Raw genomic sequence first — 57,671 nt, forward strand, 5'->3', positions numbered from 1 at the left:
CGAAGAAGAAGACGAAGAAGAAAGCGAAGAAGACGAAGAGGATGATTTTGATGTTGAGTTTAAAGATTCTGAAGAAGAGCGCGAAAATGAAGAAATAGAAGAGTCAGGGTTTTCGACCGAATATGTAAAAGTGCCTAAATTTAATTTTAAAAATTACTTTAATAGGTTAGAGAAAAGTAGATTTGGCGGTTACTCTGAAAAAAATTCCAATTGCAGTGTTCGCTATGCTATTGATGTTGAGCGGTTTTGTGAGAAAAATTTAGTAGTTGCTGAAGCATATATTTATCGTTCAGTTGTCTACTTTGATAAAGATGTAACTGTTGAATCTTCTTTGACGGTAATAGATTCGACGATATTTATTGACGGAGATTTGACGGTAAAAGGGGCGGCTCATCTTAGTGCCACTGGTGGGGTGTCAAATATCATTGTTACTGGTGATGTTGTGTTTGATGCTGAAGGAGGAGATGAAAAAGGCGAAGATGACGGCGAGAACAACAATCCTATTGGTCTTGATTTGAGCAACACCGTTATTGTTGCCGGTGGTAAGCTGGAGTTTGATGCCATGTCCAGTCAGGGACTTAGGAACGTGCTTATCATGTCCGATGACGAGATGGATATTTATTTTGACGATATTGATAAAATATATAAAGGTTGGTTTTATAGCGGTGATGAGCTGGATATGGAAATCGAAAACAGCCCCAATATGACCTTCTGTGGGTCGCTTATGGCACGAAAAAACGTTGGCTTGGAAACCGACCCTTACATTAAGCGCTTTGACAGCAGCGGTCGTAATGGCTGCCCAAAATTCAGTGGGTTCGATGGGCCGTTACACAACGGGAGCGACGGCGGCAAGCCGACAGTCGACGCCTGGCAGTAGCCGCCGGGCGGCTATAGCCATGCGCGTAACTGTGTGACAATAGCCGCCTGACCTTGCTGAAGAAGTGCGTAACCATGACCGAATCCCCCAAAACCCGCGTGCTGACCGGCATCACCACCACCGGCACGCCCCATCTTGGCAACTACGTCGGTGCGATCAAGCCGGCCATCGAAGCCAGCCAGTGCGCCGACGTGCAGTCGTTCTACTTTCTGGCCGACTACCACGCGCTGATCAAATGCCAGGACCCCAAGCGCGTGCAGCAGTCGCGGCTGGAAATCGCCGCCACCTGGCTGGCGCTGGGGCTGGATACCGACAACGCGATCTTTTATCGCCAGTCCGACATCCGCGAGATCCCTGAGCTGACCTGGATGCTTTCCTGCGTCTGCGCCAAGGGGCTGATGAACCGCGCCCACGCCTACAAGGCGGCGGTGGCCGAAAACGAAGAGGCCGGCAGCCAGGACGCCGACAAGGGCGTGACCATGGGGCTTTTCGGCTACCCGGTGCTGATGGCCGCGGACATTTTAATGTTCAACGCCAACCGCGTACCCGTGGGCCGCGACCAGATCCAGCACATCGAGATGGCTCGGGACATCGCCGGGCGCTTCAACCACCTCTACAAGGGCCAGCACTTCACGCTGCCCGAGGCGGTGGTGGATGAAAGCGTCGAGGTGCTGGGCGGGCTCGACGGGCGCAAGATGTCCAAGAGCTACAACAACACCGTTCCGCTGTTCGTCTCCGAGAAAAAGCTGCAAAAGCTGGTGCGCAAGATCAAGACCAACTCGCTGGAGCCGGGTGAGCCCAAGGATCCGGAAGGCTGCACGTTGTTTCAGATCTACTCGGCCTTTGCCTCGGCGGAAGAAACCCGCGCCATGCGCGAATGCTACGCCGAGGGCATTGGCTGGGGCGAGGCCAAAAACCAGGTGTTTGAACAGCTCAACGCGCACCTGAGCGCGCCCCGGGAGCGGTATAATGCGCTGATGGAAGACCCGGGCTATATTGAAGCCGTGCTGGAAAAAGGCGCCGAACGTGCCCGGGAAGAAGCGACGGTCACAATGGAAAACCTCCGCAAGGCCGTAGGGCTGGGGCGCTTCGTATAGGCTATATTCCATTGTGGAATTAAAAGTCTACGATAAAGCATTTTACGTTATCTTGACCTGGCGCTATTCTGACCGCCTATTCGCAAAAGCGCCTGCCCACCGGCAGGCGCTTTTTCAATCGAGGGTGATCACGATGGCTACCGCCTCTTCCACTGTTTCACTGACGCTGCCGCGCCACCGCGTGCCGATGCTGGCGGGGGCGCTTGTTGTGCTGGGCGCTTTGCTTATTGGCGTTGTGTTTACGGCCAATACCGGCCTTTTAATGATCGTGGGTGGCCTGTTGGGCATGGTGCTCTATCACGCCGCCTTCGGCTTTACCTCGGCCTGGCGGGCACTGATTATAAAGCGCCGCGGCCGCGGGCTGCGCGCGCAAATGCTGATGCTGGCCGTGGCCGTGGTGCTGTTCTTCCCCGCGCTTGGGGCGGGCCAGCTGAACGGCGTGGCGGTAGAGGGCTTTGTCGCCCCGCTGGGCATCTCAGTGCTGGTGGGCGCTTTTCTGTTCGGTCTGGGCATGCAGCTGGGCGGCGGCTGCGCCTCGGGCACGCTGTTTACCGCCGGCGGTGGCAATGCCCGGATGCTGATCACGCTTGTGTTTTTCATTGTGGGCTCGGTGATCGGCACGGCGCACTTCCGCTTTTGGACGGAGCTTCCGGCGCTGCCGCCGGTATCGCTGGTGGACGTCGGCGGCGCCTACGGCGGCATGGCCATAAGCCTTTTGCTGTTTGCCGTCATTGCCGCGGTGACCGTGGTGCTGGAAAAGCGCCGCCACGGCGAGCTGGAACACCCCCCTTTGGTGGCGCGCCGCGGCTTTGAGCGGCTGCTGGTCGGCCCTTGGCCGCTGCTGGCAGGCGCGGTGGCGCTGGCGCTTTTGAACTTTGCCACCCTCGCTTTGGCCGGGCGGCCCTGGGGCATTACCTCGGCGTTTGCGCTGTGGGGCGCCAAGGGCTTTTCGCTGCTGGGCGGCGACGTTACCCAGTGGGGCTACTGGCAGTCGCCGGGGAACGCCGCTGCGCTGGATGCCAGCGTCTGGGGCGACATTACTACGGTGATGAACGTGGGTATCATGCTCGGTGCGCTGGCGGCGGCGAGCCTTGCCGGGCGCTTTGCGCCGAACTTCCGTATTCCGCTGCGTTCAATAGCGGCGGCGGTGATCGGCGGGCTGCTGCTGGGCTACGGTGCACGGCTGGCCTTTGGCTGTAACATCGGGGCCTATTTCAGCGGCATTGCCTCGGGCAGCCTGCACGGCTGGCTGTGGGCGGTGGCGGCCTTTGCCGGCAATATGCTGGGGGTTAAACTGCGCCCGCTTTTTTTCACCGGCGAGGCAGCACAGCGGCCCGTAGCCAAGACGTCGTAGCGTTGCCAATACGCTATGCCAACTGCGGATGATGCCGTTTTTTTGTGCCGTCAGCGTGTTACATTGGCCGGGATTTTTTTCAAAAACGTTTTCCACAATCGGTTTTCACGGCCGCAACGAGTAGCCGATTCACCTGGTAGAGAGTAGCCATGACCACGAGCCAACGCCCCTTGTACATCCCCTACGCCGGTCCCGCCCTGCTGGAAACGCCTTTGTTGAACAAGGGCAGCGCTTTTACGCAGAAAGAACGGGTAGCGTTTAACCTCATCGGGCTGTTGCCGCAGGATCAAGAAACCATCGAGGACCAGCTGGAGCGCGCCTATCGCCAGTACCAGCAGTGCAACAGCGACCTTGAACGCCATATTCATCTGCGCGCTATTCAAGACGACAACGAAACCCTGTACTTCCGCCTGGTATCGGATCATCTGGAAGAAATGCTGCCGATTATCTATACCCCTACGGTCGGCAAGGCGTGCCAGGAATTTTCCAACATCTATCGTAACCATCGGGGATTGTTCATTAACTACCCGGATCGTGAGTACATGGACGATATCCTGCGCAGCGCAACCAAGGATAACGTCAAGGTGATTGTGGTCACCGACGGCGAGCGTATTCTGGGACTGGGCGACCAGGGAATCGGCGGTATGGGCATTCCCATCGGCAAACTGTCGCTTTATACCGCCTGCGGCGGCATCAGCCCGGCCTATACGCTGCCGATCACGCTGGATGTGGGCACCAACAATCAGGCGCTGCTCGACGACCCGATGTACATGGGCTGGCGCCACAAGCGCGTATCCCAAAAAGAGTACGATGCCTTCATGGCGGAGTTCATTGCCGCGGTCAAGCGCCGCTGGCCCAATGTGCTGCTGCAGTTTGAAGACTTTGCCCAGGCCAACGCCGTGCCGCTGCTGGAGCGCTACCGCGACGAGCTGTGCTGCTTTAACGACGACGTGCAGGGCACCGCCGCAGTGGTGGTCGGCACGCTGATGGCCGCCTGCCGGGCACGCAAGCAAACCCTTGCCGACCAGCGCGTGGTGTTTGTCGGCGGCGGCTCTGCCGGCTGCGGCATTGCTGAACAGACCGTGGTGGCGATGCAGGCCGAAGGGCTGAGCGAAGAGCAGGCCCGCGCCCGGGTGTTCATGGTGGATCGCGAGGGGCTGATGACCAACGATCAAACATGGCACCGGGATTTTCAGCGCCGCCTGGCCCACGACGCCTCGCTGGTGGCCGACTGGGACGGCCAAAAGCTGGATGAGACGATTGCCCGGGTCAAGCCGACGGTGCTGATTGGCGTGTGCGGGCAGAAGGGCATCTTTACCGAGCGCGTGGTGCGCACCATGCACGAAGGCTGCGATAACCCGGTGATTTTCCCGCTTTCCAACCCCACCTCCCAGGCCGAAGCGGTGCCCGAAGACGTCATCCGCTGGACCGACGGCGCTGCGCTGGTAGCGACCGGCAGCCCCTTTGCGCCGGTCGTTCACAACGGTCGCAGTATCCCCATTGCGCAGTGCAACAATGCTTACATCTTTCCCGGCATCGGCCTTGGCGTGGTAGCCGCAAAGGCCTCCCGGGTAACAGATAAAATGCTGATGAGCGCATCCCGGGCGCTGGCGCGGGAAGCGCCGCTGGTCAAGGAAGGCAAGGGCGCGCTGCTGCCGCCGCTGTCGCGTATCCGCGAGATCAGCATGGCGATCGCCTTTGAGGTCGCCGCCCAGGCGCAGGATGAAGGCGTGGCGCTGAAAACCGACGGTAACCGGCTGCGCGACGCCATTCGGTGCAACTGCTGGGAGCCTGAGTACCGTGAGTATCGCCGCCGTTCAATATAACGCTGCGCAGCGAAGATGATCAGGGTTTGAGCAAAAAGCCCCCGCAGGCATGGCCTGCGGGGGCTTTGTTCTGCAAGAACGGTTTTGCAACGAACGGTTTTGCAAGAACGGTTTGCGGTGAACGAACCTTTGCGGTTTACGCCGCGCCGATCATCTTGCGCAGCACGTAGTGCAAAATGCCGCCGTGACGGTAGTAGGCAAGCTCGTTGTCGGTATCGATGCGGCACTTGGCATCAAGCCGGTGCTCGTCGCCGTTGGGCGTTTTGATGACGACCTTGACGCTGCTGCCCGGGGTCAGGTCGGCCAGACCGCTGATCGAAATTTCCTCATCGCCGGTCAGGCCCAGCGATTTACGGTCCTTGCCCTCGGGGAACTGCAGCGGTACCACGCCCATACCGATGAGGTTGGAACGGTGGATGCGCTCGTAGGACTCGGCGAGCACGGCGCGCACGCCCAGCAGGCGCGTGCCCTTGGCGGCCCAGTCACGCGAAGAGCCGGTGCCGTATTCCTTGCCGGCAATCACTACCAGCGGCGTGCCTTCTTTTTGGTATTGCATCGCCGCGTCGTAGATCGCCATCTGCTCGCCTGAAGGCACATGGCGGGTTTCGCCGCCGACTACGCCGTCGAGCATTTCGTTTTGAATGCGCACGTTGGCGAAGGTGCCGCGCATCATCACTTCGTGGTTGCCGCGCCGCGAGCCGTAGGAGTTGAAATCCACCGGTTTGACGCCGTTTTCCTGCAGGTAGCGTCCGGCGGGGCTGTCGGGCTTGATCGCACCGGCCGGCGAGATGTGGTCGGTGGTGACCGAGTCGCCGAGCATGGCCAGCACCCGGGCGTTGGCCACGTCTTCGATGGCGTCCGGTTCGCGCTGCATGCCTTCAAAGAAGGGCGGATGCTGAATGTAGGTGGAATCCGGCCATTCGTAGACCTGGCTTTGGGGCACATCGATGGCTTTCCAGGTGTCATCGCCTTCAAACACGGCGGAATATTCCTTGTGGAACATTTCGGTGTTGACCTGCTCTACGGCCTTGGCAATGTCGGCCTGGCTTGGCCAGATATCCTTGAGATAGACCGGGTTGCCGTCGCCGTCCTTGCCCAGCGGCTCTGCGCTGAGGTCGGTCTGCACGTTGCCGGCCAGTGCGTAGGCCACCACCAGGGGCGGTGAAGCCAGCCAGTTGGTCTTGATTTGCGGATGAATGCGACCTTCAAAGTTGCGGTTGCCCGAAAGCACCGAGGCCACCGTCAGATCGCCGTCGTTGATGGCTTTGTCAATTTCGTCGGGAAGCGGGCCGGAGTTGCCGATACAGGTTGTGCAGCCGTAGCCCACCAGGTTGAAGCCCAGCGCGTCGAGATCGTCGTTAAGCCCGGCGGCGGCCAGGTAGTCGGTGACCACCTTGGAGCCCGGTGCCAGCGAGGTTTTGACCCAGGGCTGGGTGGTCAGGCCTTTTTCGCGGGCGTTGCGAGCGAGCAGGCCGGCGGCCATCATCACGCTGGGGTTGGAGGTGTTGGTGCACGAGGTAATCGCGGCGATGACCACGGCACCGGGGTTGAGCTTGAAGTCCTGGCCGCGGTAGCTGACGGACTGGCTGGTGGGGTGTTCGTAGCTGCGCTCCACGCCCACGGCCGTTTGGCCGCCTTCCGAGAACAGCCGGCCTTTTTCTTCGGCGGGCGTGCCGTTGCTGTCGTTTTCCATGATCTTGGCGAACGCGGCGGGCATGTCGCCCAGCGCCACCCGGTCCTGGGGCCGTTTGGGGCCGGCAAGGCTGGCCTCTACGTCGCCCATGTCCAGCGCCAGGGTGTCGCTGAAGATCGGCTCGGCGCCGGGTTCACGCCACAGGCCCTGGGCCTTGGCGTAGGCTTCGATCAGCTCGACCTGCTCTGCTTCGCGGCCGGTCAGGCGCATGTAGCGCAGGGTTTCCTCGTCCACCGGGAAAAAGCCGCAGGTGGCGCCAAACTCCGGCGACATGTTGGCAATGGTGGCGCGGTCGGCCAGGGGCAGATCTTTCAGGCCGTCGCCGTAGAACTCGACGAATTTGCCCACTACGCCCTTGGCGCGCAGCATTTCGGTGACCGTCAGCACCAGGTCGGTGGCGGTGATGCCTTCGCGCAGCTTGCCGGTGAGCTTGAAGCCGACGACTTCGGGAATCAGCATCGATACCGGCTGGCCGAGCATGGCGGCTTCGGCTTCGATACCGCCCACGCCCCAGCCGAGTACGCCCAGGCCGTTGATCATGGTGGTGTGGGAGTCGGTGCCCACCAGGGTATCCGGATAGGCCCAGGTCTTGCCGTCTTCTTCTTTGCTCCAGACGGTTTTGCCCAGGTATTCCAGGTTGACCTGGTGGCAGATGCCGGTGCCCGGCGGTACCACGCGGAAGTTGTCAAAGGCGTGCTGGCCCCAGCGCAGAAACTCGTAGCGTTCGCGGTTGCGCTCCATCTCGATTTCGACGTTATTGGCAAAGGCTTGCGGGTTGCCAAATTCGTCGACCATGACCGAGTGGTCGATGACCAGGTCTACCGGCGACAGCGGGTTGATGCGCGCGGGGTCGTCGCCGAGCGCTTGCACGGCGTTGCGCATGGAGGCCAGGTCGACCACGCCGGGCACGCCGGTGAAGTCCTGCATCAGCACCCGGGCAGGGCGATAGCCGATCTCGCGGCTGGACTTGCCTTGTTTTTGCCAGTCGACCAGCGCTTGAAGGTCGTCGGCTTCGACGCTTTCGTCGTCGGCGAAGCGCAGCTGGTTTTCCAGCAAAATCTTGAGCGTTTTGGGCAGGCGGTCAATGTTGCCCAGCGTTTCAGCCGCCTTGGGAAGGCTGTGGTAATGGTATGTCTGACCGCCGACATCCAGCGTCTGGCGCGTATCAGGTATCTGACTCATGCCGTTCTCCTCTGCTGACTAGACACGGATAGCTTGGTAGCAGGCGTTAACGAAGTGTGCCGCAGGCGGTGACGGATCAAGGGCTGGCACCGCCACGGCGGCCGTTGTTTTTTCGCAGCCGCTTTTTTTACTATGGCTTATCCTAGCCATAGTAGATGGGTGCTGACGAGGGGCGTTTCAAGCATCTTCGCCCAATGGCTAAGGCTTGGCCGGCGCTGAGCTTGCGTATCCGGCGTGCCGGGGGCACCCTGCACGGGCTCTGGTGCAGCGCCCCGGCTTATCAGGATGCTGTTTGACGTATTACGTGGGGTGCCCCGTTACCCCGTTGACGAAAAGGTGGTTTCATGGAAACGCGACACGAACGGTTGATCATTCTCGGCTCCGGCCCGGCCGGCTATACGGCGGCGGTGTATGCCGCGCGCGCCAATCTGCAGCCGCTATTGATTACCGGCATGCAGGCCGGCGGCCAGCTTACCACCACCACTGATGTGGATAACTGGCCGGGCGACGCTGAAGGCGTGCAGGGCCCGGCGCTGATGGAGCGCATGAAAACCCACGCCGAACGCTTTCATACCGAGGTGCTGTTTGATCACATCAACGACGTTCGCCTGGGCGAGCGGCCCTTTACCCTGACCGGCGACAACGGCGTTTACACCTGCGATGCGCTGATTATTGCCACCGGCGCCAGCGCCCGCTATCTGGGGCTGCCCTCCGAGCAGCAGTTCATGGGGCAGGGCGTGTCGGCCTGTGCTACCTGCGACGGCTTTTTCTACCGCAATCAGGAAGTCGTTGTGGTCGGCGGCGGCAATACCGCCGTGGAAGAAGCGCTGTACCTGGCCAATATCGCCTCGAAGGTCACTTTGGTGCACCGTCGCGACTCGCTGCGCGCCGAGAAAATTCTTCAGGACAAGCTGTTTGAGAAGGCCGCCGAAGGCAAGGTGGTACTGGAATGGAACCAGACGCTGGACGAGGTGCTGGGTGACAATACCGGCGTGACCGGGGTGCGGCTGACCTCCACGAAAGACGGCAGTACCCAAGAGCTTGCTGCACCGGGGGTGTTTATCGCCATCGGCCACAGCCCCAACACTGCCATGTTCGAAGGCCAGCTGAAGATGAACAACGGCTACATCGAGGTGGCGTCGGGCCTTTCGGGCAACGCCACCGCGACCAGCGTGCCCGGCGTGTTTGCCGCCGGCGACGTCATGGATCACGTCTACCGTCAGGCGATCACCTCCGCGGGCAGCGGCTGTATGGCAGCGCTCGACGCCGAGCGCTATCTGGACGGCCTGGCCTGAAAAAAGGCGGCCGGCGCCCGACTCAAACGCCGGCCGTGGCCGGGCTTGCAGCGCAGGTCATTTTTTCCATCCGAATGCGCCCCAGCTGGCTGAGCACCAGCCGGGTGCCGCTGTGCGCCCGGCGTCCGGCGCGGCAAACGATAAACTTGCCGTTGTAGCCGCTGCTGTGTCCCAGCCGGCTGAACTTTATGCGCCGCCAGCCGCGGCTGTAGGTCACGCCGGCGTCAGTGCCGGGCAGCACACGCAGAATGCGCTCGGCATCAATCGGCGCTGCGGTGCTTTGGGCGACGACCATCAGCGCGTTGTTCCAGTCCGTATCGCAGGCGTTTCGGTCATCCGCCCGGGGGGCACAGAAACACCGCTTCGCGACGCGTGATGGCCGTATGTCGCGCCAGCGCCAGCGCGCTTTGCAGCTGGCTTACCGCGGCCTGCTGGCTGCTGCGCGCGGCAAAACCGCGCATTTGCGGATAGCCCACGCCTGCCAGCGTGGCGATCAGGGCCATGATCACCAGTAGTTCGACGAGCGTGAACCCGCGCTGAGCGGCCGTTTCCATGGCGCTTCTCCCTTCCCTGTGCGCTGCGGTGCAGCGCCGTTTGTGCCAGAAAGGGTGCCGCTGCCGGCCGTGGCGGGGCACCCTGCCTGACTGTCAGGCTAGAAGCGCACGTTGGTGTGGGTATAAGACAAAGCGGACAGAAAGCGTAAGCCAACGCTGACGCCGGCGGGCCGGGCCGGCCGAAGGCTAGCGCGAAGCCTCATCCTGCTCGGCGAAAAAGCGGTCGCGGTGGGCCGAGCAGCAGAACCATTCGGCGCGTTCGCGCAGCGCCTCGCTTTCCGGGACGTGCACGTCGCACCAGCGGCAGCGCACCATTTGCCCGCCTTCGTGGCGGTGTTCGCGTTCCAGGCGGGCTTCGCGGTCAAGTTTCCATTCGCGGTAGATGCCGTAAAGCTTCAGGCCGGCGAAAAAAATGACGCCAAAAAGTATCAGCCGAATGATCAAGAGGTTCATCCTTAGTGTCTCCCGGGGTCATGCGCGTCTGGCCTTTGCCAGCCGGCAGTGCTTGCGGGACAATGCCACAAGACGCCGCGCAAAAATAGCGGTCAACGCTTGAGTCGGCGGTATATCCCGCGCTGCCGGTGCCGGCTTTGTCGACTTCCGATCTTCAAGAGTGCCCATTTCAAGATTGCCCGTTTCAAGAGTATCCATTTCAAGAGTACCAACGCCCATGCAAGAGTTAACCCTGGTGATGGCGCAGTTCGACCCCCTGGTGGGAGATATTCCGGGCAACGCCGCCCGGGCCGCTGAAGCCGTGCGCGAGGCGCGCATCGAACATGGTGCGGATATCGTGGTGTTTCCCGAGCTGTTTTTGTCCGGCTATCCGCCGGAAGACCTGCTGCTGCGCCCCGCGCTTGAGGCGCGCCTGCGCAAGGCTCGGGGCCTGTTGGCAGAAAAAGTGGCTCGGGACGTGCTGGTCATCATCGGCTATCCCGGCGTGCGCGAAGGCAAGCGCTATAACCTGGCCGGCGTGCTGTACAACGGCCGCTGGGAGGCCGAGTACGCCAAGCAGGTGCTGCCCAACCGCCTGGTGTTCGACGAGCAGCGCTATTTCGCCGCCGGCAGCGAGCCGCTGATCCATGAACACAAGGGGGTCCGGCTGGGCCTGCTGATCTGTGAAGACCTGTGGCATGAGGCGCCGACAAAAGCGCTCAGCGCCGCCGGTGCCGATGTCATCGTCAGCCTCAACGCCTCGCCGTACCATCAGGACAAGCCCGCTGAACGTCTGCGCCTGCTGGAAGATCGGGCGGCACAGGCGCAGCGTCCGGTTGTGTACGTTAACGCCATCGGCGGCCAGGACGAGCTGGTGTTCGACGGCGGCAGCTGCTGCGTGGACGCGAAAGGCGAGCTTGCCGTGCTGGCGCCGTACTGGCAGCCGGGGCTGATGCCGGTGTCGCTACGCCGGCAAAGCGCTACGGGCTGGACGGTCATGCCCGGCGAAGTCGAGCCCGACGTCGCGCCTGAAGAAAACCTGTACTGCGCGCTGGTGACAGGGCTTCGAGACTACGTCAATAAAAGCGGCTTTAACGGAGTGGTACTGGGGCTTTCCGGCGGCATCGACTCGGCGCTTTCGCTGGCCGTTGCCGTGGATGCGCTGGGGCCCCAGCGCGTTCAGGCGGTGATGATGCCGTATCACTACACCGCCGATATATCCCGGGAAGACGCCGCGCGCCAGGCCGACATGCTGGGCGTGCATTACGAGGTTTTGCCCATCGAACCCATGGTGGAATCCTTCATGACCTCGCTTGCCGGGGTGTTCGAGGGCACCGAGCGCGATACCACCGAGGAGAACCTGCAGGCCCGCTGCCGCGGGGTGCTGCTCATGGCGATATCCAATAAAAAGGGCCTGATGGTGCTGGCCAGCGGCAACAAAAGCGAAATGGCCGTGGGCTATACCACGCTGTACGGCGATATGGTCGGCGGCTATAACGCCATCAAGGATGTCTACAAGACCTGGGTGTATCGCCTGGCCCGCTGGCGCAATACGCAGTCGCCGGCTATCCCCGAGCGGGTGATTGAGCGGGCGCCTTCGGCGGAGTTGGCCCCGGACCAGCAGGACAGCGATTCGCTGCCCGACTATGACGTGCTGGACGCCGTTTTGCAGCGTTATATCGAAGGTGATATGAGCGCCGAGGCGATTATCGCTGCCGGCTTTGCCAGTGAAGATGTCTATCAGGTGATCAAGCTGGTGGATCGCTGCGAGTACAAGCGCCGCCAGGCGCCGGTGGGTGTGCGGGTAACCCCGCGCGGTTTTGGCCGCGATCGGCGCTACCCGCTGGTCAACGGCTGGCAGCCGGGAGAATAGCACGCTGTGCTTTATGCCCTGCCTTGCGGTTGCACGCATGGCAGGGCGCTGTAGGCCGGAGCGTTGAGGCAGGCGGCAGCGTTAAAAGCTTTCCCACTGGGATTCAGGCAGCGCGGACGGCGCTTGGTGCGTCGGTGCCGGCGCGCTGCTTTGCCCCGCTGCCGATATGCGGCTCGTGGCCGTATCGGGAAGCTTGAAGTTGGACATCGAATCAATCAGCTGATGCGCGTTTTGACGCAGGTTGTTGGCCGACTTGGCGCTTTCCTGCACCAGGCCCGCGTTTTGCTGGGTGACGTGATCCATTTCGGTGACGGCTTGCCCGACTTCCTGCACGCCGTCGCTTTGTTCGGCGCTGGCGTTGCTGATTTCCTGCATGATGTCGGTGACGCGGGCAATAGCTGCCACGATTTCCTTGGTGGATTCACCGGCTTCCTCAGCGCGCGCGTTGCCGTTGTTGACACGCTCAAGGTTGCTGGAGATCAGCTCGTTGATGTCCCGGGCGGCATCGGCGCTGCGCTGCGCAAGCTTGCGTACTTCAGAGGCGACAACGGCAAAGCCGCGGCCGTGTTCGCCGGCACGCGCCGCTTCTACCGAGGCGTTCAGAGCCAGAATGTTGGTTTGGAAGGCAATGGCGTCGATGGTGGAAATAATACCGGCGATTTCCTGGGAGCTTTGGTTGAGCTCATTCATGGTCGTGACGACCTGCTGAACGGCCTCGCCGCCCTGTGTTGCCGTGCTGGAGGCGCTGGCCGCTTCCTGGCTTGCCTGCGCTGAGTTGTCAGCGTTTTGCTTGACGGTGCTGCTGAGCTGCTCCATTGCGGATGCGGTTTGCGCCAGGGCGCTGGCCTGCTGTTCCGTCCGTGAAGAAAGGTCGTTGTTGCCTGCAGCGATCTGTTCGCTGTCATCGACTACGGCCTCAGCCGATGTGCGCACCTCGGCGACAATGCCCTGCAGCTGCTGAGCCATCGCTACCTGGGCGGCCATGATGCTGTGCTGGTCGCCCTGTTTCAAGTAGTTGGGCGCGGTGAGGTCGCCACGGCCGACGGCTTCGGCGAATTTTTTCACTTCATAGGGTTCAGCGCCCAGTTCACGCAGCAGCTGGCGCGACAGCAGCCAGGCAATGAAGATCCCGACGATGACGGAGAACAGGGTCAGCAGCACCATATCGAGCTGAAACCCTGACGCTGTTTCACGCGCTTTGGTGGTCGTGGCGTCGTTCAGCCGGCCTTGCAGGTCAATATAGTCGTTGATGCGAACAAGCCATTGCGCATACGCAGGCCCTGCCTGTTCAAGCAGCACGGCGCGGGCGCCTTCTCTGTTGCCGGCGTCGCGGGCGCTGAGCACTTTTTGCGTAAAGTTGCGTACGGTTTGCTGCTGGGCACTTATGCGCTCCAGCATTGTCTGCTCTTTCTGGCTGCCGGCATGTTCTGAAAGCACCTTTTGCATGCCTTCGGTTGCCTCGCTGTAATTGCTGCGCAGGCGCTGCATGTCGTTTTTGAGCGCGCGCACGTCGCTGCTGTCTTCGGTCAGTACGATATCGCGCAGGGCGATTGCGCGGTCGTGCACGCTGCCGCGCCAGTCGACGGCATAGGACTGCTTGAGATCGTTGACGTCGTTGATCGTTGTCAGGTTTCGATCAATCTGGTTGACCTTGAAAATGCCTTCCGTTGCGATAATGATCATCAGCACGATCAGTATCGCAAAGCCGACTGTCAGTCGGGTGCGAATCTTGGCGTTGGCGAAGCGGGCATACAGCGAGGACATAAGATTTCCTTATCTGCACAGTGGTTTAGCGCAATGGTGTAACACAACAGGGAGTCACGACGGCGAAGTCAGTCACAGTGATTAAGCCAGTCACGACAGCCGCTGGGCCCAGCGATGTAAGTGCTTATTCAAAATTAATCGCGTATTCAGTGCCATAACCACCAAGTAGGCGGTGTACCTCATCACAGAGGCGATCAAAAGAGAGATAGGCTCCCAGCGGCAACCATGCATACTTCATTTGCCGCCACAGTATCTCAATCAAGTTCAGCTCTGGTGAGTAAGCCGATAGGTAAACCAGGTGCACGCGATGCGACATCCACTCAAGTATCTTCCGCCTGAAGGCCTTGGAGCGATGCATGCTGGCGTTATCAAGCACCACGACAGCAAAGGTATCGGGATCTTTCTGCGCCACAAACTGATCGAACGCCTCGATAACAATTTGCGTGGTGACCGACTCAGTCGTCGTGTGATAAACCAATTTCCCCGCTCGGCTGAGGAATCCCAGCACGTTCAGCCTTCGGCTATGTGAGTAGGCCGTTATCTCACATGGTTCGCCGACAGGGCTCCAGGCGTAAGGGACTGACGACGACTGTGAAAAGCCTGATTCATCAAAATAGTAGAGCTCATGGTCACCGAGATCTTCCCATTGCTGAAGTACCTTGATGAGGCCTTGGGTGTTGCGGAAATCCGTTTCGTTGCGCCGTTCCTTCAGCGAATGCCGGATCCGTTTGAAGCTGAAACCGTTTTTTTTAGCGCTCTACGAAGCGTGATCAGGCTAACAATTTTCCCCGTTTCTTCCTGAAAGCGGGCATGCAAGGAGCGAAGCTGATGGGGTTGCTCAGCGACCAGCTCCTGTAGCCGCTGATGGTCCGCATCATCTAGGGCCGGTGTGCGTCCACTCCGTGGCTTGTCGATCAACCCGTCGAGGCCCGACACTTCCCACTTCTTGAGCCATATGGATACGGCATCACGGCGAACCTGCAGTATCTCACTGATTTGGTTGATTGTATGACCCTGATCACTCAGCAAAATAGCATGGGCACGACGGCGCAGAGCGCACTTCTCACCATGGTGATAAGCAGAAAGCAGCGTGTGCAGTTCAGATTCAGATAGTGATTCGACGAAGCGCCTTGCCATTATTCTGTCCGCTTTTTGTCAGAAATTTGGGCACCCATTATGCACGAATATTTTGGATCAGGCACTTAGCACAGTGGCGTATACAGAACACGGTTTGTACAGAACGCGGCTTACACAGAACGCTTTGCACAAGACACTACCTTTTCGGCCTATTTTTGTAAAACTATTGTATCGATAAGCCCTGTTGCGTCCACAAAGCCAGACACCGCAGCGCAACGGCGCGGCGTCGGCAACGATCAAACAAAAGCGCGGCTATAGATGACGAGGCTGAAAGGTGTCGTTTTTCAGCTGGTCGTGGTTCGGGGCGTTGTCTTTGAGCACCTTGAGCACCTCGCGGGCGCGGTCGTCCATGCCCAGCCCCTGATAGCCTTCGATCATGGTGGCCAGAGCGTCGGCGTTGGCGCTGGATTCAGGATAGTGATCCAGCACCCAGCGGCCGCGCTTCACCGCCGCCACATAGGCGCCGCGGCGCAGATAGTAGTCGGCCACGTGCAGTTCGTGGCGAGCCAGCAGATCGCGCAGGTAAACCACGCGCTGGCGGGCGTCCGGGGCGTAGTCGCTTTGCGGGTAGCGGGTCAGCAGATCGCGAAAGTCGTTGTACGCATCGCGCGTGGCCCCCAGATCGCGCTTGGATATATCGATTACGCGCAGCCGCTCCAGGCTGAAGCGCCCGGCCTGCCAGGCGGCCAGCCCGCGCAGATAGTAGGCGTAGTCGGCCTGGGGGTGGTCCGGGTGCAGGCGCACGAAGCGGCTGGCCGCGGCGCGCGCTTCTTCCCACTTGCTGTTTTCGTAGTAGGCGTAAATCAGCTCCAGCTGGGCCTGTTCGGCGTGTTTGCCGAACGGGTAGCGGCTGTCCAGCGCTTCCAGGCGCTCTATGGCGGTCATGTAGAGGTTGCGGTCGAGCGCGTCGCGGGCGAGCTCGTAGAGGTCGCGTTCGCTGGTATTGGCGTACTTGCCTTCGCCGTCGGCTGGCACGGTGTCGTTGCTGGCGCAGCCGGCGAGTAGCGTAAGGCTGAGCGCGACGGCGCCAAGGCGGGTCGCTGCGGAAAAAGCGCGCATGAAGTTCCTCGTGACAATCAAGCCTGGATCACCGAAATGCGGCGATGGCCGTGGTAGAATGGACGCAGTTGACACACTATAAAACACCTCGCGGCAAAACGCAGGCATCGTCGGCGCTGCCCGAGGCTCAAGGAAATGCTATGACCCGCACCGTTGACGCCACCGCGCGCGTGCCGGCCTGCCTTGCCGGTGCGCGGCTGGATCAGGCCGCCGCTGAGCTGTTCGGCGAGTACTCGCGCCAGCGGTTGAAAACCTGGATCAACCGCGGCGAGCTGACCGTGGACGGCGCCCGCGCCAAGCCCAAGGCCCGGCTTCACGGCGAGGAAACCCTGGCGCTTCACGCCACGCTGGAAGACGAGCAGCGTTTCGTGGCCCAAAACATCCCCCTCGACGTGGTGTTTGAAGACGACCACCTGCTGATCGTCAACAAGCCCGCCGGCATGGTGGTGCACCCCGCCGCCGGCAACCCTGACGGCACGCTGCTCAACGCGCTTTTGCACCATCATCCGGCGCTTGCCGAAATCCCCCGGGCGGGGATTGTCCACCGGCTGGACAAGGACACTACCGGGCTTTTGATGATTGCCAAAACGCTGCCCGCCCAGGCCGCGCTGGTCGAGCAGCTGCAGGCGCGTACGGTCTCGCGCCAGTACGACGCCGTGGCGATCGGCACGCCGGTGGCCGGGGCCACGGTGGATGCGCCTATCGGCCGCCATCCCAAGGATCGCAAGCGTCAGGCGGTCAACGCCTCGGGCAAACCGGCGGTTACGCACTTTCGCGTGGTGGAGCGCTTTCGCACCCATACCCACGTGCGCTGCCGGCTGGAAACCGGGCGCACCCATCAGATACGGGTACACATGGCCCACGCCTGCTATCCGCTGATTGGCGATGCGCTGTACGGCGGCCGGCCGAAACTGCCCCCCGGGGCGGCGGAGCCGCTCAAGGAGATTTTGCGCGAGTTTCCCCGCCAGGCGCTTCACGCCCGTCGGCTGGCGTTCCAGCACCCGCATACCGGTCAGGAGATGACCTTTCGCGCACCGCTGCCGGATGACCTGCTGATGCTGCTGGACTATCTGCGCGAAGACCACCAGACCATGCGATAAGCGGGGGAGGACGAAATGAGCGATGCGCCGGATCTGCGCCCGACGTTGATCACCCCGGACTGGCCGGCGCCGGCCAACGTGCGGGCGTTCGTCACCACCCGGGAAACCGGCCCCAGCCAGGGCGCGTTTGCCGCTTTCAACGTGGCCACGCACGTAGGCGACAACGCCGAGCATGTGGCTCTTTGCCGGCGCCTGCTGGGCAAGGAAGTCGGCGACGCGCGGCCGTTTCTGTGGCTTAGCCAGACCCACGGCGCCCGGGTGCAGCAGCACTATCCCCGGCGCACCGCGCTGCAAAGCGAGATTCCCGAGGCCGACGCCGCCGTCGCCGACAGCGCCGACTACGCCTGCGTAGTGCTCACCGCCGACTGCCTGCCGGTCCTTTTCTGCAACCGCGCCGGCACGCGAGTGGCCGTGGCCCATGCCGGCTGGCGGGGCTTGGCCGGCGGCGTGCTGGAAGCCACGGTGGCCGCACTCAACACCCCGGCGGAGGACGTCATGGCCTGGCTGGGGCCGGCTATTTCCAATGCCCAGTTCGAGGTTGGCCCTGAGGTGTTTGATGCCTTCGTTGCCGTGCATCCCCAGGCCGAAGGCGCCTTTGATCCGAGCCCGTACCGTCTGGGCCACTACATGGCCGATCTCTATCATCTGGCGCGGCTGCGCTTGTCGCTGCTGGGCATCGACGAGGTGAGCGGCGGCCATTTCTGCACCGCAAGCGAGCCGCGCTTTTATTCCTACCGCCGCGACAACGGCCAGACCGGACGGATGGCCAGCGCTATCTGGCTGGACAGCCCCTGATCTCTTGAAACGCCTCTGTGCTGCCGCCATCTAGAGAAGCAAACCGATACCGCCGGACGGCATTTCGCCCGGCGGCCTGTTGATCGAAAAGGAAGGCCGGCGCGGTGCGGGCGAGCGATCCCAGCGCTGCGCCATGCCGGGAGGACACGTTTATGCGATTCGACAAGTTTACTGCCAAGCTGCAAAACGCCATTGCCGATGCCCAGTCGCTGGCCGTGGGCCGCGGCCACAACCAGATGGCACCGGCGCACCTGCTGCTGACGCTGATGGACAGCAGCGACACCGGGGTGAAGTCGCTGGTGGAAAAAGCCGGCGGCAGCGCCTCGACTCTGCGCGATACCCTGAGCCGCCAGGTGGATGATCTGCCCCGGGTCAGCCAGTTCGACGGCGATGTGCAGCCGTCCAAGGAGCTGATCAAGCTTTTCAACCTCACCGATCGCGAGGCCCAGAAGCGCGGCGATCAGTTCATCGCCACCGAGCTTGTGCTGCTTGCCGCCCTGGAAGCCGGCGGCGACGTGGCCCGCGCGCTCAAGCAGGCCGGCATCGAACGCCGGGCGCTGGAAACCGCCATTGACGACGTGCGCGGCGGCGAAAACGTCACCGATGCCAACGCCGAGGAGTCCCGGGAGGCGCTGGAAAAGTACACTCAGGATCTCACCCAGCGGGCGCTGGACGGCAAGCTTGACCCGGTGATCGGCCGTGACGACGAGATTCGCCGCACCGTTCAGGTGCTCCAGCGGCGTACCAAGAACAACCCGGTGCTCATCGGCGATCCCGGCGTGGGCAAGACCGCCATTGTCGAAGGCCTTGCCAGCCGTATCGTCAACGGCGAGGTGCCCGAGGGGCTGAAAGACAAGCGCGTGCTGGCGCTGGATATCGGCGCGCTGCTGGCCGGGGCCAAGTTCCGCGGCGAGTTTGAAGAGCGGCTGAAAGCCGTGCTCAAGGAGCTCGGCGAGGAAGAAGGCCGGGTGATTCTGTTCATCGACGAGCTGCACACCATGGTCGGCGCGGGCAAGGCCGACGGTGCCATGGACGCCGGCAACATGCTCAAGCCGGCGCTGGCCCGGGGCGAGCTGCACTGCGTGGGCGCGACCACGCTGGACGAATACCGCCAGCACATTGAAAAGGACGCCGCCCTTGAGCGCCGCTTCCAGAAAGTGCTGGTCGACGAGCCCAACGAAGAAGACACCGTGGCGATTCTGCGCGGGCTCAAGGAGCGCTACGAAGTCCACCACGGCGTGGACATCACCGACTCGGCGATCATCGCCGCGGCCAAGCTGTCTACCCGCTACATCACCGATCGCAAGCTGCCCGACAAGGCCATCGACCTGGTGGACGAGGCGGCCTCGCGCATCCGCATGGAGCTGGATTCCAAGCCCGAAGAAATGGACCGGCTGGACCGCCGGCTGATCCAGCTCAAGATGGAGCGCGAGGCGCTGAAGAAGGAAACCGACGCCGCCTCGCAAAAGCGCCTCGACGCGCTCAACGAGGAAATTCACGAGCTGGAGCGCGAGTACGCCGATCTCGACGAAATCTGGAAGGCGGAAAAGGCCAGCATCCAGGGCGCGGCCCAGTTCAAGGCCGAGCTTGAACAGGCGCGGCTGGACATGGAGCAGGCCCGGCGCCAGGGTGACCTGGGGCGGATGTCCGAGATCCAGTACGGCACCATCCCTACGCTTGAGAAAAAGATCGCCGAAAGCAGCGAAAGCGAAGAGGCCGACACCTCGACCCATCAGCTGCTGCGCTCCAACGTCACCGAAGAAGAAATCGCCGAGGTGGTGTCGCGGTGGACGGGCATCCCCGTGGCCAAGATGCTGGAAGGCGAGCGCGACAAGCTGCTGCGCATGGAAGACGCCCTGCACGAGCGGGTGATCGGCCAGAAAGAGGCCGTGGAGGCGGTATCCAACGCCGTGCGCCGTTCCCGGGCCGGACTTGCCGACCCGCACCGGCCTAACGGCTCGTTTCTGTTTTTGGGCCCCACCGGGGTGGGCAAGACCGAGCTGTGCAAGGCGCTCGCCACCTTCCTGTTTGATACCGAGGAGGCCATGGTGCGGGTGGATATGTCCGAGTTCATGGAAAAGCACTCCGTGGCCCGGCTGATCGGCGCGCCTCCGGGCTACGTGGGCTATGAGGAGGGCGGCTACCTCACCGAGGCGGTGCGCCGCAAGCCCTACTCGGTGCTGCTGCTCGACGAGGTGGAAAAGGCCCACGCAGACGTGTTCAACATCCTGCTTCAGGTGCTGGAAGACGGGCGTTTGACCGACGGCCAGGGGCGCACGGTGGACTTTCGCAACACCGTGATTGTGATGACCTCGAACCTGGGCTCAGACATCATCCAGCGCATGGGCGGCGACCAGAGCGATGCCGGCGGCGGCGACTACGACGCCATGCGCAGCGCGGTAATGGAGACGGTGGGCAACCACTTCCGCCCGGAGCTGATCAACCGCATTGACGAAGTGGTGGTCTTCCACGCGCTGGGCCAGGAGCAGATTCAGGCCATTGCCGGCATTCAGCTGGCGCACCTGCGCGCGCGTCTGGCCGAGCACGACCTGGGGCTTGACGTCAGCGATGACGCCATGGCCCAGCTGGCAGTGGTCGGGTTTGATCCGGTGTTCGGCGCCCGGCCGCTCAAGCGGGCGATCCAGAGCCGGATCGAAAACCCGCTGGCCCAAGAGCTGCTGGCGGGCAACTTTGCCCCGGGCAGCGTTATCCGCGTGACCGCCGAAGACGGCGCGCTGCGCTTTACCACCGCCTGAGCACGGCGAAGGCGGCACCGCGGCGCCTGATGCCGCGGTGCCACTTTCGTCGGAGCGCGTTCGTTAAACGCCCTGTCGTGCGCCGCGACAGGGCGTTTTTGTGTCCGTTTTCCCGCCGTGGCGGGCCCTGGCAGTTGACAAGCCAGAGCGCTAATGGAATCTTGAGGGTTCCTGATTTGCGGGCGCGGAACCCACGGGCAACCCCCTATCCCCGCGCGAAGGGTAGGCGTCAAGATGCCTCTACCCGCCGAAGGACTTCCGGGCAGGGCTTACCGCCCAGCCTGGCCAACGCCCCGACGCGGTAAACCGCCGTGAGAGAGTGCAGACCCTAACCGGGTCACATGCCAGGGTTTGGCATCAGGTGCCGGCGTAACCGGCAGCGGCATACCGCCGCACTCGACATGGTGGGCAACGGCCTGCCAATGGCACTCGAGACCTTCAGGGGAGATACACTGTGGAACTGCTTTCCGGCGCAGATATGATCGCCCGCTTCTTGCAAGATGAGGGCGTTGAATACATTTACGGCTATCCCGGCGGGGCGGCGCTGCACATCTATGACGCGCTGTTCCGCCAGGACAAGGTCAAGCACATTCTGGTGCGTCACGAACAGGCCGCCACCCACGCCGCTGACGGCTATGCCCGGGCCTCGGGCCGGCCGGGTACGGTGCTGGTGACCTCCGGCCCGGGCGCGACCAATGCGGTGACCGGCATTGCCACCGCCTACATGGACTCCATTCCCATGGTCGTGCTGTGTGGCCAGGTGGCCAGCCACCTGATCGGCGAGGACGCCTTTCAGGAAACCGACATCGTTGGCGTGACCCGGCCCATCGTCAAGCACAGCTTTGCCATTCGTCACCCGTCCGAAATTCCCGAGGTGCTGAAAAAGGCGTATTACCTGGCCGCGTCCGGCCGGCCGGGCCCGGTGTTGGTGGATATTCCCAAGGACATGACCGCTCCCACCGAGCGCTACGAGTACGTCTACCCCAAAAAGGTCAAAATGCGCTCGTACAACCCGGTGACCCGCGGGCATACCGGCCAGATCAAAAAAGCCGTGGAGCTGATGCTCAAGGCGCGTCGCCCGATGTTTTATACCGGCGGCGGCGTGGTGCTGGACAATGCCGCCACCGGCCTGACGGATCTGGTGCAAAAGCTCGGCTATCCGATCACCACCACGCTGATGGGCATGGGCGCCTATCCGCAAAGCGATAGGCAGTGCCTGGGCTGGCTGGGCATGCACGGCGCGTACGAGTCCAACATGGCCATGCACCATGCCGATCTGGTGATTGCCATCGGCGCGCGCTTCGACGACCGGGTGACCAACAACGTCTCCAAGTTCTGCCCCACGGCCAAGATCATCCATGTGGACGTGGACCCAAGCTCGATCTCCAAGACCGTACACGCCGACGTGCCCATCGTCGGGCCGGCCTCCAGCGTGATCAACGAAATGATCAGCCTGGTCCAGAGCAAGGACATCGCCAATCCCGACGCCATCAGCGACTGGTGGGAGCAGATCGAGGGCTGGCGCGCCGAGCGCGAAGGCAAGCGCTACGAGCCGTCGCAGGTCGGCGAGCTATTAAAACCCCAGGAAGTGATCGAGGCCATCTGCGAAAAAACCCGCGGTGAAGCCTTCGTCACCACCGATGTGGGCCAGCACCAGATGTTTGCCGCCCAGTACTACCGCTTTGACAAACCGCGCCGTTTCATCACCTCCGGCGGGCTTGGCACCATGGGCTTTGGCTTTCCGGCGGCCATGGGCATCAAGCTGAACTATCCGGATGACGATGTGGTATGCATTACCGGCGAGGGCAGTTTTCAGATGATGATGCAGGAGCTGTCCACCTGTAAGCAGTACGGCGTCGGGGTCAAGATCATCAACCTGAACAACGCCTCGCTGGGCATGGTGCGCCAGTGGCAGGACTTGAACTACAAGTCTCGCCATGCGCACTCCTATGTGGAGTCGATGCCTGATTTCCACCTGCTGACCCAGGCCTACGGCTTCACCGCGATTACGGTGAACACGCTCGACGAGCTGGCGCCGGCCCTGGAGCGGATGTTGCTTGACAAGCACGAGCTGGTGTTTCTCGACGTGAAGGTCGATCCGTTCGAGCACGTCTATCCGATGCAGGTGCCGCTGGGCTCCATGCGTGACATGCTGCTGTCTAAAACGGAGCGTACCTAATGCGTCATATCATCTCGATTCTGATGGAAAACGAACCGGGTGCCCTGTCGCGTGTGATCGGTCTGTTTTCGCAGCGCAACTTCAACATCGAAACGCTTAACGTAGCGCCTACCGAAGACGCCTCGCTGTCGCGGCTGACCGTGACCACCGTCGGCGACGACCGCGTGGTCGAGCAGATCACCAAGCAGCTGAACAAGCTCATCGACGTGGTCAAGCTGGTGGATCTGACCGAAGGCAACCACATCGAGCGCGAGCTGATGCTGGTCAAGGTCAAGGCGCTGGGGGCGGCCCGGGACGAGGTCAAGCGCACCGCGGATATCTTCCGCGCCCAGGTGGTTGATGTCACACCGAGCCTTTACACGGTGCAGATTACCGGGGACGCCGCCAAGCTGGATGCGTTTGAGCATGCCATGGCGCCGCTGGGTATTCTTGAAGTGGCGCGCACCGGCGTTTCCGGCATTGCCCGAGGCGAAAAGGTGCTGACGCTGTAGCCGGCGCCCGACTCCGGTAGAGACAAGGCCGCTTTTAGCGGCCTTTTTTTATGGTCGGGAAGGCGCCTTGCGGGAAGGCGCCTTGAGCCATGAGCTTGAGAAAAGTCGTCAATGCGCCGGGCGCTGGCTTGAGTGGAGCATTTCTCGGGCGTGGGCCAGGGTCTGATCGGAGAGGCTGACGCCGCCAAGCATGCGGGCAAGCTCGCTGACCCGGCCACCTTCGTCGAGCAGTGCCATCCGCGTGCGGGTCGTGTTGCGCTGGGCGTGCTTTTCGATGTGCAGGTGGGCATGGGCCTGGGCGGCGACCTGGGGCAGGTGGGTGACCGTCATCACCTGGCCGTTTTCACCCAGCCGGCGCAGCAGCTGGCCGACGATTTCCGCCGTGGCGCCGGAGACGCCGACGTCGACCTCGTCAAAAATCAGGCTGGGAATAGTGGAGTGGCGGGCCGCCACGACTTGAATGGCCAGGCTGATGCGTGAAAGCTCCCCGCCCGAGGCGACCTTGGCCAGCGGCCGGGCCGGCTGGCCCGGGTTGGCGCTGATGTAGAACTGCACCCGCTCCAGCCCCTCGGCGGCCGGGGCGTCACGGCTTTGCAGCCGGACATCAAAGCGGGCTTTTTCCATGGCCAGAAACGCCAGCTGCTGCTGCACTTCGCTGGCAAACGCGCCCGCCGCGCGCCGCCGCGCCGCGCCCAGCGCCTTGGCCAGCTGCCGATAGTGCTCACCGCGCGCGTTGGCGGCTTCGTGCAGGCGATCCAGGCTGTTATCGCCGGCGTCGAGCCGGTTCAGCTCGGCGCTGAGTTTGGCATGAAGCCGGGGAATCTCTTCCGGGGCGACCTGATGTTTACGCGCAATGCGATGCGCGTCGCTCAAACGGTTTTCAACAAACGCCAGCCGTTCGGGGTCAAGCTCGGTATTGGCGGCTATATGGTTGAGCTCGCTGGCGGCTTCTTCCAGCTGGATGCGAGCGTCACCCAGCATGGTCAAGGTGTTGGCCAGCGCTCCTTTTTCGCTGCCGGGCAGCTCGCTTAGCCGGCCGTGGGCCTGCCGCAGCAGGGTGAGCGCGCCGCCGCTGTCACTTTCGCAGCAGTCGGCGGCAAACTGCGTATCGCGCAGAATATCCTCGGCGTGGGCCAGGGTTTGCTGTTCGTCTTCAAGGGCTGGCAGCTCGTCGTCGGCCAGTGCGAGCTGGTCGAGCTCTTCGACCTGATAGCGCAAAAGCTGGCGCCGAGCCTGAATTTCATCACCCTGATCGCGGAATCTCTTGAGCCGGCGCCGGGCGTGCTGCCAGTCGCGAAAAGCCGCGGCCAGCGCGTCGGCGTCGTCATTGAGACCGGCGTAGTCGTCGAGCAGCGCCAGGTGAGTGTCTTCGCGCAGCAGCGCCTGATGGGCGTGCTGGCCGTGAATCTGAATCAGCCGTTCGCCCAGCGCCTTCAGGTCGCTGATGGCGGCCGGCCGGCCGTTGATCCAGGCCTTGCTGCGCCCGGCGGCGCTGACCACGCGGCGCAGCAGGCATTCGTCAGTGGGCAGTTCGCGTTCGGCAAGCCAGGCCCGGGCGGCGGGCAGGCGCGCAATATCAAAGCGCGCGGAAAGATCGGCCCGCTGGCAGCCGTGGCGCACGCTGCCGGCATCGGCGCGGCTGCCCAAACACAGGCCAAGCGCGCCGAGCAAAATGGATTTACCCGCCCCGGTTTCCCCGGTGATGGCGGTCATGCCGCTTTGGAGGTCGAGCTCCAGGCCATCCACGATGGCGAAGTCCTGGATGGCGAGCTGCGTCAGCATAGGGCCTCCGGATGGTGTCAGTGCGCCAGTGTGAGACGCGCAAAAGAAAAGAGGAAGAAAGCGTAAGTCTTTGTTTTTTTATACAGTAGATGGCGCCGGCTCGCAATACCACAATGTGGCACTTGAGATGACGCATACCATCCCCATATAACGCCCAGACCCGATACGCCAACAAGTGACATCACAGCCGCTTTTTCAGGAGATACCCATGGCGAAAGATCCCCAGACCCCGCTCGACGACGAGCAGGCACGCCACGCCGCAGAAGACGCCCAGACGCCCGAAGGGGAGCAGCAAGCCGCCGCGGAAAAGGCAGAAGAGCGTTTGGCGGAAGGTGAACTGGAAAGCCTGATCGACGATGAAGGCGACACCGTCAGCACCGAGGCGGAAAGTGACAACCCCGAAGCAGAAATGCTCGCCGCCAAGGTAGAAGAGCTGGAACAGGAGCTTTCCGACACCAAAGACCAGGCGATGCGCACCGCCGCGGAGGCGCAAAACGTGCGCCGCCGAGCCGAGCAGGACGCCGAAAAGGCGCGCAAGTTTGCCCTGGAAAAGTTCGTCAAAGAGCTTTTGCCGGTGATCGACAGCCTGGAAAAAGCGCTTGACGCCATGGGCGAAGACGCCACTGAAGCCCATCGCGAAGGCGTCTCCATGACGCTGAAAATGCAGCTGGACGTGCTGGGCAAGTTCGGCGTGGAGCAGATCGACCCTCACGGCGAGCCCTTTGACCCGCAGGTCCACGAGGCCATGACCATGGTGCCCAACCCGGAACTGGAGCCCAACACGGTCATGGAAGTGATGCAGAAAGGGTACCGGCTCAACGGCCGCCTGGTGCGCCCGGCTATGGTCGTGGTGAGCAAAAAAGCCGAATAGAACCGCGATAAACCCCCTTGAAATGCCGCCGGCAACCCCCAGATAACGTGGCAACCCGGCGGTAAACGCCAACACGCGATTTGGCAGACGCCATTGTTTTGTCACGACGCCGTCCGCCCGGGCGGCACGTCACCAACAAATTCGAGGTTTCTTATGGGACGCATTATCGGAATTGACCTGGGTACGACGAACTCCTGCCTGTCGGTACTCGACGGCGACAGCCCCAAGGTCATCGAAAACGCTGAAGGCGGCCGCACAACGCCGTCCGTCATCGCCTACGCCGAAGACGGCGAGATTCTGGTCGGTCAGGCGGCCAAGCGCCAGGCCGTGACCAACCCGGAAAACACCATCTACGCCATCAAGCGCCTGATCGGCCGCCGTTTTGACGACGATGTCGTGCAAAAAGACATCAAGATGGTGCCCTACAAGATCGCCAAGGCCGATAACGGCGATGCCTGGGTGGAAGTGAAGGGCAACAAGATGGCGCCGCCCCAGGCCAGCGCGGAAATCCTCAAGAAGATGAAGTCCACCGCCGAAGACTACTTGGGCGAAGACGTCACCGAAGCGGTCATTACCGTGCCGGCCTACTTCAACGACAGCCAGCGCCAGGCCACCAAGGATGCCGGCCGCATTGCCGGTCTGGAAGTCAAGCGCATCATCAACGAGCCCACGGCGGCAGCACTTGCCTACGGCATGGACAAGTCCCGCGGCGATCGCACCATCGCGGTGTACGACCTGGGCGGCGGCACCTTCGATATCTCCATTATCGAAGTCGCCGACGTTGACGGCGAAACCCAGTTCGAGGTGCTGGCCACCAACGGCGACACCTTCCTCGGCGGCGAAGACTTTGATCTGGCCCTGATCAACTATCTGGTTGAGCAGTTCAAGTCCGACAGCGGCATGGACCTTTCCGGCGATAACCTGGCCATGCAGCGCCTCAAGGAAGCCGCCGAGAAAGCCAAGATCGAGCTTTCCAGCGCCCAGCAGACCGACGTTAACCTGCCCTACATCACCGCAGACAACACCGGTCCCAAGCACCTTAACGTCAAGGTGACCCGCGCCAAGCTGGAAGCGCTGGTCGAAGAGCTGGTTACGCGCTCGCTGGAGCCGTGCAAGACCTCGCTGAAGGATGCCGGCCTGTCCGCGTCTGAAGTCGACGACGTGATTCTCGTCGGCGGCCAGACCCGCATGCCCAAGGTGCAGGAAAAAGTCGCCGAATTCTTCGGCAAGGATGCCCGCAAGGACGTCAACCCGGACGAAGCCGTGGCCGTGGGTGCTGCCATTCAGGGCGGCGTGCTCGGCGGCGACGTGAAAGACGTGCTGCTGCTTGATGTCACCCCGCTCACCCTGGGCATCGAAACCATGGGTGGCGTAATGACGCCGCTGATCGAGAAAAACACCACCATCCCCACGAAGAAGACGCAAACCTTCTCCACCGCGGATGACAACCAGACTGCCGTGACCATTCACGCGGTACAGGGTGAGCGCAAGCAGGTATCGCAGAACAAGTCGCTGGGCCGTTTTGACCTGGCCGACATTCCGCCGGCACCCCGCGGCGTGCCGCAGATTGAAGTGGCCTTTGACCTTGACGCCAACGGCATTCTCAACGTCTCAGCCAAGGACAAGGCGACCGGCAAGGAGCAGTCCATCGTCATCAAGGCCTCCAGCGGTCTGACCGAGGAAGAAATCGAGCAGATGGAGCGCGATGCCGAAGCGCACGCCGAGGAAGACAAGAAGTTCGAAGAGCTGGTGACGCTGCGCAACCAGGCCGACGGCATGATCCACGCCACGAAGAAGACGCTGGAAGAAGCCGGTGACAAGGCCACCGACGACGAGAAGCAAAAGATCGAAACGGCGATCACCGAGCTTGAAGAAGCGGTCAAGGGCGACGACGCCGAAGACATCCAGAAAAAGCTGGATGCGCTGACCGAAGCATCCGGCGGTCTGGCGCAGAAGATGTACGCCGAGCAGGAAGGCCAGCAGGCCGGCGCTGAAGGCGGCGAAGACGCCAGCGCCAAGCAGGAAGACGACGTGGTTGACGCCGAGTACGAAGAAGTCAACGACGACCAGAAAAAGCAATAACGCACTTTCTGTGACGGCAAGCGGTGACGCGGGGGGCAACTCCCGCGTTGCTGTTTGCGCAGGCCGCGCTTTAGTAGCGTCCAGGCCAACCACTGCTCACGCTAACCAGGAGGCGTAGGACCCATGTCCAAACGCGATTATTATGACGTCCTGGGGGTCGATAAAGGGGCCGATCAAAAAGAGATCAAAAAGGCCTACCGCCGCCTGGCGCAAAAGTATCACCCCGATCGAAACCCGGACGACGACACGGCCGCGGAGAAATTCCGCGAGGTATCCGAAGCCTACGAAGTGCTGTCCGACAGCGAAAAGCGCGGCGCCTACGACCAGTTCGGCCATGCCGGCGTAGACGGCCAGGCCGGCGGCTTTGGCGGCGGCGGCTTCGGCGGCGGTGGCGGCGACTTCAGCGATATTTTCGGCGACGTGTTCGGCGATATCTTTGGCGGCGGCGGCCGGCGTCGCGGCCCCAACGCCCCGGCGCGCGGCTCTGATCTGCGCTATAACCTTGAGCTGGATCTCGAACAGGCCGTGGCCGGCACCAGCGTGGATATCCGCGTGCCGCGCCATATCAACTGTGACCGCTGCGACGGCGACGGCGCCGAGCCGGGCTCCACCAAGGAAACCTGCCCCACCTGTCAGGGCATCGGCCAGGTGCGCATGCAGCAGGGCTTTTTTGCCGTGCAGCAAACCTGCCCGACCTGTCACGGCGGCGGCGAGCACATCAAGGTGCCGTGTCACAAGTGTAACGGCGAAGGCCGCGTGCGCGAGACCCGCACGCTGTCGGTGAAAATTCCCGCCGGCGTGGATACCGGAGACCGCATCCGCCTCAACGCCGAAGGCGAAGCCGGCATTAACGGCGGCCCGCCGGGGGATCTCTATGTTCAGGTGGCGATCAAGCCGCACCCGATTTTCGAGCGCGACGGCCGCCACCTGCAGTGCGAGGTGCCGATCAACTTTGTCGACGCCGCACTCGGCGGCGAGCTGGAAGTGCCTACGCTGGAAGGCCGGGTGAAGCTCAAGGTGCCCGCTGAAACCCAGACCGGAAAGCTGTTCCGCATGCGCGGCAAGGGCATCAAGCCGGTACGCGGCGGCGCCCAGGGTGATCTGCTGTGCAAGGTGGTGGTGGAAACCCCGGTCAACCTCAATGAAGAGCAGAAAGATTTGCTGGGCAAGCTTCAGGAAAGCCTGAATAGCAGCAACAGCCAGCATCACTCGCCGAAGAAGACCAATTTCTTCGACGGCGTGAAAAAGTTCTTCGAAGATATGAAGTCCTGAAGGTAGCCCATTGCGCTACTCTTGGATGCCGGCACTGCGCGTGCCGGCATTTTTTTGTCTTTTTTACCGGACGTTGATGCAGGGAGCCGCGGATGCGTGAACATGTGGGGATGCTGCTGTGGGCTCTGCTGGTGGGCCTTTCTTTTCCCGTGGTCGGGCTGGTTGAGACACTGCCGCCGCTTTTGCTGACCGCGCTGCGCTTTGCCGTTGCCTGCGCTGGGCTTTGGTGGCTGGCCCGGCGCTCGCCGCATTTCTGGCCGGCGTGGCGCGCACTTCCGCTCTACGCCGGGATGGGCCTTTGTTTGGCGGGGTTTTTCAGCGCCATGTTCTGGGCGGCCCACCACGCCACGGCGCTTTCCATGGCCACGCTTTACGTGACCGTGCCGCTTTTGGCCTACGTCATGGGGCTTTTGCTGGGCGTGGAGCGCCGTGCCTGGCGCATGGCGGCGGTACTTTTGCTGGGGGCCGGCGGGGCACTGCTGCTGGCGTTGGCTGAAGCCGTGGTGCAGGGCGGCGCGCTGCAGTTTGGCCGGGGCGAGGCGGTGTTCTTCCTCGGCTGTGTGGCCTCGGCGCTGTACCCGGTCATCAGCAAATGGGGGCTTGCCAGCGGCCGGCTGGCCGACTCCGCCGCGGTGCGTACCTTTTGGAGCCTGGCAGCGGGCGGGATGCTGATCGGCGCGCTCGGGCTTGCAGTTGAACCCGTCAACGGGCTTGCCGCCATGGGCATAAAGGATGCACTGCTGCTGGTGTATCTGGGGCTGGGCTCCAGCGCGCTGACGTTTTGGCTGATGCAGCGCGCCACCGCCGCGCTGACGCCGGGCGCGGTGACCGCCTACAGCTACCTGGTGCCGTTTGTCTCCATGCTGCTGCTGTTTGTTCGTACGCCGGAGGCCATCGGCTGGGTGTGGCTGCCCGGCAGCGCCCTGGTGATGCTGGCGATTGCGCTTTTGGCCAGCGGCCGGGCCGGTCGCTGAGCGGCTTTTGCTATACTGGGCGCCCTGGTTTATTTTTTGCAGGAGCTTACATGACTCGTATTGCCATTGTCGGCGTTGCCGGCCGCATGGGCCGCACGCTGGTCCACGCCGTAGCGCAAAACGCCGAGACCACCCTGGCCGCCGGCATCGTCGCTCCCGGCAGCTCGCTGGCCGGCGCGGATATCGGCGAGCTGGCCGGGCTGGGCAAAAAAGGCGTGACGGCCGTAGACAGCCCGGCCGCCTGCGTTGACGACTTCGACGTGCTGATCGACTTCACCACGCCCGCCGTGACGCTGGAGAACCTGGCGTTCTGTGCCGAGCACGGCAAGCGCATCGTCATCGGCACCACCGGCATGAGCGACGCGGAAATCGAAACGCTGGACGGCTACCGCGAGCGCCTGCCCATGGTGTTTGCCCCGAACATGAGCGTTGGCGTCAATCTCACGCTCAAGCTTCTGGAAACCGCGGCCAAGGCGCTGGGCGATGAAGGCTACGACATCGAAGTGATCGAGTCTCATCACCGCCACAAGGTCGACGCCCCCTCCGGCACCGCGCTGAGAATGGGCGAAGTCATGGCCGATGCGCTGGGCCGCAACCTGAAAGAGCACGGCGTGTTCGAGCGCGTCGGCCAGTGCGGCCCGCGCAGCGACAAGGAAATCGGCTTTGCTACCGTGCGCGCCGGCGACATCGTCGGCGAGCACACCGTGATGTTTGCCACCGAAGGCGAACGCATCGAAATCACCCACAAGGCCTCCAGCCGCATGACCTTTGCCAGGGGCGCCGTCCGCGCCGCCCGCTGGGTGGCCGGCCAGCCCAACGGCCGCTACGGCATGCAGGATGTGCTTGATCTGGACACATAACGACGCCGCTTGGCGAGAGGAAGTGGTAAGAGGCCGATTTATAGCTTTTTAGCGGGCGCTAAGGCGTTTTGATAGACCGACTCGATATCACAAAATTCTTTCGCCTGCTCCAAGCGGGAAAGCGTGGTTAAGCGCATGGTATTGCGTATAGGGCGGTGGGGTACATGGGTAATCGGCTGCGGTAGCGTAAGCGGTTTGCCCAGCTCAAATAAATAGTAAAGCTCGGTAGAGTCGCTAACCTTGCCAGCGTGCTTTGCGTTTAGTTCATTGAGAGGTCGCAGCGTGACTTTCTTGACCGGCCATAGCTTATCTAGCTGTTTGGTGTGAGGAGTGTCGGCTGAGGTAGTGGCAAGTGCTAAAAAGCGGATTTCTTCGACGACGTGCTGTCGATATTGACCGTGAAAAGTGCGCTGTGGCATGTGGTACCACTGAGCACTGCCGTTGGCGAAAGCATCGAAGTAAGCCGAGTCGCGCCCGCTGGCCCCGCCTACGGCGGCGGTCATAGTGAGATCAGGATAGAAGATTTGCGTCATTCCGTAATGGGGGATGCGCGCAGCTTTCTGAACTAGCAGCTGCTCCTGAGTAAGCTGTCGATCGTTTTGCGATGCCTGTGTGCCAATTTGCTGCTGTAGAAACTGGGTCAGCCAATGGCGGCCGGCCGTATCGTGCTGGGACGGGAGCAGGGCAAAGGCGCCGATGCCAATTTCGTCAATGGCGTGGGCATAGGGGTTGTCTTCCTGCAGCTGGTTAAAATGTCCGGGATAGAGCGCAAATGCGGCGCATACCGGGCGATGCTTATGCGTTGCGTGCGGGGCCTGAAGCGGTACCGATCAGCGCGTCGCGGTAGCGGTGCATCTGATTAATCGCATCGTCAGGCACGTAATCTGTGTTATCGGTGCTTTTGCCACAGCGGTCAAGTGTATGGCGAATGCGATACTTAGCATCGAATACCCATAAATATCGCCGAGCATCCGGTCCCGGAAAAGTGACTTCTAGCACAATATCCGGTTTTTGATTGACAAGATACGTTTTGGGGTTTGTTGTGCTTTTCTGGAATAGCGGCTCATGAGCAAGCCGCGCGCTGATGCCGTCGGCCCGCTCAAACTCGAAGGCGCCGGCAAAGCCGTCTTTGAAGCGATATTCAAAAAGCTCGCTACGCTTTAGCCTATTTAGAGCACGAGGTTTCTCCGTGAAGCCGAGCACATCGACGACTATCTGGTGTATGGATAAAAAGCACCATATCTCGTAAATGTCCGCGACGGACTTCATGGAAATGTGAGTCATACCGTCGAATACATCGAGGTATAGTTTAAGCTTTTGCCATATCCGATAGACGGCGCTGTACCCTGCCTTTTGCTGCAGTACCAGTGATTCTTGCTGCAGCCGTGGTGAAGGGCGAACCTCGCTAAGAAAAGACTGGCCGAGCATTTTCTGCAGCGGCCGCTGCCACTGCTGTAACTCTTGCAAAAAGCTGTCTGAAATACGTTGGTTATCCGGTGCTTTATTGTGCTGGCGTAAGCGGTTTTCGAAGTGGCGCAGCCGCTTATGGCTTTGTTCAACAATGCTTTTAATGAAACGATTTTCCGGCGTATCCACGCATAAGCGGCTGCGCTGTACGCGGTAACGCTTGTAGGTTAAGCCGGCAGCTATGTTTTCTCTTACCCTTTCTGCCTGCTTGGGCGGTAGGGAGCCCTTTAGGCGGTCTGCCCGCTGAGAGACGGTATGCGGCTGTAGCCGGCGGTGAGGCGCGCGGGTGATGACGTTCAGTCCTTGCACAAACTGTTCGCGAAGCTGTGCAAAGTTGGCCAGCCACAGCAAAGGAAAATCGCCGTGCCGAGGGCTTTGCGTAGCCCCTTGCTGGGTTTTTTCGGCCAGGCTAAAGCGCCAGAGTGGAAAAGTGCGGTCAATGGCTGAATACATCACGGCCAGATCACCGTGCAGATCCATCTTGGTGGGTAAAATCTCCAAGGAAAAGCTCTGGGTGTGCGTCGTGCCATTGAGCGACGTATATGCCAACGGCAGTTTGAGCCATCCTACATGGTTGCCGGTGTGGATGCTGCCTGAAAGCATAGCCGGTATAGGGCCGCGTTTTGCGGTAAAACGAAAGCCGTTGTTGATCGAATTCAAACGGTGAAACAGCCGCGCATCTTGTATTTCGTTAAAAAATATCCATTCAAAATGGTACTGCAGGTTTTCAAAGAACAGTGGTTTTCCGAGTAGCAGCTGGCTGGCTATACCGGCTCTATCGGGCTGAGGAATGCCGATAATTGCCGCCTGCGCAAGAGATAACTCAGGTGAAAATCGAATAGCCGGTGCCGGCGTTTCGCCGTCGTTGGCGTTGACTAAGCGCTGGCGTAAAGTTTTGGCGTAGGCTTGCTGGCGCGGGGTAATGTCTTTGCACCAAACGGAAAAGGCAAAATCTTCGGTTTGCAGATGTAATAGCTCCTGCATGTTCTCTCCGCGCGCCTTAAGGCCAAAAGCTGGTAAAGCCGGTATCGTTTAGCCGGCGCTGCATCCACGCGAGTTTTTGCTGGGTGCGGCAAGCAATCGCAACCTCGCTGCGATAAAAGTCCGGGCGCGTGCTGCGGGCGACATCGCTAGCCCAAATATCCACAAGCTGCGTTGCCAAGACGCTGTGTAACTCGCTGAGCAGCGAGTCGCTGTCGAACGTTTGCCGCAGTTTTTCGGCATCGCCGTCGATGCGCGGCAGTACCTTTTGCATGAGCACGTCATCCCAAACGGCCTGTAGCTCCACCGCGTTTTGGGGCTGCTGGCAGGCCACAGCGAGCAAAAGCTCGTTTAGCGTGCGGTAGGCGAGCTCAAACGGCGTGCCAACGAAAGGAGCGTTGACGCGCTTAGCAAACTCGATAGTGGCCTTGCCGTCGGGGTCGGCGGCGCCAAAATGGGATACGTCTCTAGCGTCAGAAAGCGTGGGATAGCCCAGTGCTTCATGGGTAAAGCCGCCCTGAAAGAAACAGTCAAAATCGTTGGGGAAAAACTCGCCAAAATCGAGTGTTAGCGCCCTGTCAATCACTTTGCGCGAGAAGCCGTGGGTGGTTTCATCCATGTTGACCGTGCCGGCGACCAGCAGATTGAAAGGAATGCTAATGCCGCTGTCGAGAAAGTGCTGCCAAAGATCCTCATATTCTGCGTGGGCGAGGCCTAAGCGGCTGCGCAGCTGCTCGGGTGCATCCAGCTCTTGCAGCTGACCGCTTTTCAGCAGCGCATCGCAGGAATAGGCAAAGTCATTGCCGTTCCACTGCCAGCGGCGGGTTTCGATGACGGATAAATAATCGGCGAAATACTGCTCCACCGGTGCCAAGTTCATTTCGTCTAAACACAGCCAGTAAGGGGCCGCGGTTTTTAGCATAGCCTGAGTGCCTGTGGCAGTAGAGCGGCCGTTCTTGCCATCAACGGCTATGCCGTTATCGACTAACGCCTTCCAGGCAGCGACGATAAATCTGAGTGTATCGGTTGCCACATAGCTGACGGTGCCACTTAAGCGGGATATATAGCCCAGTAGGTCGCTAGGCTCGTGCCAGTCCGGACGCACTGACACAAGACAGTAGTTATCCAGCGAAACACCGCCGGTAGCTATAGCCTGTTCGCGCACAAAGCGAGATTTTCCTGTGCCGGAGATTCCTGCAAGCAAAATAAAAGGGTTGGGCAGTGATCTGACAGGTAACGGTGCTATGTAAGCCGCGGTATCAGTCACCTCTCCTATAATTTCTTTTTTCACTTGAAGGTAGAGAGGGGATATTTGGCGATAAGCGGTAAGTATATCCCGTAAATCGCGCTCTAACGTAATGTTGTCAGGTAGGGCGTCTGCCGGGTAGTGCTTAGCGACGATAGTAAAATCTTCGTAAGATCTGCCGCGATTGCTGTTGGCATTCAAATTGAGTTTTTCACTACTCCACTCATCGCTTAATGGGATGCGCTTGTTGATGACAGATTTTATATGCTCTGAGTGCTTTTTAGCATAGTGATGGTCAAATTTTTTCTCAAGAGATGTAACCCCTTGCATAAGAGATAAAAAGATGCCAGCGCCATCTGCCTGGAAGAGGTAAGCCGGGTAAATGCCGTCTTGAGTGGTGGTTGTTATTTCGGGGTCTAAGATAGAGAGCCAGGCTACGTCAGCCCAATTTCCTGCGCCTACGCTCGGCGTTGTCACATAGCGAGTGTCAAAATCGTTGACAATAGTGTCAACTTCTTTTTTGAAGTCGCGCTTAAAGAAAACTGCTACGGGATGTTTGGCAAATTGCTGATTTTTTGCAGATGACCAATCAGATAAAATTGTGGCTAGCGTATCGCGTAAACTCATTCTTCCCTCGGTCGTAGGCAGTTTTCCTATCTGAAAAAGCAAAAAAGGCGTTACAGCATTATTCCTCATGCAGAAGGCTCTGCATACCATTGCCGGCCAAGTGCTCCGTGTGCGTGGCAGCGAGGCCTAAGCGGCCCCTAGCCACCGCTATCCATATCCTGTAACATCCCTAAGATTTTGGTCGAGTGGTTCCAAAAGCCGCGCTTGTTGCGCAGGCCGGCCCGAACGGCAGGGGTGAGCGCCGTCGGCCAGGGCCGTTTTGGCGAAGAACAGCAGGCGGGATGAAACCGGTTTTTCCAATCGGCTTCGTCCCGCTTTTTTACGACCCGACGTTTGCACGCAAACGCCGCTAAGAATGACGGATGCCGCTGTCGTGACAGGGGTGTTAACCAGCCTTGGGAGGATTTGTCTTGAATAACCCCGCTTTGCACCAACCCGCGATTCTGGCGCTGGAAGACGGAAGCGTGTTCCACGGCATCGCCATCGGCGCTGAGGGGCTCACCAGCGGCGAGGTGGTGTTCAATACGGCCATGACCGGCTATCAGGAAATCCTCACCGATCCTTCTTATACCCGCCAGATTGTCACGCTGACCTATCCGCACATCGGCAATACCGGCGTCAACAGCGACGACGTGGAATCTGACGGCGTGGCGGCGGCAGGGCTGGTGATTCGCGATCTGCCGCTGGTGGCGAGCAGCTTTCGCTGTGAACAGAGCCTTTCCGACTACCTGAAAAGCCAGAACGTGCTGGGCATCGCCGAGATCGACACTCGCCGGCTGACGCGGCTGCTGCGGGACAAGGGGGCGCAAAACGGCGCGATTCTGGCCGGCCGCGAAGCCGAGGGCGACGATGCCGAAGCGCGCGCCGTTGCCGCGGCCAGGGGCTTTCCCGGCCTGGCCGGCATGGACCTGGCCAAGGTCGCCAGCTGCCAGACGCCCTACGAGTGGAACGAAGGCGAGTGGATCCTGGGGCAGGGCTATCAGTCCGGCGATGACATCGAGCGGCCCTTCCACGTGGTGGCCTACGACTACGGCGTCAAGCGCAACATTCTGCGCATGCTGGTATCCCGCGGCTGCCGGGTGACCGTGGTGCCGGCGCAGACGCCGGCCTCCGAGGCGCTGGCGCTCAACCCGGACGGCATCTTTTTATCCAACGGCCCGGGGGACCCGGAGCCCTGCGACTACGCCATTCAGGCCATTACCGAGCTGCTCAGGGCAAATATTCCGCTGTTTGGCATCTGCCTGGGCCACCAGCTGCTGGCGCTGGCCAGCGGCGCGCGTTCGATGAAAATGAATCACGGCCACCACGGCGCCAATCATCCGGTGCAGGATCTGGACACCGGGCGGGTGATGATTACCAGCCAAAACCACGGCTTTGCCTCGGATGAAGCCACGCTGCCGGAGACTCTGCGCGCCACGCACCGTTCACTGTTTGACGGCACGCTGCAAGGCGTTGAACGCACCGACGGCCCGGCGTTCAGCTTTCAAGGCCACCCGGAAGCGAGCCCCGGCCCGTGCGACGTGGCACCGCTTTTTGATCGCTTTATCGCCATGATGCAGGCGCGCCGCTAGGGCCGGCAGCACCGCCGTTTACGCCGTTTCTTGTTGCTCATCGTCATTTTTTGCGGGAACCGTTATGCCCAAGCGTACCGATATTAAAAGCATCCTGATTATTGGCGCTGGCCCGATCGTCATCGGCCAGGCCTGTGAATTCGACTATTCCGGCGCTCAGGCGTGCAAGGCGCTGCGTGAGGAGGGCTACCGGGTCATTCTGGTCAACTCCAACCCGGCCACCATCATGACCGACCCGGTCATGGCCGACGCCACCTACATCGAGCCGATTACCTGGCCGGCGGTGGAAAAAATCATCGAGGCTGAGCGCCCGGATGCGATTTTGCCCACCATGGGCGGCCAGACCGCGCTGAACTGCGCGCTGGAGCTGGATAAGCACGGCGTTTTGGAACGCTACGGCGTGGAGATGATCGGTGCCAACGCCGATGCCATCAACAAGGCCGAAGACCGCGACCTGTTTGACAAGGCGATGAAAAACATCGGCCTTGAGTGCCCCAAGGCCAAGGTGGCGCACACGATGGACGAAGCCTGGGAGATCCAGGCAGAGCTGGGTTTTCCCACCATCATCCGCCCGTCCTACACCATGGGCGGCTCCGGCGGCGGCGTGGCCTACAACAAAGAAGAGTTCAAGGAGATCTGCGCCCGCGGGTTTGACCTTTCCAACAACCACGAGCTTTTGATCGACGAGTCGCTTTTGGGCTGGAAAGAGTACGAGATGGAGGTGGTGCGCGATAAAAACGATAACTGCATCATCGTCTGCTCGATTGAAAACTTCGATCCCATGGGCGTACATACCGGCGACTCCATCACTGTGGCGCCGGCGCAAACGCTGACCGATAAAGAATATCAGGCCATGCGCAACGCAAGCCTGGCGGTGCTGCGCGAGATCGGCGTGGAAACCGGCGGCTCCAACGTCCAGTTCGGCGTGGATCCGGACACTGGGCGCGTGGTGGTCATCGAGATGAACCCGCGGGTGTCGCGCTCCTCGGCGCTGGCCTCCAAGGCGACGGGCTTTCCCATTGCCAAGATCGCCGCGAAGCTGGCGGTGGGCTACACCCTGGACGAGCTTTCCAACGACATTACCGGCGGGCGCACGCCGGCGTCGTTTGAGCCGTCCATCGACTACGTCGTGACCAAGATTCCGCGCTTTACCTTCGAAAAATTCCCCCAGGCCAACGACCGGCTGACCACGCAGATGAAGTCGGTGGGTGAAGTCATGGCCATCGGCCGGACGTTTCAGGAATCCCTGCAGAAGGCGCTGCGCGGGCTGGAAACCGGCGTCGACGGCCTCGACCCCATCGTCACAAACTTTACTGACGAAGCCATTGCACGGATCAAAGGCGAGCTGCAGGCGGCGGGGGCCGACCGTATCTTCTACGCGGCCGATGCCCTGCGCGCCGGGCTTAGCGTCGACGAGCTGTTTGCGCTGACCCATATCGATCGCTGGTTTTTGGTGCAGCTTGACGATTTGATCGCCGCGGAAGCGGCGCTGGCCAAGCGTTCGCTGTCTGAGCTGTCCGCGCAGGAAATTTTCCGCCTCAAGCGCAAGGGGTTTGCCGATGCGCGGCTGGCCAGGCTGCTCGGCGTGTCGGAAAAAGAGTTCCGCAAAACGCGCCAGAAAGCCGGCATCCGTCCGGTGTACAAGCGGGTGGATACCTGCGCCGCCGAGTTTGCCTCGGATACCGCTTACATGTACTCCACCTACGAGGAGGAGTGCGAGGCAGAGGTGTCCGACAAGCCCAAGATCATGGTGCTGGGCGGCGGGCCCAACCGCATCGGCCAGGGCATCGAATTTGACTATTGCTGCGTGCACGCCGCGTTTGCCATGCACGACGACGGCTATGAAACCATCATGGTCAACTGCAACCCGGAAACCGTCTCCACCGACTACGACACCTCCGACCGCCTGTATTTCGAGCCGGTGACGCTGGAAGACGTGCTGGAAATCGCCGACAAGGAGCAGCCGGTCGGCGTGATCGTACAGTTCGGCGGGCAAACGCCGCTGAAGCTGGCCCGCGAGCTGGAAGCCGCCGGGGTGCCGATCATCGGCACCACGCCGGACGCCATCGACCGCGCCGAAGACCGCGAGCGTTTCCAGCAGATGATCAACAAGCTGGGCCTCAAGCAGCCGCCCAACGCCACCGCGAGAAGCTTCGACGAGGCGTTTGCCAAGGCCGAGGCCATCGGCTACCCGCTGGTGGTGCGCCCCAGCTACGTGCTCGGCGGGCGGGCGATGGAAATCGTCTATGACGCCTCGGAGCTTGAGAGCTACATGACCCACGCGGTCAAGGTCTCCAACGACTCGCCGGTGCTGCTGGATCACTTTCTCAACGCCGCCGTCGAAATCGACGTGGATGCGGTCTCCGACGGCCAGCAGGTGGTCATCGGCGGCATCATGCAGCACATCGAGCAGGCCGGCGTTCACTCCGGCGATTCGGCGTGCTCGCTGCCGCCGTATTCGCTGCCGGCCGACGTGCAGGATGAAATGCGCGATCAGATCAAGCGCATGGCGGTGGAGCTTGGGGTAAAGGGCCTGATGAACGTGCAGCTGGCCTGGCAGGACGGCGAGATCTACGTCATCGAGGTCAACCCCCGCGCCTCGCGCACCGTGCCGTTCGTGTCCAAGTGCATCGGCACCTCACTGGCGCAAATCGCCGCGCGCTGCATGGCGGGCGTCAGCCTGGCCGAGCAGGGTTTCGAGCGCGAAATCGTACCGCGCTGCTATAGCGTCAAAGAAGCGGTGTTCCCGTTCAATAAATTCCCCGGGGTCGACCCGATTTTGTCGCCGGAGATGAAGTCTACCGGCGAGGTCATGGGCTCGGGCGATACCTTCGCCGAGGCCTTCTACAAGGCCCAGCTGGGGGCCGGTGAGGCTATTCCGCCGGTCGAGGGGCCGCGCAAGGCGTTTCTTTCCGTGCGCGAGCCGGACAAGGAAGGGATTATCGAGGTGGGGCGTTCTCTGCTAACATTAGGCTTTACGCTATGCGCCACACGCGGCACGGCGGCGGCATTGGAAGCTGCCGGGCTCGACGTTGAGCGCGTCAATAAAGTCTATGAAGGACGCCCGCACATCGTCGATTTGCTCAAAAACGACGATATTGCCTATATCGTGAATACCACCGAAGGTCGCCAGGCAATCCTTGACTCTTCGGTTATCCGCCGTACCGCCCTTGCCCGCAAGGTGGCCTATGCGACCACCCTGGCGGGGGCTAATGCCGTTTGCATGGCGCTGGCGTACGGTCGGGAAATTACGGTGCGGCGCCTTCAGGAATTGCACGCAGGAGCCAGTGAATGAACAAGGTCCCGATGACGGTTGCGGGAGAAAAGCAGCTTCGCCAAGAGCTTGAAGAGCTGAAAAGCGAAGCGCGCCCCCGGGTGATTGCGGCCATCGCGGATGCGCGTGAGCACGGCGACCTGAAGGAAAACGCCGAATATCACGCCGCGCGCGAGCAGCAGGGCTTTATCGAAGGGCGCATCCAGGAAATTGAAAACAAGCTTTCCGGCGCTCAGGTGATTGATGTCACCAAACTGCCCAAAACGGGCAAGGTCATCTTTGGCGTGACCGTTGCGCTGCTGCATCTGGACGAAGACAAGCAGGTCACCTATCGCATCGTCGGTGAAGACGAGGCGGACATCAAGGAAGGCCGTATTTCGGTGACCTCGCCCATTGCCCGGGCGCTGATCGGCAAGGAAGAAGGGGACGTTGTTCTGGTGAAAACCCCCGGCGGCGATGTCGAGTATGAAATTGAAAGCGTCGAGCATCTGTAGCGTGATGCCGGTATTCGCCCATAAAAAAACGCCCCGATCGGGGCGTTTTTTTGTGCGGTGGCCACAGCTTGATATTAGCGCCGGCCGTGATGATGCTCAAAACGCACGATGTTGGAAAGCTTGGGGTTGGCCTCGGGGTTTTGGCGGTAGAGCAGCGCCGTTTTGCCGATCGTCTGTACCGGCTCGGCGCGGCCGCCGGCGGTGAGCTGTTCCAGTGTGCGCGCACGGTCGTCGCGGTCAGGCAGGGCCAGCTTGACCTTGACCAGTTCGTGATCGCGCAGGGCGCGGTCCAGCTCGGCGAGCAGACTGTCCGAGACGCCGTTTTCCGACACCGTCACAATTGGGTTGAGGTGATGGCCGATGCTGCGTAGTGCTTTCTTTTGTGCCTGTGACAAGCTCATGGTATCTTGCGGTATCCCAAGTTTGCGCTTAACGCTCCATCTTACGGCGAAACGCCGCTGGGGGAAAGCGCTCGCCTTGCCCATTCATTTTCTCTTTCATGCGCCAGATTTCCTTACATGCAGCAAAAGCCCCAAAGCCGCAAGCGCCAGGCCAGCAAGTCCAGCGGCAGCTGGATGCAAGAGCATTTTGATGATCCCTACGTCAAGCAGCGCTGGGCCGACGGCTATCGCAGCCGGGCAAGCTATAAGCTGCTGGCGCTGGACGAAAAGGATCGATTGTTTCGCCCCGGCATGACCGTTGTGGATCTGGGGGCGGCCCCCGGCGGCTGGAGCCAGGTTGCCGCGGAAAAAGTAGGGCCTGAAGGCAAGGTCATCGCCTCGGATATTCTTGCCATGGACGCGCTGGCCGGGGTGGACTTTATCCAGGGCGACTTCACCGAAGACGAGGTGCTCAACGCGCTGCTGGAGCGGCTGGGCGGGCAGACGGCCGACCTTGTGATGTCGGATATGGCCCCCAACATGAGCGGAATGGCCGGTATTGATCAGCCCCGGGCCATGTATCTGGTGGAACTGGCGCTGGATCTGGCACAGCAGACGCTTTCCCCCGGCGGCTGCCTGGTTGCCAAGGTCTTTCAGGGGGAAGGGTTTGACGCCTATCTGAAAACCCTGCGCGAGAACTTTACCCGGGTGGTGACGCGTAAGCCGGACGCCTCACGCGCGCGCTCCCGGGAAGTGTATTTGCTGGCCGGCGGGTTTCGCGGCTGACGTTTCTGAATGGCTACCGGGCCGGGCAGGCGCTGCAGCCCCCGGGGCAGGTATAGTCGGGATTTATCATGGTCATTGCCGGACAGTCCGCGGCAAGGTGTGCCACAGTAGACAGCAAACACGCGCAAGAGCGCCACCGCGTCGGACAGCGCGATCGATTCAGCACGCGCGGGCCTTGCGCTCTAAAAACGAATGAACGCATGCTGCGCAGACGATGTCTTATGTAGCGACGTTAACTGACGGATTCTTGTAATGAGGGTAGCCCCTTGAACGATATGGCAAAGAACCTGGTTCTGTGGTTGGTCATCGCGGCGGTTCTGCTGACCGTGTTCAACAACTTCAGTACGGAAAGCTCGCCTCAATCCATGAACTACTCACAGTTTGTGGAGCAGGTGCAAAACCAAGAAGTGCGCAGCGTCACCATTGATGGCTACACCATCAAGGGTGAGCGTTCGGACGGCTCGCGGTTTCAGACCGTGCGGCCCGCCGCCGAAGATCCCAAGCTGATGGATGACCTGCTGGCCAACGACGTGACCGTGGTAGGCAAGGAGCCCGAGCAGCAAAGCATCTGGTCGCGGCTTTTGATCGCCAGCTTCCCGATTTTGCTGATACTGGCCATTTTCATGTTTTTCATGCGCCAGATGCAGGGCGGCGGTGGCGGCAGCAAAGGCGGCCCCATGAGCTTTGGCAAGTCCAAGGCGAAGCTTTTGTCCAACGACCAGATCAAGACCACGTTTGCCGACGTGGCCGGCTGTGACGAGGCCAAGGAAGAGGTCGAAGAGCTTGTCGACTTTCTCAAGGATCCAAGCAAGTTCGAACGTCTGGGCGGCACCATCCCCCGCGGCGTTTTGATGGTGGGCCCGCCGGGTACGGGTAAAACCCTGCTCGCCAAGTCCATCGCCGGCGAGGCCAAGGTGCCGTTTTTCTCCATTTCCGGCTCCGACTTCGTTGAAATGTTCGTCGGCGTGGGCGCCTCACGCGTGCGCGATATGTTCGAGCAGGCCAAAAAACAGGCGCCCTGCATTATTTTCATCGACGAGATTGACGCGGTGGGCCGTTCGCGCGGCGCCGGCATGGGCGGCGGCAACGACGAGCGCGAACAGACGCTCAACCAGCTGCTGGTGGAAATGGACGGCTTTGAAGCCAACGAAGGCGTCATCGTCATCGCCGCTACCAACCGCCCGGACGTGCTCGACCCGGCGCTTCTGCGCCCGGGCCGCTTTGACCGCCAGGTGACCGTGCCCCTGCCCGACATCCGCGGCCGCGAACATATCCTCGGCGTGCATCTGCGCAAGGTGCCGCTGGCCGAAGACGTCAAGGCATCGCTGATTGCCCGCGGCACGCCGGGCTTCTCCGGGGCTGACCTGGCCAACCTGGTCAACGAAGCGGCGCTGTTTGCCGCGCGCGGAGACAAGCGCCTTGTCGGCATGGACGAGCTGGAAGCGGCCAAGGACAAGATCATGATGGGCTCCGAGCGCAAGTCCATGGTCATGACCGACAAGGAAAAGCTCAACACGGCCTATCACGAGTCCGGCCACGCCATCATCGGCCTGGTCATGCCCGAGCACGACCCGGTGTACAAGGTCACCATCATTCCCCGGGGCCGCGCGCTGGGTGTGACCATGTTCCTGCCGGAAGAAGATCGCTATAGCCTTTCCCGCCAGCAGATCATCAGCCAGATCTGCTCGCTGTTTGGCGGCCGCATCGCAGAGGAAATGACGCTTGGGCCCAACGGCGTGACTACCGGTGCGTCCAACGACATCAAGCGCGCCACCGAGCTTGCCCACAACATGGTGGCCAAGTGGGGGCTGTCCGAGGAAATGGGCCCGATCATGTACGATGAGGACGACTCCCATCAGTTCATGGGCGGCGGCCAGAGCAGCGGCATGCTCAAATCCGGTGAGACCACCACGCGGCTGGATAAAGAGGTCCGCAAGATCATCGACGGCTGCTACCAGCAGGCCTATCAGATTCTTGAGGACAACCGTGACAAGCTGGATGCCATGACCGAGGCGCTGATGAAGTACGAAACCATCGATGCCCATCAGCTCAAGGACATCATGGAAGGCCGTGATCCGCGCCCGCCCGAGGGCTGGAATGACGACGGCTCCTCCGACGGCGGCTCGCCGGTGGATAACCGTACGCCCGCCGCCGGGACTGCCGGCGAGGCGCCCAAGGCAACCGGCGACAGCGACGGCGATGACGACGACGATAGCCGCCGGCGCCGCCCGTCCGACCCGCTGGGCGGTCCGGCAGGCTCGTAGCCGCGGCAAATTGTGTGTCAGGCGCCTCACCCTGGGGCGCCTTTTTTGCTATTCTGCCGGCCATCATTGCGCCTTATCCACCCTGCTGACTGAGCCTTTCCATGCAACCACCCTTTGCCGCGCCGCCCGGCAACGGCGCCCCGATTGTTTGCGGGCCCCACCGGCTTGACCTTTCCGTTCCCCGCGTTATGGGCATTCTCAACGTGACGCCGGACTCCTTTTCCGACGGCGGTCGCTATACCGCGCTGGATGAAGCGCGGCGTCAGGCCGAGCGCATGCTGGCCGAGGGGGCGGCGATCATCGATGTGGGCGGCGAGTCCACGCGCCCCGGTGCTGCACCGGTAACGGCCCAGCAGGAGCTGGATCGCGTGGCCCCGGTGGTCGAGGCGCTGTCCTATGAGCTGGGCGCGCTGGTCTCGGTGGATACCAGCAGTGCGGCGGTGATGCGTGAAGCAAAAGCGCTGGGCGCCGGCATGCTCAACGACGTGCGCGCGCTTGAGCGCGAAGGGGCGCTTGAGGCTGCCGCCCAAAGCGGTCTTGCCGTGTGTTTGATGCACCGTCAGGGCGAGCCGCAGACTATGCAGGACGCGCCGCACTACGAAGGCCCCGTGGAAGATGGCGTTAGCGACTTTTTGCTCCGGCGCATCGCCGCCTGTGAAGGGGCGGGCCTTGAGCGCCGGAGGCTGCTGTTGGATCCCGGCTTTGGCTTTGGCAAGACAGTCGAGCACAACTTGCGCCTGCTCAACCGCCTGCAGGCGATTGGCGAGCTGGGGCTGCCGCTGCTGGTGGGGATGTCGCGCAAAAGCATGATCGGCAAGGTGCTGGGCCGCCCGGTTGACGAACGGCTCGCCGGCGGGCTGGCGCTGTCGGCGATGGCCGTGGAGCGCGGCGCGAAAATCCTGCGCGTGCACGACGTCGCGGCAACGGTCGATGCCGTCAACATGGCCCGGGCGGTCATCAACGAAGGCGGCCAGGATGCGGCCGCGGAGGTGGGCTTGTGAGTCGGCGTTATTTCGGTACTGACGGTATTCGCGGCAGGGTAGGGCGTGCGCCGATTACCGCCGAATTTATGCTTAAGCTGGGCTGGGCGGCCGGCCAGGTGCTGCGCCGCGATGCCGACCGTGCGCGGGTGCTGATCGGCAAGGACACGCGGATTTCCGGCTACATGTTTGAATCCGCGCTGGAGGCCGGATTTTCCGCAGCGGGGGTGGACGTAGCGCTGCTGGGCCCTATGCCCACGCCGGGCATTGCGTACTTGACGCGCACGTTCCGCGCGGAAGCCGGCGTGGTGATTTCCGCCTCGCACAACCCGTTTGACGACAACGGCATCAAGTTTTTTGACGCCGACGGCACCAAGCTGCCCGACGCCGTGGAAGAGCGCATTGAGGCCATGCTGGACGAGCCGCTGACCACCGCCGATGCGGCGGCGCTGGGCAAAGCGATGCGCATTGACGATGCGCCCGGGCGCTACATCGAGTTCTGCAAGTCAACGCTGCCTGAACGGCTTAGTCTGCACGGGCTGCGCATCGTTCTCGACTGCGCCCACGGGGCGACGTATCACATCGCGCCTAACGTGTTTCGCGAACTGGGCGCTGAGGTCAGCGTGATCGGTGCCGAGCCGGACGGCATGAACATCAACCGCGATGTGGGCTCTACGCACACGGCGTCGCTGCGCGCGGCGGTGATTCATCGCGGCGCCGATCTGGGCATTGCCTTCGACGGTGACGGCGATCGAGTGCTGCTGGTAGATCCTGACGGTCACGAAGTCGACGGCGACGACATCCTTTACCTGATCGCGCGGGATCGCAAGCGGCGCGGCGTGCTCAACGGCGGGGTGGTAGGCACGCTGATGAGCAACTTCGGGCTGGCGGTGGCCCTGGAAAAGCTGGATATTCCCTTTGAGCGCGCCCAGGTCGGTGACCGCTTTGTCATGGAGCGCATGGCGGCCAACGGCTGGAAGCTGGGCGGCGAGCCTTCCGGGCATGTGGTGTGCGCTCACGCCCAGACCACCGGCGACGGCATTGTCTCGGCGCTGCAGGTCGTGGCCATCATGATGTGCGAGAAAGCGACGCTGCCCGCACTGCTGAGCGCGCTGGAAAAGGTGCCCCAGGTGCTGGTGAACGTGCGCCTGCCCGAAGGCACGAATGCGCGTCAGGTGCTGGCCGCGCCGGCCGTTATGCAGGCCGTAGCCGATACCGAAGCTCAGCTGGGCGAAGAAGGCCGGGTGCTGCTGCGCCCGTCGGGCACCGAGCCGCTGATTCGCATTATGGTAGAAGGCCGTGCGCACCTGGACGTGGAAGGTCTGGCAGATGCGCTTGCCCGGCAGGTGCAGGCGCTGCTGGCCTGACGTTGAGGCGGCTAGCGGTTGTCTTGCTCTGGCCGCTCCTATACCATTTTGCGCAATCTCGAAAAGGAGCCTTGATGCGTACGCCACTGATCGCCGGTAACTGGAAGATGAACGGCTCTGCCGAGCGTGTTCGCGCGTTTGGCGAAGCCTTTGCCGGTGACCGGCTGCCCGCCTCACTGGATGTCGCGGTTATTCCCCCGTTTCCCTACCTTGATCAAGCCCGGCGGGCCTTTGCCCGTACGCCGCTGGCGCTGGGGGCGCAGACGCTGAGCCCGGAGCCTGCCGGCGCGCACACCGGTGAGGTAAGTGCCGCCATGCTTGCCGAGTTTGGCGTTGCCTATGTGCTGGTGGGGCATTCCGAGCGCCGCCAGCATCACGGCGAAACCGATGCCGACGCCTACCGCCGGGTATGCGCGGCGCTGCACGCCGGCCTGGTGCCGGTGCTGTGCGTAGGTGAAACCCTGAAACAGCGCGAGGCCGGGGCGACCCGGGACGCGGTGCTGGGGCAGCTGGCCGCGGTGCTAAAGCCGCTGGACGCCGACCGGCGCCGGCGGCTGGTTATTGCCTACGAGCCGGTATGGGCGATCGGTACCGGGCGTACGGCAACGCCGGAACAGGCCCAGGCCACGATGAAAGACATACGCACCTGGCTTGAATCGCTGGACAGCGACCTGGCTCAGACGCTGCGGCTGCTGTACGGCGGCAGCATGAAGGCCGACAACGCAGCCGAGCTGCTGGCGCAGCCGGATATCGACGGCGGTCTGGTGGGCGGCGCCTCGCTCCAGGTCGATGAATTTTTCGCTATATGCCAATCAGCAGGATAACTCCATGCAAGCTGCAATACTCATGATTCACGTGGTGGTGGCGATCGCTCTGGTCGTTTTGATCCTGCTTCAGCAGGGCAAGGGTGCCGATGCCGGCGCCTCCTTTGGCGGCGGCTCGTCGCAAACGGTATTCGGCGCCCAGGGGAGCGGCAACTTTCTGTCGCGCTTTACCGGTGTGCTGGCGGCAAGCTTTTTTGTGACATCGCTGGCGCTTGCCTACTTTGCCAGCCAGGCCGGCGACGCACCCGATGCCGGCATTCCCGATGCCAAACTTGTAGAGCAGCAAAATACCCAAGGCAGCTCGGTAAAATCCCTTGACGAAAGCGAAGAGGGTATGGATAATGCAGCGCCAGTGCTAGAGGAGAGCGGCGAATAGCCTGTCACAACAGGCCGGCTGATATCCGCTTTGCTAGCCTCCCCTGTTGCCGAAGTGGTGGAATTGGTAGACACGCTATCTTGAGGGGGTAGTGACCTCACGGTCGTGCGGGTTCAAGTCCCGCCTTCGGCACCATCGCAAGCGTTTCGCGGCATTTTTTACCGCATGTTGCAATGGTAGACAGAACGGCAAGGCCGCACTGATAACGACACGCGCAAGCGTGTGAGAGGCGAAAGTGGCTTGACGCAAGCCGAGCAAACACTTATTATCGCACTCTCAGATTGATGCGGGGTGGAGCAGTCTGGTAGCTCGTCGGGCTCATAACCCGAAGGTCATCGGTTCAAATCCGGTCCCCGCTACCATTTTCAAGCGTGCTGCGCTGTAAAATGGTACTACAGGTTTTCTTGCAAAAAGCCCCTTCCTGTGAAGGGGCTTTTTGTTAGCCGCTCCTTTTATCGCGCTCGCCGTTTGCGGCGACAGCGATGCTACCTGCCGCACCGGCAAGCGATAAGGGGCGTCTCACTAGCGAATGTCTACCGGGTTGCCGGAGGCACGTTTCCGGTTAACGCCCATCAGCCACCTAGCTTTATTCTGTGACTCCTGGCCAGGTGCCTGATGCAACGGCTATAGGAGCCTTGTCTGTGGCCACAAAACACGCCGCACTTCACGCGCTGATCGAGCCGGTCGTTGCCGCCATGGGCTTTGAGCTATGGGGCATTGACTATCTTTCCCAGGGCAAGCACTCGCGCCTGGTCGTCTATATCGAGGGCGACAACGGCGTTAGCGTAGACGACTGTGCCGACATCAGCCGTCAGATTAGTGCGGTGCTGGATGTGGAAGACCCTATCACCGAGGCGTACCGTCTGGAAGTTTCTTCGCCGGGCATGGCACGTCCGCTCTATACCCTGGATCATTTCCGCCGCTTCAAAGGACATCAGGTAGCGCTCAAGCTGCGCTCGGCGTTTGACGGACGGCGCAAGTTTTCCGGTCTGCTTGCCGGTATTGAAGGCGACGAGGTGCTCTTGCAGCTGGACGGTGAGGAGTACTGCTTTCCCATCGAAAGCATTGACAAGGCGAACATCGTGCCTCGGTTTGACAAGTAACCGAGCGAGGCAACCGGCGCTTGGCCGGCTTGGGCACATAAGGACAGGTTTTGGCGAGGCAAATGCATGAGTAAAGAAATCTTGATGGTCGTGGACGCGATCTCGAACGAAAAAGGCGTCCCCCGGGGGGTCATCTTCGAGGCGGTCGAAGCGGCGCTGGCCAGCGCCTCGCGCAAGCGCTTTGAGCGCGAAGAGGCAAGCGTGCGGGTGCGCATCGACCGCCGCACGGGGGAATACGAAACCTTTCGCTACTGGACGGTCGTGGAAGACGACGAGTTCGAATCGCCCGATTACGAAATCAAGCAGAGCATTGCCGAGCAGCGCACGCCGCCGCTGGCGCTGGGTGATGAAGTTGAAAAGCCGATTGAAAACGCCGAGTTTGGCCGCATTGCCGCCCAGACCGCCAAGCAGGTGATCGTGCAGAAAGTGCGCGAAGCCGAACGGGCCGAGGTGGTGCGCCAGTACACCGATCGCGAAGGCGAACTGGTCGCCGGCATCGTCAAGCGCACCACCCGCGACGGGCTGGTGATTGACCTGGGTGATAACGCCGAGGCGTTTTTGCCGCGCAGCGAAATGATCCACGGCGAGCGCTACCGCATGAACGAACGAGTGCGGGCGCTGCTGGTCAACGTTGACCCGGAGGCCAAGGGCGCACAGCTGCAGCTTTCGCGCACCTGCCCGGAGCTGATCATTGAGCTGTTCAAGATCGAGGTGCCAGAAATCGCCGAGCAGCTGATCGACATCAAGGGAGCGGCGCGCGACCCGGGCTCACGGGCCAAGATTGCGGTCAAGACCAACGACCGGCGTATCGACCCGGTGGGAGCCTGTGTCGGCATGCGCGGCTCGCGCGTACAGGCGGTCTCCAGCGAGCTGGAAAACGAGCGCGTGGATATCGTGCTGTGGGATGACAACCCCGCTCAGCTGGTGATCAACGCCATGGCGCCGGCCGATGTGGTCTCCATCGTCGTGGATGAAGAGGCCGGCTCGATGGACGTTGCCGTCGCCGAAGACAATCTGGCTCAGGCCATCGGCCGCAGCGGGCAGAACGTGCGGCTGGCATCCGAGCTGACCGGCTGGCACATCAACGTGATGACCGAAGACGAGGCCGACGCCAAGCACGAACAGGAAATCGACAGCCTGGTGGACTTTTTTGTCCAACATCTTGGCGTGGACGACGACGTGGCGCGCCTGCTGGTCGATGAAGGCTTTACCACCCTGGAAGAGGTGGCCTATGTACCCCTTGACGAAATTCGCGAGATTGACGATTTCGACGAAGAGCTTATCGAAGCGCTACGCGCACGAGCAAAAGACGAGCTGCTGACGCTGGCAATTGCCTCAGAAGAAGCGCTGGACGGCGCCCAGCCGGCCGACGATCTGCTCAACATGGATGGCATGGAGCGGCACCTGGCCTTTACGCTGGCCAGCCGCGGCATTGTTACCATGGAAGACCTTGCCGAGCAGTCTGTCGACGATCTGGTCGATATCGAAGAGTTGGACGACGCGCGCGCAGCGGCATTGATCATGACTGCCCGTGCGCCCTGGTTCGAAGACGACAGCAAATCCGATTCGAGCACACAGTAAACAGGTCACGGGCTGAGGAGGGTCATCATGTCAGACATGACAGTAAAAGATTTTGCAGCAAAGGTGGGTCGCGATGCGTCCCGTCTGCTAGAGCAGATGAAAGAAGCAGGGCTTAGCCACACCTCGGAAAGCGATGCGGTGTCGGAAAGCGATAAGCAAACTCTGCTGAACTCGCTGAAAAAGCACCACGGCGGTGACGAGCCCAACAAAAACCGCATTACCTTGACGCGCAAAACCCGCAGCCGCATCAAAACCGGCGAGCGGGGCAAGACCATCGACGTTCAGGTACGCAAAAAGCGCACCTACGTTAAGCGCGCCGAAGACAAAAAGCCCGAGCAGCCGGAGCCGAGCTACACCGGCCCGCGCCAGCTGGTCGGCGACATGGCCGAAGCCGAAGCGGAACGCAAAGCCCACGAAGCAGAAGAGCAGAAGGCCGCAGAAGCCCAGCGCGCCGCCGACGAAGAGGCGCGCAAGCTCGCCGAGGAAAAAGCCAAGAGCGCCGATGTGCCGACCGAGCTTGAAATTCCAGTGCCTGAGCTCGACGAAAGCAGCAGTGCCGGCGACAACATGCCCCCGGCGCCGCCCAAGGAAGGCCGTACCGATCGCCGCTCGGCGCCGGCGAAAAAAGCCGCCAAGAAAAAGGGCCGCCGCGACGAGCAGGATTCTCGCGGCGAGCGCGAGGAGCGCCGCCGCGGCGGCAAGAAGGCCAAGCGCGCCGAGCGTCGCGGTGGCAGCCGTCGAGGCGGCAGCCAGGGCGGCGGCAAGCACGGCTTCCAAAAGCCCACGCAGCCGATCGTGCGCGAAGTCTCGATCCCCGAGTCGATCAGCGTCGCCGAGCTTGCCGACAAGATGTCGATCAAGGCCAACGAAGTGATCAAGGCCATGTTCAACATGGGGGCTGCGGTCACCATCAACCAGACCATCGACCAAGAAACCGCGGTAATCGTGGTCGAGGAAATGGGCCACACGCCCAAGCTTGTCAAGGACGACGCGCTGGAATCCGAAGTGCTGGAGAGCATTTCCTACGAAGGCGAAGAAATCGTCCGTGCCCCGGTCGTCACCGTCATGGGCCACGTCGACCACGGTAAAACCTCGCTTTTGGACTACATCCGCAAGGCCAAGGTGGCCACGGGCGAAGCCGGCGGCATTACCCAGCACATCGGCGCCTACCACGTCGAAGGCAGCCACGGCGGTGCGACCTTCCTGGATACCCCGGGTCACGCGGCGTTTACCGCCATGCGTGCGCGCGGCGCCAAGGCCACCGACGTGGTCATTCTGGTCGTCGCCGCCGATGACGGTGTGATGCCCCAGACCATCGAGGCCATCGAGCACTCCAAGGCAGCGGAAGTGCCCATGGTCGTGGCGGTCAACAAGATCGACAAGCCGGCGGCCGATCCGGACCGGGTGAAAAACGAACTCTCCCAGTACGGCGTCATCTCCGAGGAGTGGGGCGGCGATACCCAGTTCGTCCACGTCTCGGCGAAAAGCGGCGAAGGCATCGACGCGCTCATTGAAGGGGTGCAGCTGGTGGCCGAAGTGCTTGAGCTCAAGGCGGTGCCCGAGGCCCCCGGCAAGGGCGTGGTCGTGGAATCGCGCCTGGACAAGGGCCGCGGCCCGGTGGCCACGGTGCTGGTACAAAACGGTACGCTGAGAAAAGGCGACATCGTGCTGGCCGGGCTGCACTACGGCCGCGTGCGCGCGCTGACCAACGAGCTGGGCAAGCAGGTTGACGAGGTGGCCCCGGCGATGCCCGTGGAAATCCAGGGGCTGGACGGCACGCCCGAAGCCGGCGATGACTTCATGGTGGTGGCCGACGAGAAGAAGGCGCGCGAAGTCGCCAACTTCCGTCAGGGCAAGTACCGCGAAGTGCGCCTGGCTCGCCAGCAGAAAGCCAAGCTGGAAAACATGTTCACCCAGATGGAGAAAGACGAGGCGGCCAAGGTCAACATCGTACTCAAGGCCGACGTTCAGGGCTCGCTGGAAGCGATCAAGAGCGCGCTTGAAGAGCTCTCCACCGACGAGGTCGAAGTGGCCGTGGTGTCCTCCGGCGTGGGCGGCATTACCGGCACCGATGCCAACCTGGCGCTGGCCAGCGAGGCGATCGTGATCGGCTTTAATGTCCGGGCCGACGTCGCCGCGCGCGATATTATCGAGCGCGAAGGGCTGGATCTGCGCTATTACAGCGTCATCTACCAGCTGATCGACGAGGTCAAGCAGGCCATGAGCGGCAAGCTGGCCCCGGACTGGAAAGAAGAGATCGTGGGCGTCGCCGAAGTTCGCGATGTCTTCCGCGCGCCGAAGATCGGTGCGGTGGCCGGCTGTATGGTCATCGAAGGCACCGTGCATCGCCACAAAAAGATCCGCGTACTGCGCGACAACGTGGTGATCTACGAAGGTGAACTTGAGTCCTTGCGCCGCTTCAAAGACGACGTCCAGGAAGTGCGCAGCGGCATCGAGTGCGGCATCGGCGTGAAAAACTACGACGATGTCCAGATCGGTGACAAGATCGAGGTCTTTGACCAGGTCAAGGTCGAGCGCACCCTCTAAGGCCGTTCAGGAGTCCACATGCGGGAATTCAAGCGCACCGACCGGGTGGCCGACCAGCTGCAAAAAGAGCTGGCGGTGCTCATCCAGCGCGAGGTGAAAGACCCTCGCCTGGGCATGATTACGCTAAGCGGCGTCACCGTTAGCCGGGATTTGGGCTACGCCGACGTGTATTTCACCCTGCTCGGCGAGCAGGATCCCGAACGGGTGAAGGAAAACCGCCAAGTGCTCAAACGCGCGGCGGGGTTTCTGCGCAGCCAGGTGGCGCGGCGGATCAAGCTGCGCCACGTGCCTGAGCTGCGCTTTCACTACGATGAAAGCACTGTCCGGGGGCAGGCGCTGTCGTCGCTGATTGACCAGGCGGTGCAGTCTGATCGCCAGCGCGACACCGGCGACGAGGAAAACGCCCCGGATAGCGACGAGGTGTCGCACTAATGGCGCGTCGCCGTCGTGGCCTGCCGGTTAACGGCGTGGTGCTGTTGGACAAGCCTCAGGGCGTGTCCAGCAACCATGCGCTGCAGCGCGTGCGCCGGCTGTTTCAGGCGCAAAAGGCCGGCCACACCGGCACCCTTGACCCTATGGCAACCGGGCTTTTGCCGATTTGCCTGGGCGAGGCGACCAAGTTTTCTGCCCACCTGCTGGAGGCCGACAAGGTCTACCGCGCGCGGGTAGAGCTTGGCGTGATCACCGACACCGGCGATGCCGAAGGCCACGTCATCGAGCGTCGCCAGGTGCCGGTGCTCGATCAGGCCGGCATCGAGGCGATACTTGCGCGTTTTCGCGGCGGGATCGATCAGGTGCCGCCGATGTATTCAGCGCTCAAGCACCAGGGCCGCAAGCTCTACGAGCTGGCCCGGGAGGGCAAGCACGTGGAGCGTGCAGCCCGGCGTATAAGCGTGTATGATGCGCGCCTCACGGCAGTGGATGTCGATGCCTTTACGCTTGAAGTCCACTGCAGTAAAGGCACCTATATTCGCACCCTGGCCGAAGATATCGGCCTGGCGCTGGGCTGCGGGGCGCATATTTCGGCGCTCCGGCGGCTGGCTACCGGGCCGTTTACAGCGGCCGGGATGTGGACGTTGGACGCGCTGGAAGCGCTTGACGGCCAGGCCGCAAAAGAGGCCGAGCTGATGGCGCCGGATGTGCTGGTAGCGCATCTACCGGCCCTGTCGCTGGATGACGAAGCCTATCGGCGGCTGTCCTGCGGCCAGCAGGCGACGCTTGCCGGCCATTTATACGAGGATGCCTTGCCCGATGACGGCGAGGCGATCGTCAGGCTGTACCACGCGACAACCTTTGCCGGACTGGGGCGTATCGTGGAGAAAGCCGGCGGCGCGATGACCGTCGCGCCCAAGCGGCTGCTTGCCAGCGCCGCTGCTGCGTAGGGCAGGCCAGGACCTGCGCTGCGCGTGTTACCCGAGACTGCAAATATGCGTGGTCTCACCCATGCATTTTTCAGGCATATTGCTTATTGGAGAGACAGATGGCACTTACCGCTGAACAGAAAGCCGAAATCGTCAACGAATACGGCCGTGGCGAAAACGACACCGGTTCCCCTGAGGTGCAGGTTGCCCTGCTGAGCGCCAACATCAACGGCCTGCAGAGCCACTTCAAGACCAACAGCCAGGATCACCACTCGCGTCGGGGTCTGATCCGCATGGTCAACCAGCGCCGCAAGCTGCTGGACTACCTCAAGCGCAAGGACTACGGTCGCTACCAGACGATTATTCAGCGTCTGGGCCTGCGCCGCTAAGCACACCGGCTAAAAGAAAGGCCGCGCGGCGAACGGCGGCTTTTGCGCTACGGCAAAACGGGCAGCCCTTGAGGCTGCCCGTTTTGTGTTTCTGCCCCGGCCTTGGTGAGGGCCGGGTTTTTATCGGCCAGTGGAAGAGAAAGTGGAAGAGAAGCGGTGGTCGTCGCGCGGTTCAGTGCCTAGAATGGCCGCAGTGAAAACGACACGCTCGCCCCGACAAGTTGCCCAACGTGAAAGGAAGTTGCCGTGAATCCGGTTAAAAAAACGTTTCAATACGGTCGCAGCACCGTAACGCTGGAAACCGGGCGTATTGCCCGCCAGGCCACCGGTGCCGTGATGGTCACCATGGAGGACACCGTGGTGCTCTGCACCGTGGTGGCCAAAAAGGACGCCAACCCTGCACAGCCGTTTTTTCCGCTGTCGGTGCACTACCAGGAAAAAACCTACGCCGCGGGCCGGATTCCCGGCGGCTTTTTCAAGCGTGAAGGCCGCCCCACCGAGAAAGAAACCCTCACCTCGCGGCTGATCGACCGGCCTATTCGCCCGCTGTTTCCCAAAGGCTTCATGAACGAAGTGCAGGTGGTGTGCACGGTGCTTTCTGCCGAGCGCAACCAGAATCCGGATATCGCCGCCATGCTGGGCACCTCAGCGGCGCTGGGCATTGCCGGGGTGCCGTTCAACGGCCCCATCGGTGCTGCGCGCGTGGGCCTCAACGAAGAGCAGGGCTATTTTCTTAACCCCACCGTGGATGAGCTGGCCGACTCCGAGCTGAACATGGTGGTGGCGGGCACCGCCAACGCGGTGCTGATGGTGGAGTCCGAAGCCCAGGAGCTTTTGGAAGACGAAATGCTCGGCGCGGTGCTCTACGGCCATCAGGAAATGCAGGTGGCCATCGATGCCATCAACGAGCTGGTGGCCCAGGCCGGCAAGCCGCGCTGGAGCTGGCAGCCGGTGTCGGGCAACCGTCAGCTTGCCGCAGCGCTGGCGGACAGCTTCCGCGATAAAATCGGCGATGCCTATCGCATTACCGACAAGATGGCGCGTCAAGAGACGCTGAGCGAGTTGAAAGAAGAGGCCGTAGCAGCGCTGGGTGAGCGCGCTGACGCACCGGCAGACGCCCACTTTGCCGCAGACGCGATCAAAGGCGCCTTTGCCGCGCTGGAAAAGCGCGTGGTGCGCGCCCGGGTGCTTGACGGCGAGCCGCGCATTGACGGCCGTGATCATCAGACCGTACGCCCGCTGTCCATTGAAGTAGGCGCGCTGCCCAAAACGCACGGCTCGGCGATTTTCACACGCGGCGAAACCCAGGCCATTGCCGTGGCGACCCTGGGCACCCTGCGCGACGCCCAGCTGATCGAGTCGCTGGAAGGCGAGCGCAAGGATCGCTTCATGCTGCACTACAACTTCCCGCCGTACTGCGTGGGCGAGGCCGGTTTTATCGGCGGGCCCAAGCGCCGCGAAATCGGCCACGGCCGGCTGGCTCGCCGCGGCATTCAGGCCGTGCTGCCCGGGGAAGACAGTTTTCCCTACACCATTCGCCTGGTTTCCGAGATTACCGAGTCCAACGGCTCAAGCTCCATGGCCTCGGTGTGCGGGGCCTCGCTTGCGCTGATGGACGCCGGCGTGCCGCTCAAGGCGCCGGTGGCGGGCATCGCCATGGGGCTGGTCAAAGACGGTGACCGCTGTGCGGTGCTCACCGATATTCTTGGCGACGAAGATCACCTGGGTGACATGGACTTCAAGGTGGCCGGCTCTGCAGAAGGCGTCACCGCCCTGCAGATGGACATCAAGATCGAAGGCATCGACGAAGACATCATGGAGACTGCGCTGCAGCAGGCTTACAGCGCGCGCCTTGAGATTCTAAAGCAGATGAATGCGGTGATGGGCGCCAGCCGCGAGGAAGTCTCCGGCAACGCCCCGGCCATGCGCACGCTGAAAATCGCGCCGAAGAAGGTGCGCGACGTTATCGGCAAGGGGGGTGCTACCATTCGCCGGATCTGTGAGGAGACCGGTGCGTCCATTGACCTGGACGACGACGGCACCGTACGCATCTACGCCGAGGACAAAACGGCGGCCCAGGCAGCGGAAAAAACCGTGCTGGACATTACCGCCGAGGCCGAAATCGGCAAGCTGTATGCCGGCAAGGTGGTGCGCATCGCCGACTTTGGCGCCTTCGTCAACTTCATGCCCGGCCGGGACGGGCTGGTGCATATTTCCCAGATTGTGCCTGAACGGGTGGAAAACGTCCGCGACTACCTCAACGAAAACGACGAAGTCGTGGTCAAGGTGCTGGATGTGGATAACCGCAACCGGGTAAAGCTTACGCTCAAGGAAATTACCGAAGAGGAAAAGGCAGCGTTTGTGGCAGCTCAGGGCCAGAGTGAAGATCTGCCGCAAAAAGCCCCGAGCCACCAGACGCCGGCTGCCGAGCCGCCGCAGACCGAAAAAGACGCAGCCTCTGGCGACTGATTTTTCTGCTGAAATCGCGCAGCCCCGCCGCCTAGAGGTGCGGGGCTGCGCGGTGACGGTGTTTCAACGTCTTTTCGCCGGCATCACAGCGCCTTGCAGGCCGAGCAAACGGCCCGAGCACGCGGGGTTATCTGCGCTCAATGGCCAGCGCCACGCCCTGGCCGCCGCCGATGCACAGCGTAGCGAGCCCTTTGTGGGCGTTTCGCGCGAGCATCTCATGCACCAGGGTGACCAGTATGCGACAGCCCGAGGCGCCGATGGGGTGGCCCAGCGCAATGG

45 protein-coding genes and 2 tRNA genes (2 of these 47 running past the window's edge) are annotated in these 57,671 nt (G+C 61.7%); 34 read left to right on the forward strand and 13 right to left on the reverse strand.

Going from position 1 to position 57,671, the window contains the following annotated elements; genetic code table 11:
- The 4 genes from ACZ415_RS06130 to ACZ415_RS06145 form a co-directional block, all read left to right on the forward strand.
- A protein-coding gene (locus ACZ415_RS06130; protein WP_344704062.1) for a pilus assembly PilX family protein crosses the window boundary here: on the forward strand, nt 1-877 show its 3' portion. Its footprint begins 626 nt before the window's first position; the window shows 877 of its 1,503 coding nt (coding positions 627-1,503); the start codon falls outside the window, past its left edge; its stop codon occupies nt 875-877.
- Between the two features lie 74 nt (nt 878-951).
- Entirely contained in the window at nt 952-1,974 is a 1,023-nt protein-coding gene (locus tag ACZ415_RS06135) for a tryptophan--tRNA ligase (protein WP_344704064.1), read from the forward strand.
- 133 nt (nt 1,975-2,107) lie between these two features.
- Nucleotides 2,108-3,328 (forward strand): YeeE/YedE family protein, encoded by a 1,221-nt coding sequence (locus ACZ415_RS06140; RefSeq protein ID WP_344704066.1) that lies wholly within the window; start codon nt 2,108-2,110, stop codon nt 3,326-3,328.
- A gap of 149 nt (nt 3,329-3,477) precedes the next feature.
- Nucleotides 3,478-5,154, forward strand: a complete 1,677-nt coding sequence (locus ACZ415_RS06145) for an NAD-dependent malic enzyme (RefSeq protein WP_344704068.1) — start codon at nt 3,478-3,480, stop codon at nt 5,152-5,154.
- Nucleotides 5,155-5,290: 136 nt separating this feature from the next.
- On the opposite strand, the gene acnA is transcribed toward ACZ415_RS06145, so the two are convergent.
- Entirely contained in the window at nt 5,291-8,029 is a 2,739-nt protein-coding gene (acnA, locus tag ACZ415_RS06150) for an aconitate hydratase AcnA (RefSeq protein ID WP_344704070.1), read from the reverse strand.
- 344 nt (nt 8,030-8,373) lie between these two features.
- On the opposite strand from acnA, the gene trxB reads away from it, so the two are divergent.
- Nucleotides 8,374-9,324 (forward strand): thioredoxin-disulfide reductase, encoded by a 951-nt coding sequence (gene trxB / locus ACZ415_RS06155; protein ID WP_344704072.1) that lies wholly within the window; start codon nt 8,374-8,376, stop codon nt 9,322-9,324.
- A 22-nt stretch (nt 9,325-9,346) separates the two neighbouring features.
- Here trxB and ACZ415_RS06160 read toward each other — a convergent pair whose 3' ends face one another.
- The 3 genes from ACZ415_RS06160 to ACZ415_RS06170 form a co-directional block, all read right to left on the reverse strand.
- Nucleotides 9,347-9,619: a hypothetical protein gene (locus tag ACZ415_RS06160; RefSeq protein WP_344704074.1), complete on the reverse strand. Its 273-nt coding sequence runs from the start codon at nt 9,617-9,619 to the stop codon at nt 9,347-9,349.
- A 37-nt stretch (nt 9,620-9,656) separates the two neighbouring features.
- A complete protein-coding gene (locus ACZ415_RS06165; RefSeq protein WP_344704076.1) occupies nt 9,657-9,878 on the reverse strand; it encodes a pilus assembly FimT family protein in 222 nt (73 codons plus the stop codon).
- Between the two features lie 186 nt (nt 9,879-10,064).
- Nucleotides 10,065-10,331, reverse strand: a complete 267-nt coding sequence (locus tag ACZ415_RS06170; RefSeq protein ID WP_344704078.1) for a PP0621 family protein — start codon at nt 10,329-10,331, stop codon at nt 10,065-10,067.
- A 217-nt stretch (nt 10,332-10,548) separates the two neighbouring features.
- Here ACZ415_RS06170 and ACZ415_RS06175 point away from each other — a divergent pair, with 217 nt between their 5' ends.
- Nucleotides 10,549-12,183, forward strand: coding sequence for an NAD+ synthase (locus ACZ415_RS06175; RefSeq protein WP_344704080.1), 1,635 nt, complete (start codon nt 10,549-10,551; stop codon nt 12,181-12,183).
- A gap of 81 nt (nt 12,184-12,264) precedes the next feature.
- Here the strand turns inward: ACZ415_RS06175 and ACZ415_RS06180 are convergent, their stop codons facing one another.
- From ACZ415_RS06180 to ACZ415_RS06190, 3 genes are all read right to left on the reverse strand, one after another.
- Nucleotides 12,265-13,947, reverse strand: a complete 1,683-nt coding sequence (locus ACZ415_RS06180) for a methyl-accepting chemotaxis protein (RefSeq protein WP_344704082.1) — start codon at nt 13,945-13,947, stop codon at nt 12,265-12,267.
- Between the two features lie 124 nt (nt 13,948-14,071).
- Nucleotides 14,072-15,084 (reverse strand): IS630 family transposase gene (locus ACZ415_RS06185; protein ID WP_464387722.1). Its coding sequence is split into 2 segments (ribosomal slippage): nt 14,072-14,700 and nt 14,700-15,084, totalling 1,014 coding nucleotides; the frame shifts between segments, so codons are not numbered across the junction.
- A gap of 252 nt (nt 15,085-15,336) precedes the next feature.
- Entirely contained in the window at nt 15,337-16,143 is an 807-nt protein-coding gene (locus ACZ415_RS06190) for an outer membrane protein assembly factor BamD (protein ID WP_344701217.1), read from the reverse strand.
- Between the two features lie 140 nt (nt 16,144-16,283).
- Here ACZ415_RS06190 and rluD point away from each other — a divergent pair, with 140 nt between their 5' ends.
- The 5 genes from rluD to ilvN all read left to right on the forward strand — a co-directional run bounded on the left by rluD (nt 16,284) and on the right by ilvN (nt 23,464).
- Nucleotides 16,284-17,243, forward strand: coding sequence for a 23S rRNA pseudouridine(1911/1915/1917) synthase RluD (rluD, locus tag ACZ415_RS06195; RefSeq protein WP_344701215.1), 960 nt, complete (start codon nt 16,284-16,286; stop codon nt 17,241-17,243).
- Between the two features lie 15 nt (nt 17,244-17,258).
- The gene (gene pgeF, locus ACZ415_RS06200; RefSeq protein ID WP_344701213.1) at nt 17,259-18,038 is read left to right on the forward strand and encodes a peptidoglycan editing factor PgeF; all 780 of its coding nucleotides are present in this window, start codon (nt 17,259-17,261) and stop codon (nt 18,036-18,038) included.
- Between the two features lie 152 nt (nt 18,039-18,190).
- Nucleotides 18,191-20,794, forward strand: a complete 2,604-nt coding sequence (gene clpB / locus ACZ415_RS06205; protein ID WP_344701211.1) for an ATP-dependent chaperone ClpB — start codon at nt 18,191-18,193, stop codon at nt 20,792-20,794.
- 454 nt (nt 20,795-21,248) lie between these two features.
- Nucleotides 21,249-22,973 (forward strand): acetolactate synthase 3 large subunit, encoded by a 1,725-nt coding sequence (locus tag ACZ415_RS06210; protein WP_344701209.1) that lies wholly within the window; start codon nt 21,249-21,251, stop codon nt 22,971-22,973.
- Nucleotides 22,973-23,464 (forward strand): acetolactate synthase small subunit, encoded by a 492-nt coding sequence (ilvN, locus tag ACZ415_RS06215; RefSeq protein ID WP_344701207.1) that lies wholly within the window; start codon nt 22,973-22,975, stop codon nt 23,462-23,464. Before ACZ415_RS06210 ends, ilvN begins: the two co-directional genes overlap by 1 nt.
- A 108-nt stretch (nt 23,465-23,572) precedes the next feature.
- Here the strand turns inward: ilvN and recN are convergent, their stop codons facing one another.
- Entirely contained in the window at nt 23,573-25,246 is a 1,674-nt protein-coding gene (gene recN / locus ACZ415_RS06220; RefSeq protein ID WP_344701205.1) for a DNA repair protein RecN, read from the reverse strand.
- Between the two features lie 208 nt (nt 25,247-25,454).
- Here recN and grpE point away from each other — a divergent pair, with 208 nt between their 5' ends.
- The 5 genes from grpE (at nt 25,455) to dapB (ending at nt 31,305) form a co-directional block, all read left to right on the forward strand.
- Nucleotides 25,455-26,117, forward strand: a complete 663-nt coding sequence (gene grpE, locus ACZ415_RS06225; protein WP_344701203.1) for a nucleotide exchange factor GrpE — start codon at nt 25,455-25,457, stop codon at nt 26,115-26,117.
- Nucleotides 26,118-26,270: 153 nt separating this feature from the next.
- On the forward strand, nt 26,271-28,199 hold the full coding sequence (gene dnaK / locus ACZ415_RS06230; RefSeq protein ID WP_344701201.1) for a molecular chaperone DnaK: 1,929 nt from the start codon (nt 26,271-26,273) through the stop codon (nt 28,197-28,199).
- A gap of 123 nt (nt 28,200-28,322) precedes the next feature.
- Nucleotides 28,323-29,471 carry a molecular chaperone DnaJ gene (gene dnaJ / locus ACZ415_RS06235; RefSeq protein WP_344701199.1) on the forward strand — a complete coding sequence of 383 codons (1,149 nt, stop codon included), beginning with the start codon at nt 28,323-28,325 and terminating at the stop codon, nt 29,469-29,471.
- Nucleotides 29,472-29,563: 92 nt separating this feature from the next.
- Nucleotides 29,564-30,445, forward strand: coding sequence for a DMT family transporter (locus tag ACZ415_RS06240; protein ID WP_344701197.1), 882 nt, complete (start codon nt 29,564-29,566; stop codon nt 30,443-30,445).
- A gap of 50 nt (nt 30,446-30,495) precedes the next feature.
- Nucleotides 30,496-31,305, forward strand: coding sequence for a 4-hydroxy-tetrahydrodipicolinate reductase (dapB, locus tag ACZ415_RS06245; RefSeq protein WP_344701195.1), 810 nt, complete (start codon nt 30,496-30,498; stop codon nt 31,303-31,305).
- 38 nt (nt 31,306-31,343) lie between these two features.
- Here dapB and ACZ415_RS06250 read toward each other — a convergent pair whose 3' ends face one another.
- The 3 genes from ACZ415_RS06250 to ACZ415_RS06260 form a co-directional block, all read right to left on the reverse strand.
- Nucleotides 31,344-31,808 carry a hypothetical protein gene (locus ACZ415_RS06250; RefSeq protein WP_344701193.1) on the reverse strand — a complete coding sequence of 155 codons (465 nt, stop codon included), beginning with the start codon at nt 31,806-31,808 and terminating at the stop codon, nt 31,344-31,346.
- Nucleotides 31,809-32,100: 292 nt separating this feature from the next.
- The gene (locus ACZ415_RS06255) at nt 32,101-33,756 is read right to left on the reverse strand and encodes a DUF2357 domain-containing protein (RefSeq protein ID WP_344701191.1); all 1,656 of its coding nucleotides are present in this window, start codon (nt 33,754-33,756) and stop codon (nt 32,101-32,103) included.
- A 16-nt stretch (nt 33,757-33,772) separates the two neighbouring features.
- A complete protein-coding gene (locus ACZ415_RS06260) occupies nt 33,773-35,626 on the reverse strand; it encodes an MrcB family domain-containing protein (RefSeq protein ID WP_344701189.1) in 1,854 nt (617 codons plus the stop codon).
- A 425-nt stretch (nt 35,627-36,051) separates the two neighbouring features.
- On the opposite strand from ACZ415_RS06260, the gene carA reads away from it, so the two are divergent.
- From carA to greA, 3 genes are all read left to right on the forward strand, one after another.
- Nucleotides 36,052-37,197 (forward strand): glutamine-hydrolyzing carbamoyl-phosphate synthase small subunit, encoded by a 1,146-nt coding sequence (gene carA / locus ACZ415_RS06265; RefSeq protein WP_344701221.1) that lies wholly within the window; start codon nt 36,052-36,054, stop codon nt 37,195-37,197.
- A gap of 64 nt (nt 37,198-37,261) precedes the next feature.
- Nucleotides 37,262-40,492 carry a carbamoyl-phosphate synthase large subunit gene (gene carB, locus ACZ415_RS06270; RefSeq protein ID WP_344701187.1) on the forward strand — a complete coding sequence of 1,077 codons (3,231 nt, stop codon included), beginning with the start codon at nt 37,262-37,264 and terminating at the stop codon, nt 40,490-40,492.
- Complete coding sequence (gene greA / locus ACZ415_RS06275; RefSeq protein ID WP_344701185.1) at nt 40,489-40,965, forward strand: transcription elongation factor GreA; 477 nt, start codon at nt 40,489-40,491, stop codon at nt 40,963-40,965. Before carB ends, greA begins: the two co-directional genes overlap by 4 nt.
- A 74-nt stretch (nt 40,966-41,039) precedes the next feature.
- On the opposite strand, the gene yhbY is transcribed toward greA, so the two are convergent.
- Complete coding sequence (gene yhbY / locus ACZ415_RS06280) at nt 41,040-41,366, reverse strand: ribosome assembly RNA-binding protein YhbY (protein WP_344701183.1); 327 nt, start codon at nt 41,364-41,366, stop codon at nt 41,040-41,042.
- 117 nt (nt 41,367-41,483) lie between these two features.
- On the opposite strand from yhbY, the gene rlmE reads away from it, so the two are divergent.
- From rlmE to pnp, 15 genes are all read left to right on the forward strand, one after another.
- Nucleotides 41,484-42,131 (forward strand): 23S rRNA (uridine(2552)-2'-O)-methyltransferase RlmE, encoded by a 648-nt coding sequence (gene rlmE / locus ACZ415_RS06285; protein ID WP_344701181.1) that lies wholly within the window; start codon nt 41,484-41,486, stop codon nt 42,129-42,131.
- A 266-nt stretch (nt 42,132-42,397) separates the two neighbouring features.
- Nucleotides 42,398-44,395: an ATP-dependent zinc metalloprotease FtsH gene (gene ftsH / locus ACZ415_RS06290; RefSeq protein WP_344701179.1), complete on the forward strand. Its 1,998-nt coding sequence runs from the start codon at nt 42,398-42,400 to the stop codon at nt 44,393-44,395.
- A gap of 101 nt (nt 44,396-44,496) precedes the next feature.
- On the forward strand, nt 44,497-45,396 hold the full coding sequence (folP, locus tag ACZ415_RS06295; protein ID WP_344701177.1) for a dihydropteroate synthase: 900 nt from the start codon (nt 44,497-44,499) through the stop codon (nt 45,394-45,396).
- On the forward strand, nt 45,393-46,742 hold the full coding sequence (glmM, locus tag ACZ415_RS06300) for a phosphoglucosamine mutase (RefSeq protein ID WP_344701175.1): 1,350 nt from the start codon (nt 45,393-45,395) through the stop codon (nt 46,740-46,742). The genes folP and glmM overlap by 4 nt, the downstream gene beginning before the upstream one ends.
- 74 nt (nt 46,743-46,816) lie before the next feature.
- Complete coding sequence (tpiA, locus tag ACZ415_RS06305) at nt 46,817-47,566, forward strand: triose-phosphate isomerase (RefSeq protein WP_344701173.1); 750 nt, start codon at nt 46,817-46,819, stop codon at nt 47,564-47,566.
- 4 nt (nt 47,567-47,570) lie between these two features.
- Entirely contained in the window at nt 47,571-47,942 is a 372-nt protein-coding gene (secG, locus tag ACZ415_RS06310; RefSeq protein ID WP_344701171.1) for a preprotein translocase subunit SecG, read from the forward strand.
- A gap of 48 nt (nt 47,943-47,990) precedes the next feature.
- A tRNA-Leu gene (locus ACZ415_RS06315) sits at nt 47,991-48,077 on the forward strand.
- A 150-nt stretch (nt 48,078-48,227) separates the two neighbouring features.
- A tRNA-Met gene (locus ACZ415_RS06320) sits at nt 48,228-48,304 on the forward strand.
- A gap of 279 nt (nt 48,305-48,583) precedes the next feature.
- A complete protein-coding gene (gene rimP / locus ACZ415_RS06325; protein WP_344701169.1) occupies nt 48,584-49,045 on the forward strand; it encodes a ribosome maturation factor RimP in 462 nt (153 codons plus the stop codon).
- Nucleotides 49,046-49,111: 66 nt separating this feature from the next.
- Nucleotides 49,112-50,626: a transcription termination factor NusA gene (gene nusA / locus ACZ415_RS06330; protein WP_344701167.1), complete on the forward strand. Its 1,515-nt coding sequence runs from the start codon at nt 49,112-49,114 to the stop codon at nt 50,624-50,626.
- Nucleotides 50,627-50,653: 27 nt separating this feature from the next.
- Entirely contained in the window at nt 50,654-53,173 is a 2,520-nt protein-coding gene (gene infB, locus ACZ415_RS06335) for a translation initiation factor IF-2 (protein ID WP_344701165.1), read from the forward strand.
- An 18-nt stretch (nt 53,174-53,191) separates the two neighbouring features.
- On the forward strand, nt 53,192-53,605 hold the full coding sequence (gene rbfA, locus ACZ415_RS06340) for a 30S ribosome-binding factor RbfA (protein ID WP_344701163.1): 414 nt from the start codon (nt 53,192-53,194) through the stop codon (nt 53,603-53,605).
- Nucleotides 53,605-54,555 (forward strand): tRNA pseudouridine(55) synthase TruB, encoded by a 951-nt coding sequence (gene truB / locus ACZ415_RS06345; RefSeq protein ID WP_344701161.1) that lies wholly within the window; start codon nt 53,605-53,607, stop codon nt 54,553-54,555. Before rbfA ends, truB begins: the two co-directional genes overlap by 1 nt.
- 98 nt (nt 54,556-54,653) lie before the next feature.
- On the forward strand, nt 54,654-54,923 hold the full coding sequence (gene rpsO, locus ACZ415_RS06350; RefSeq protein ID WP_344701159.1) for a 30S ribosomal protein S15: 270 nt from the start codon (nt 54,654-54,656) through the stop codon (nt 54,921-54,923).
- A gap of 246 nt (nt 54,924-55,169) precedes the next feature.
- Nucleotides 55,170-57,392, forward strand: a complete 2,223-nt coding sequence (gene pnp / locus ACZ415_RS06355; RefSeq protein WP_344701157.1) for a polyribonucleotide nucleotidyltransferase — start codon at nt 55,170-55,172, stop codon at nt 57,390-57,392.
- A gap of 127 nt (nt 57,393-57,519) precedes the next feature.
- Here the strand turns inward: pnp and ACZ415_RS06360 are convergent, their stop codons facing one another.
- On the reverse strand, nt 57,520-57,671 hold the end of the coding sequence (locus ACZ415_RS06360; RefSeq protein ID WP_344701154.1) for an acetyl-CoA C-acetyltransferase. The gene runs 1,039 nt beyond the window's last position; only the last 152 of its 1,191 coding nucleotides appear in the window; its start codon lies beyond the right edge, outside the window; the stop codon is at nt 57,520-57,522.

The sequence above is a fragment of the Halomonas cibimaris genome (assembly GCF_055379665.1).

Bases quoted from the DNA above. Each gene is read 5' to 3' on its own strand.
- ACZ415_RS06260 (WP_344701189.1), bottom strand. From the start codon at position 35,626: ATGAGTTTACGCGATACGCTAGCCACAATTTTATCTGATTGGTCATCT.
- recN (WP_344701205.1), bottom strand. From the start codon at position 25,246: ATGCTGACGCAGCTCGCCATCCAGGACTTCGCCATCGTGGATGGCCTG.
- truB (WP_344701161.1), top strand. From the start codon at position 53,605: ATGGCGCGTCGCCGTCGTGGCCTGCCGGTTAACGGCGTGGTGCTGTTG.
- ACZ415_RS06175 (WP_344704080.1), top strand. From the start codon at position 10,549: ATGCAAGAGTTAACCCTGGTGATGGCGCAGTTCGACCCCCTGGTGGGA.
- ACZ415_RS06180 (WP_344704082.1), bottom strand. From the start codon at position 13,947: ATGTCCTCGCTGTATGCCCGCTTCGCCAACGCCAAGATTCGCACCCGA.
- rpsO (WP_344701159.1), top strand. From the start codon at position 54,654: ATGGCACTTACCGCTGAACAGAAAGCCGAAATCGTCAACGAATACGGC.
- dnaJ (WP_344701199.1), top strand. From the start codon at position 28,323: ATGTCCAAACGCGATTATTATGACGTCCTGGGGGTCGATAAAGGGGCC.
- pgeF (WP_344701213.1), top strand. From the start codon at position 17,259: ATGAGCGATGCGCCGGATCTGCGCCCGACGTTGATCACCCCGGACTGG.
- acnA (WP_344704070.1), bottom strand. From the start codon at position 8,029: ATGAGTCAGATACCTGATACGCGCCAGACGCTGGATGTCGGCGGTCAG.
- rbfA (WP_344701163.1), top strand. From the start codon at position 53,192: ATGCGGGAATTCAAGCGCACCGACCGGGTGGCCGACCAGCTGCAAAAA.
- rlmE (WP_344701181.1), top strand. From the start codon at position 41,484: ATGCAGCAAAAGCCCCAAAGCCGCAAGCGCCAGGCCAGCAAGTCCAGC.
- ACZ415_RS06140 (WP_344704066.1), top strand. From the start codon at position 2,108: ATGGCTACCGCCTCTTCCACTGTTTCACTGACGCTGCCGCGCCACCGC.
- folP (WP_344701177.1), top strand. From the start codon at position 44,497: ATGCAACCACCCTTTGCCGCGCCGCCCGGCAACGGCGCCCCGATTGTT.
- ACZ415_RS06170 (WP_344704078.1), bottom strand. From the start codon at position 10,331: ATGAACCTCTTGATCATTCGGCTGATACTTTTTGGCGTCATTTTTTTC.
- ACZ415_RS06255 (WP_344701191.1), bottom strand. From the start codon at position 33,756: ATGCAGGAGCTATTACATCTGCAAACCGAAGATTTTGCCTTTTCCGTT.
- tpiA (WP_344701173.1), top strand. From the start codon at position 46,817: ATGCGTACGCCACTGATCGCCGGTAACTGGAAGATGAACGGCTCTGCC.
- ACZ415_RS06250 (WP_344701193.1), bottom strand. From the start codon at position 31,808: ATGACCGCCGCCGTAGGCGGGGCCAGCGGGCGCGACTCGGCTTACTTC.
- rluD (WP_344701215.1), top strand. From the start codon at position 16,284: ATGACCCGCACCGTTGACGCCACCGCGCGCGTGCCGGCCTGCCTTGCC.
- ACZ415_RS06160 (WP_344704074.1), bottom strand. From the start codon at position 9,619: ATGGTCGTCGCCCAAAGCACCGCAGCGCCGATTGATGCCGAGCGCATT.
- infB (WP_344701165.1), top strand. From the start codon at position 50,654: ATGTCAGACATGACAGTAAAAGATTTTGCAGCAAAGGTGGGTCGCGAT.
- ACZ415_RS06165 (WP_344704076.1), bottom strand. From the start codon at position 9,878: ATGGAAACGGCCGCTCAGCGCGGGTTCACGCTCGTCGAACTACTGGTG.
- trxB (WP_344704072.1), top strand. From the start codon at position 8,374: ATGGAAACGCGACACGAACGGTTGATCATTCTCGGCTCCGGCCCGGCC.
- secG (WP_344701171.1), top strand. From the start codon at position 47,571: ATGCAAGCTGCAATACTCATGATTCACGTGGTGGTGGCGATCGCTCTG.
- dapB (WP_344701195.1), top strand. From the start codon at position 30,496: ATGACTCGTATTGCCATTGTCGGCGTTGCCGGCCGCATGGGCCGCACG.
- ACZ415_RS06135 (WP_344704064.1), top strand. From the start codon at position 952: ATGACCGAATCCCCCAAAACCCGCGTGCTGACCGGCATCACCACCACC.
- greA (WP_344701185.1), top strand. From the start codon at position 40,489: ATGAACAAGGTCCCGATGACGGTTGCGGGAGAAAAGCAGCTTCGCCAA.
- ACZ415_RS06240 (WP_344701197.1), top strand. From the start codon at position 29,564: ATGCGTGAACATGTGGGGATGCTGCTGTGGGCTCTGCTGGTGGGCCTT.
- nusA (WP_344701167.1), top strand. From the start codon at position 49,112: ATGAGTAAAGAAATCTTGATGGTCGTGGACGCGATCTCGAACGAAAAA.
- dnaK (WP_344701201.1), top strand. From the start codon at position 26,271: ATGGGACGCATTATCGGAATTGACCTGGGTACGACGAACTCCTGCCTG.
- ACZ415_RS06190 (WP_344701217.1), bottom strand. From the start codon at position 16,143: ATGCGCGCTTTTTCCGCAGCGACCCGCCTTGGCGCCGTCGCGCTCAGC.
- grpE (WP_344701203.1), top strand. From the start codon at position 25,455: ATGGCGAAAGATCCCCAGACCCCGCTCGACGACGAGCAGGCACGCCAC.
- ilvN (WP_344701207.1), top strand. From the start codon at position 22,973: ATGCGTCATATCATCTCGATTCTGATGGAAAACGAACCGGGTGCCCTG.
- yhbY (WP_344701183.1), bottom strand. From the start codon at position 41,366: ATGAGCTTGTCACAGGCACAAAAGAAAGCACTACGCAGCATCGGCCAT.
- clpB (WP_344701211.1), top strand. From the start codon at position 18,191: ATGCGATTCGACAAGTTTACTGCCAAGCTGCAAAACGCCATTGCCGAT.
- ACZ415_RS06145 (WP_344704068.1), top strand. From the start codon at position 3,478: ATGACCACGAGCCAACGCCCCTTGTACATCCCCTACGCCGGTCCCGCC.
- carB (WP_344701187.1), top strand. From the start codon at position 37,262: ATGCCCAAGCGTACCGATATTAAAAGCATCCTGATTATTGGCGCTGGC.